We start from the raw sequence: 57,671 nt of genomic DNA, 5'->3' as shown, positions 1-57,671 counted from the left end.
GCGTACCTCCAGGCCTCCGGTTCTTCCGCTGTAGGCGTCGACCGCCTGCGTCCTGCGCTGCGGAGGCAGACTTTGCAGGTAACGGCGGTTCGGATCAGTGCGCCTCACCTGGGCGATGCGCCGCAGCACGTCGCTGCCGTACCCATGCCGCTGCGCCCAGGCCACGTCGTCCACCACGTAGGGGAACGACCTGTCCTCGGGCACCGGATTCTCGGGTACCTTCCACACTTGGAACCCCTTGCGGGCCATGCAGCTCTGCACCATGGCCTGTTCGGCGTCGTACAGCAGCGACTTCTCCCGCGCCGTCAACGGCCGTGCCGTTCCCGCGGGCTTCATCCCAGCGGGCTCTTCTGCCCGCGCCTGCGGAGCCTTCCCGTTCGAGCCGCAGGCGGCCACAGCAAGGATCATGAGTCCCGAGACGGCGGCCGATAACAGGCGTCCAAACGCGGTGTCCCCCGTGTTGCCCATGGAGTCGTCCCACTCTTCTTAGTTCTCGGTCCCAGTGCGCCGTCGGGTGCGGAGCAAAGAGCCGTCCAGCGGCACTCCATCCCGCCACCCTTCGGGTGATCTTCCTCAGCGCGCGCCAGACGCGGGGCGTGGGTAGCCAGCAGACCGATGACTCGCCCCCCCCAGAGGTGACGGGGCGCGATGTACGCGTTCTCGCTGGCTTAGGCCCACCACCGTCACGGTCGTCGCCTGTGGCTCTTGGTCATGTTCTACGGCCGACTCAGGCGTCGTCCCAGCAGTAACCGTTCTCGACGGACAGTCCGGCGTACTTGTCACCCTTCAGGTAGACGGCGCTCACCCAGTACGAGTAGCGGCTGCCCTTCTTGCCAGTGGCCACCCAGACGTCGTTCGAGTAGCCGTTGTCCGTGATGGTCTCGCCCCACTTCCAGCACAGTCCGTAGACGGTGTAGTTGGCCGGGTACACGTCCTCCCGGGCGCTCTTCGAGGTCGGGTAGTCCCGTACGTTCACCCGCTCGTACGTGGTGATCATTGCGCCTTGAGCTGCTGATGCCGGGCTGGTAGCGATTGCGGAGCAGCCGGCGACCAACGCAGCGACCAGGGCCGCCTTGACGGCATGCCTCATACGTTCCCCCTGTTCGTCCAACGGTCACAGCGACATTGGCACCCACCCGCCGGGGGCGCCATGTTTTCGATCCCCTTCGAAACGTCTGTCTTCACCTTCGAACTGGCAGGTCACCACCGAGGCTCCGCGCCTTGTGTGCCCCGGACAGCAGGTCGGCGGGTAGCTCCATCGGCGGGTAGCTCCAGGGGGATGCCGATCCGAAGCGTGGTCACGCTCTCCCCGGTGCGCGCGGTCATGACCGCGAGTGCCTGGTCGTAGCGGGCCAGCACGGCACGGCATTCACCGAGCAGCGTCGGGCCGGTGTCCCTGGCCTGCACGCCCGTGGAGGAGCGGATCACTAGCTGGTGATCGAATTCGCGTTCCAGGGCGCTCATGGTCTGGGACAAGGCGGGCTGGCTGATGCGCAGCCGCAGTGCTGCCGCAACAGGCCGCCCTTTCCACCAGGGTCACGAAGGAGCACATCGCTCGGATTCCCGCCCAAAGCTTGAGAGGTGCGGTGGCGAAGCCCCGCAGGCGCCATCGCACTTTTTGTGACTGTCTTTGGCAAGCCCCCGCCAGGCGCTGTGCATGCCGCTGAGGCAGGAGTTGAAAAGGGACACAGGACGGATCGACCGCCCGAGATCACTTCAGGAGCCGTCCGTGTGCCAGCAGAACCCTGCCTACTTCACCGCATTCAAGAACCTGGCGATGAGCCGTACGGATTCGGGTGTGCTCACGCTGCGCTTCCATACCGACGGCGGTCCGGCCACCTTCACCGGTGCGACCCACACCGACTTCACCGCGCCCTGTTCGAGATCGGGGAGGACCGCGGGAAACAAGTCTGGTGCTTGACTGGCACGGGCGACCGGTTCATGACCGACATCGACGGTGCCAGCCTGGGCGACATCACCAAGCCGGCCCATTGGGACCGCACCGTGATGGACGGCCGCGCGTGCTGCTGCGCCTGGTCGACCCGGAGATGCCCGTCATCGCCGCGGTCAGCGGCCCCGCCTCCGACCACAGCGAGTACGCCCTGCTCGCGGACATCGTCATCGCCGCCGACACCACCGTCTTCTCCGACTTCCCCACCTGCCCTTCGGCATCGTCCCCGGCGATGGCGGCCAGACCTGCTCCAGCGGGAGTACGTCGGCCACCGCGCCCCTGCGCTCGGGCAGCGCGGCCGTGAAGGAGCCCTGCGGCAGGGGCAAACAGCGTTGTTCGGTCTCAGCGCGCTGAGGCGCCGTGCCGCTGGCAGGGGCGGATGCTTTGTGGCATCGACGGACAGAAGGTCGTGGGGGGGGGGGGGGGGGGGGCCCCCCCCCCCCCCCCCCCGGCCCCCCCCCGGGGGCGCCCCCCCCCGAGGAGATATTTAAACCGCGGGGCGGGCGGGGGGGGGGGAGTGTGGTGAAGGGGGGGGGGGGGGGGGGGGGGGGTTGGGGTTGGGGGGGGGGGGGGGCCGTGGGGGGGGGGGGGGGGGGGGGGGGCCCCCCCCCCCCCCCCCCCCACGACCGGTCGGCCGCATCTGTCGCGACCCACCTGAGTGATAGGTATCTACGCCGTGGTCAGGGCGTGATGGCGATCTTGTCGAACTGGTTGATCGCTGACTGGCTCACGTCATGGGAGGTGGAAAAGATCCCGGCGTCCTGCTCGGCTGCGGCCGAAGGCAAGGATACGGGCTGGCCGATCGGCACGAAGTTGGCGCCGTCGTAGGAGTACGAGGCGCCGAACGACGTTCCGGAACGGGTGAGTTTCACCCAGACCGGGCGGAAGACGTCGACAGCGGCGCGGGCGTCGGCGTCCAGATACCCGTCACCGTCGGAGTCCCACTGGAACACCACGCCGTTGCGAGCAGTCACCGCGACGACGGCATACCCGGCGGACGCTCCCGCCTTGTTGATGTCGTTGCGGACCATGACACCGGACTTGGCCCACGGGTTGGCGTCGTTGACCGAGACCACTCGGGTGGAGACGCTGGAGCCGGACCCCAAGGCGCCGGCCCGGTAGACCGAACCGAACTGGTCGTCGCGCTGACCGCCCGCACCCCAGACGTCGGCACCGGCCGCCGCGATCCCGAATCCGTCCCCGCTCTGGCCGAAGTAGGAGCTGACGGCCGATCCACCGGCGGTGTCGAAGCCGCCCGCCACGGGTGCGTGGAACTCGCATCCGCTGAAGCCGAACTGGTTGGCGTTGAGCGATGTCCGGAACCGCGGCGCGACACCCGCCTGACAGATGACGTCGCGCGCGCCGGCGGGCCAGTTGCCCCCGGTGACCTTGACGTTGTTGATCAGCTTGTTGTTGTGCGCCTCGGCGTTCGGCGTCGAGGCTCCACCCGAGTTGTACCAGTTGTTCTGGATGACGTTGTCGCTGGTGTTGTTGCGGAGGCTGTATGCGTTGGTGAAGACGAAGGATCCGCCCTGGACCACGTTGTTCTCGTACGTCATCGAGCGCGAGCCCTCGTCGAGGTAGAGGCCGACTCCTGAGATGTTGAACAGGTAGTTCTTGGCGACCACGGTTCCGGGGCTGGCGGAGAGGTTGTACACCGATCCGCCGTCCGCGAAGCGGGCCTTGGTGTTGTGCACGAGGTTGCCCTCGATGCGGTTGTTCTTGAGCGTGGTCGGGGTCGTGTACAGCGGGTTCCACTTGTAGTAGCCGCGGTCGACGTAGTCGTTCGACCCTCCGGCGTCGTTGATGCCCCAGCCGTAGCCCGTGTCGATGCCGTCGTAGGGGACGTTGGAGACCTCGTTGTGCAGGATGCGGGCGTCCGTGACGTAGGTGCTGAGGATGCCGCTGTTGTCCTTGTAGTCCACTGCCACGCGGTTGATCGTGTTGTCGGCGATCAGGACGTCCCGGTTGGTCATCCTCGGGTCACTGGGGTGGTGCGCGTCGGGCAGTACGCCGCCGACCGCTATGCCGTGGCCGCTGTTCTCGGTGAACCGGTTGCCGACGACGTCGATGTCGCTGGCGCCCAGACCGATGCCGGTGCGCGTGGCGTTGGCGTCGTTTCCGATGCCCAGCGCGGACTGGCCGAGGTTGGTGAACGTGTTGCCGGTGAACGAGATGCGGCTGGCGGCGGAGACCTGCACGGCGGCGGGCTCCTGGTACCAGCTGGTGCGTGCTCGTTCGAACATCTCGCAGCCACGTGAGCAGCTCGTGAAGGCGTCGGCCGGACGGTACTTGTAGGCGCCCTTGATGAACAGGCCGTTCTGCTGGTCCGCGTACCCGTCGGTCGAGGGGCCGAGCCAGGAGGTCCCGGAGAACTGGATGCCGTCGAAGGCCAGACCGGTGACCGGCCTGTCGTACGTGCCGCCGATGCTGATCAGTGTCTCCAGGCGGGGCAGCTCGATGTCGAGCCGGTTGGGGTCGATCCCGTCCGCCGGCTTGTAGTAGAGCTTTCCGGCACCCGGATCCACGTACCACTGTCCGGCCTGGGTGAGGAACTTCAGCGAGTTGTCGAGGTACCAGCTCGGTCCGGCCAGGAAGGAGTTCTGGACGGTGTCCCAGCCCCACGTGTTGTTGTCCCACGCCGGCTGGGCCATCTTGATCTCGGTGCCACTGATGCTCTGCACCGGCGAGTAGCGGTTCGTGAAGTCGCCGAGGGACTCGAACTCGATGCGCCCTTGGTCGGGGAGGGTGGCGAGGTAGTTCAGCGCCGGGTTCTTGATGGTGAGTCCGGTGGCGGTGGGAGTGACGTCCGTGTTGGCGAGGCGGATGGCGGCGCGAGGTGCGATCACGCCGTTCACGTAGAGCTGGCGGGTGTCGAGGCCGCGGGGGGTGTCCGCCTCCCAGATGCCCGGGCCCGCCCCGGATCTGGACCAGCCGGTGACCTTCTTGGCGCCGGTGATGACGGGATGGGCGTCCGGGGCGGCGGTCCAGTGGATGGTGTGCTCGCCGCCGCCGTCGTCGGGTCCGAACCGGAGGGGCTCGGAGAGGCGATAGGTGCCGTCGGCGAGCTGAACGCTCACCTCACCGCGCTTGGCCGCGGGGCGGGCGACGTGCTGAGCCCGCTCGAGTGAGCACGGCTGCGAAGGGCTGCAGTGTCCGGAGTCCTTCCCGTCCGGCGCCGCGAAGTACACCGTCCGGGGCGCGGCTTGCGCCTGGAGGGGGATGAGCGCTGATGCGATGACGGCGCAGGTGCCGAGCGTGGCGAGGAGTCCCGCTCTGCGCCTCCATCGAGCGCTCACCGAGCGTGTCGAGTCTGACGTCGATGTCATGTTCGATCGCTTCCTGTGACTGGGGCCTTGAGGCCCGCCACAGGGTTAGCATACGTATGATGTTTGCGACAAGATACGTACGATGTTTGCTTGAGGCGCTGGAGTTCTAGCTCGTGCGAGCGGGGTCCGGAACCAGTCCCGTGACGTGCAGCTCCTCCCACAACGCCTCCGGAATCACCGCCCGATACCGCGCGACGTTGCCGCGCACGTGCTCAGCGGTGCGCACGCCCGCCACCACCGAGGTGACCGCCGGATGGCGCAACGGGTAGTGGATGGCGGCGGGGAGCTCGACGCCGTGCCGCTCGCAGACGGCTGCGATGGGGGCGGCACGTTCGATGAGGGACCGCGGCGCTGCCCCGTAGTCGTAGTACGCCGAGCCGTCGACGGCCGCAGGGCTCAACAGACCGGAGTTGTAGACCGCCACGACGACGCCGACGCCGCGCTCGCGGGCTGCGGGCAGCAGGCCGTCCAGGGCCGACTGGTCGAGGAGGGTGAACCGCCCGGCGACCATGACCACATCGACGTCGGTCAGCCTCACGAACTCGGTCAGCATGGCCGCCTGGTTCATGCCGGCGCCGATCGCACCGACGGCACCCTGGTCCGGAGCTCGGTCAGCGCTCTGATCCCGGTCGACGATGCCGGTCCCCAGTGGTCGTCCGGATCGTGCAGGTAGGCGATGTCGAGCCGGTCGGTCCCGAGCCGCGCAAGCGACTCCTCCACGGAACGGAGGATCCCGTCGCGGCTGAAGTCCCAGACCCGTTTCGTCGTCGCCAGCACGACGAACCCGTCGTCGTCGAGCCGGTCGGCCGTGTCCGGGCTGTCGACGAGCAGACGTCCGACCTTCGAGGAGATCACCACATCTTGTCGAGCGGTCGCACGCAGGGCGGCCCCCAAGCGCCGTTCGGACAGCCCGAGGCCGTAATGCGGCGCTGTGTCGAGGTAGCGGATCCCCTCCGCAATCGCGGCTTTGACCGCGCTCGTCGACTCGTCGTCGGTCGTCTGGTGAACAGATTGCCGAACCGGGCTGCACCCAGCCCCAGTTCAGTGAGCCGGTGCCCGGTGCGCAGGCTCCGGGCGGGCAGCGTCTTCTCCGTGGCGGCGTGGTCGCGCGGCGGTTGCTTGCTGGTCACGAGGTGAACTCCAGCCGACCGCGGCAGCGCACAGCAAGACGTCCGACTCGTGACAAACATAATACGTATGCCCTACAGTCCTCGGCGCGGAGTCGTCAACGAAGTCGACAGGACAAGGGACATCTCATGGTCGGAATCCACACCGGGGCGCCTTCACGCCGCAGGGCGTCGGCCGTCGCCGTGACGGGCATAGCAACGGCCCTCCTCACGCTCGCTGGTTGCGGCAGCGGAGAAAGCGCGGCCAACGGGAAGTACGGCTTTCCCGAGGCCAGGCAGGAGGCGTCCTCGGCCATCACCGTCTGGGTGGACGCGGACCGACAGGCCGCCGCGAAGGCCTTCCAGGCGGCGAACCCTGACACGAAGATCAAGGTCGTCACCTATGACGGGTCGGCCAACGGCTCCAACTCCTTCCGGACGAAGATGCAGCTCTTCGACCGCGCGGGCAGTGGCTGGCCGGACGTCGTCTTCTCCAGCCAGAACAACGACGCGGCGTGGGCCAGCCAGAAGAGCGGCGGCAAGCAGGCGTTCGCGGCCGTGCTGGACAAGGGCTTGGTCCCGAAGGAGACGCTCGGCAATTTCACCAAGGGCTCCCTCGATCCCTGCACCGTGGACGGCCGCGTGTACTGCCTGCGCAACGACCTCGCCCAGACGGTGCTCTGGTACAACAAGCCTCTGCTGGAGAAGTTCGGCTACGCCCTGCCGACCACGTGGGAGGAGTACCAGGCGCTCGGGGAGAAGGTCGCCGAGGAGCACCCCGGTTACATCATCGGCACAGCCGGCGATGCCTGGACCCCCGAGGTCTACATGTGGGCGAGCAAGTGCCGGGCCAACGACGTGACCGGTCCCAAGTCCGTCACCGTGAACACCGGTTCGGCCGAGTGCAAGCGTGCGGCCTCGATGCTGGACACCCTCCGCGACAAGGGGACCGTCCCGGTGGTCAGCGTGTTCACCCCCGAGTTCTTGAAGAAGTACTCCGGCAAGGTGCTGATGACGCCGGGTCCGGCGTGGTACGCCGGTGCGATCTTCCACAACCCTGAATCGCTCGACGTTCCGGCCGGACAGCTCGGCGTTGCCGCGCCCTTGACGTGGAAGGGCGAGAGCGAGGCTGTGACGGGGAACGTGGGTGGCGGAACCTGGTTCGTCTCCAGCCATTCGAAGAACCTGGAGGCCGCCCGGAAGTTCGTGCAGTTCGTCACCACCGCCGACCAGTACCAGGTCGATGCCGCACCCGGTTACCCGGCCTACGCCCCTGCCGCCCAGAAGTGGATCGCCAAGCAGGAGGCGAGCAAGTACTACGCCACCTCGCTGCAGCCGGTGGTGACCGCTGCGTCACGGGTCTGGGCCGGTTGGGGCTATCCCACGTTCAGCCAGGAGGCGATCTGGGCGAAGACGATCACTCCTGGTATCACGGGCGGCAAGTCCATCGTGGACCTGCTCCCGACGTGGCAGACGGCGATCAAGAACCAGGCCGAGGTCAACGGATACGTGGTGAAGTGAGATGACCCTCGCTCCATCGAGTGGCCATGTGACCGCCGACGCCCCGGAGGGTCGGCGGTCACGCCGGAAGGGCGACAGGCCGGCGGGACGCGCCGTCACCCGCAGCCCGATCGGCTACGTCTTCGTCTCGCCCTACGCGTTGCTCACGATCGCCTTCGGCATCGTCCCCTCGCTGTACGCGGTGCTGCTGGCCTTCACCGACGCCGACGGCGGATTCGCGGGGTTCGACAACTTCACCAAGGTCATTGACGACTTCCGGTTCTGGCCGGCTGTGCTGCACGTGACCATCTATCTCGTCATCTGGCTCCTCGGGCTGGTCGTCTTCGTCGTCGGCCTGGCGTTGATGATCCATGCCATCGGCGTCCGGTGGGTGAGCACGACCCTCCGCTTCGTCTACTACCTCCCCGGCGCACTCGCCGGCGCCTCCAGCGTGCTGTTGTGGCTCTTCGTCCTCGATCCGACCGCGAGCCCGGTCAGCGGCCTGCTCAGCGCGATGGGCTTCGACAGCTTCGTGCAGGTGATCCAGCCGGGCCATCTGCCGGCCATCTTCGCCATCATCGCGTTCTGGACCGGGGCCGGCGGGTGGATCATCATCATGTACGGCGCCCTCAACAACATCAGCACCGAGGTGATCGAGGCCGCCCGTATCGACGGTGCCAACGCCGTCCAGATCGCCCTGCGCATCCAGCTTCCGATGCTGCGCAAGTGGGTCGCGTACATGGGCGTCATGTCGCTCGCGGCCGGCACCCAGCTCTTCGTCGAGCCACAGCTGCTCAGCCAGGCCAGCAACGCGGTGGTGCCCAACGACTACTCGCTCAACCAGCTCGCCTATCAGTACGCGTTCCAGCAGAACGACTTCAACGGCGCGGCCGCGATCTCGTTGATCCTGCTGGTCGTCGCGCTTCTGCTGTCCTGGGTGTTCGTGACCCGTGGCGGCCTGTTCGAGAAGGAATGACCATGGCAGCACTCTCCACCGAACGGCGTCGGTCGAGCCTGAGCGGCTGGAGCGGGCGCTCCATCATCGGCGTCCTGCTCGTCGTCTTCATCCTGTTCTTCGCCGTCCCGATCGTCTGGCTGCTCCTCGCCGTCACGAAGTCCTCGAAGGCGCTCGTCGTCGACCACCCGTTCTCCCCCGGGTCCTGGTCGGCCTTCACCGCGAACTGGCATCAGCTGTTCGACTTCCAGGACGGCGCGGTGACGACGTGGATCGGGAACTCCGCGGTGTACGCGATCGGCGCCCTGGTGATCACGCTGGTCGTCAGCATCCCCGCCGGCTACGCACTCGCCCTCACGGAGTTCAAGCTTCGGCAGGCGCTGCTCGTGCTGACACTCGTCGTCATGCTGATCCCCAGCACCGCCTTGGTGTTGCCCATCTTCCTCGAGCTGAACAGCGTCGGTCTCATCGGCAGTCCGCTGTCGGTGATCCTGCCCATGTCGTTCTTCCCGTTCGGCGTCTACCTCACCTACATCTACTTCTCGACGAGCATCCCCCGGGACATCCTCGCCGCCGCCCGTATCGACGGCTGCACAGGCTTCCAGGTCTTCACCCGCGTCGCGCTTCCGCTGGCCGCCCCGATCGTCGCGCTGGTGGCGTTCTTCAGCTTCGTGCAGAACTGGAACAACTTCTTCCTGCCGTTCGTGATGCTGCCCTCCAGCGACGGCTACCCGATCCAGGTGGGGCTCACCTCGCTCCTGGCCGCCACCCCGGCCTTCAACCCCAGCTCCGCGGGATCCGACTCCGTTCAGCTGCCCACCCTGGCACTGGGGACGATCGTGTCGATCCTGCCCGTCCTGATCGTCTTCCTGTTCTCCCAGCGATTCCTGGTCGCGGGCATGACAGCCGGAGGAACCAAGGAATGACCACCAGCGCATGCAAGGAGAACCACGTCCGATGAAGATCACTGGGTACCGCAGTCTGAGCACCGTCCATGACTGGGGCAGAGTCACCGGGGACGTCAACGGTGTCCAGTCCGGCCATGCGACGCCGGTCCCCGTCCTCATCATCGAGACCGACACCGGGATCGAGGGTGTCGGTCTCGGATCCCACGCTGACATCGCGCGGGTCTTCCCCGCGATCGAGGGCGATGACCCACGGTCGGTCGTGGCGCTGTACGACCGGATGCTCGCCTGGGTGTTCAAGGCCGGTCACTCGGGATCCACGTTCGGCACCATCGGGGCTGTCGACATGGCCCTCTGGGACATCAAGGCCAAGGCCGCCGACGAGCCACTGTGGCGCACCCTCGGGGGCCGCTCACGCTTCGTTCCCGGGTACGCCTCCGGCCTCGAATACGGCCTGACCGACGCCCAACTCGTCGAACTGTACGGCCAGTTCGCGGATCACGGTTTCAAGGCCGGCAAGCTCAAGGGCGGCCGCGACCTCGACCGCGATCTGCCCCGACTGGAGATCATGCGCGACGTTCTCAGCCGTAACGCGCGCCGACCGGCGCTCATGTTCGACGCCAACGAGTCGTGGAACCACGCCCAGGCCACCCGGTACGTCGCCGCCATCGAGGAACGCATGGACCTCACCTGGGTGGAGGAACCGCTACGCCGGTGGGACGCGGCCGGAATGGCCACGCTGCGCGGAAAGGTACGCGCGGCGATCGCGAGCGGCGAGAACCTGACCGGGCTGGAGCAGTACCGCCCCCTGCTGGACGCCAACGCGGTGGACATCGTCCAGATCGGCAACGTCTGGGGCATCACCCACTTCCTCCGAGTCGCGACACTCGCCCACGCGCACGACCTGCCGGTGAGCCCCGTCGCGTACAACGCCAACCCGGTGGCGCACGCGGCTGCCGCCGTGCCGAACCTCCTGACCTGTGAAGTCCAGGATCTCCGTTTTCCGATCGGCCTTGACGTCGACCAGCAGTTCGAGGACGGAGGTATCGTCCTGGGCAACCGTTCAGGGATCGGGATCACGGTCGACGAGTCCCAGATGTCACCGGCCGGCTCCACCGCGCCCCAGCCCGCGGCAACCGGACCGCACATCCGGCCCGAACGGGCGGCTCTGCGGCTGGTGGCCGAGCCCGACCGAATGGACGACCCTTCGCACCCCGGGAGGCGCACATCATGACCCTTCTACCTGAGCGCAGGGCCCTGGTGGTGGGTGTGCGCCCCGAAAAACGCGAGGAGTACCTGGAGCTGCATCGCGCCGTGTGGCCGAGCGTCGAGCGCAAGCTCACCGAATGCAACGTCCGCAACTACAGCATCTTCATTTTCGGAGACATCCTCTTCGCCTATTACGAGTACGTGGGAGAGGACCACGAGGCGGACATGCGTCGGATCGCCGAGGACCCGGCCACACAGGAATGGTGGACGCACACCGACCCGTGCCAGGTGAGAATCGCCGAGGAGCGCGTCCCCCGGGCGCTGTGGCAGCCCATCGACGAAGTCTGGCATCTGGCGTGAGTGCCGGTGTCGACGCCCACGTACACCGGCGGTCGTGCAGTCGAGCAACAGCCTCGGGGAGCACCAGTGGGTGAGCGTCACGGCTGCGGAAATCGCATGGCGACCGAACGTTGGTGACCGCAGCCGTGTAATCCTTCGACCCCAAGCGCCTTCTGTACGGCTCCAACTAGCCGTGGGCCAAGCCCGGCCGGGGCGCCGTGCCCTGGAAGTCCGCTGTGAAGACGCTGCTCGACGGGCTTTCCGTGGCGGAACGGGCGCGGGTGTCCGGCGGCAACGGCGCGGGCGTCTACTCGCGTTCCTGACCGCGCGCCCGGCCACGCGTGCGCGGCGCGTGGTCGGGCAGCCGGCGGCGCTCCCACGAGATGTGGATGTGATCATGCATCGCCTTCTGGGCGGCGGCGACGTCCTGCCGAGAGATGGCATCGACGATCGCGGCGTGTTCCTTCAGCGTCAGCTCGAACGCGTCGGGAGGATCGATCCCCTGGTAACGGCTGGACTCCGTAGCGCGCTTGTACAGCTGCTTGGCGATGTTCTCCGCCAGCCGGTTGCCGGAGATCTCCATGAGCGCGTAATGGAACACCACATCCGCTTGCCGGAAGGAGTCCGTCTCGGACGCGCTCTCACGCATCGTGGTCAGCGCGTTCTCCAGCCGCCTCAGCCCGTCTGCGCTGCGAGATCCGGCGACGGCGCCCGCCATCGCCGACTCGAGGCTCGCGCGCACGACGGTCAGTTCGTCGAGGACGCCGAGCGTCTCGTCGTTGTCGATCAACGCGGACAGCACCACCGGATCGAGCATGTTCCAGTAGCCGGGCGCCCGCACCTGAGTCCCGCGCCCCTGAGAAACGATCACCAGCCCCTTCTCCTCCAGGCGCTTCACCGATTCACGCAGAACCGTGCGGCTCACGCCGAAGTGCTCGCTCAGCGGACCCTCGGGGGGCAGCAACTCGCCTTCCTGCAACTGGCCCGTCACGATGAGGTCGACGAGCTCGGAAACGACGGCGACACCCAGGCGGTTGACGGGCAGCCGTCGCGGGAACAGGCGGGTTGAGGGCTGCGGCTCGGTTGGCATACGTATGACCTTACCGCTCGATCGAGCAGCGATGGAGACATCTGCCTGTCTCGAGACCGCAGCGCGCCAGTCCGGCACGGTGGCATGGTCCGGGCCCTCGCAACGCGGTTTCCGTCGCGATGCCGGACCCGGCTGCCCCTCGCCGTACGGCGTCCTCAGCGACCGGCGGCCCCAGTGTGCAGTGAGGTCGGCCCGTCCCTCAGGGCCGGTCGGCAGCTGGGAGGCATCCACGCCGGACTGTTCACACATTGCAGCTGCGTGGCTGGTCGAAGTCGGTTTGGACCTCGACGTGTTCGGCCGCATCGCGTGGCGAACTGCACCCCGTAGCCCGTACATAGGGAAAACCCTGGAAAGGCCGGCGTGCTCTTGTCGCTGCCGCCTTCCGGGCGCTTCACTTGCGCTGCTGCACCCCCCACAGGAGAACACCCGTCCCGTCAGTAGAAGGGTTTCTCTTGACCGTCCTACGCGCCTCCGCCGTCACCGCCGCGGCCTGTGCCGCCGTGCTAGCCACCGCGCTGCCGTCCTCGGCCATCAACTCGTACAACGCGACACCCGCACCCGAGCGCACCGAGGTCGGCGCGCTCGTCGCGACCTGGGACAACGACGGCGATCCCACGACACCCGACCGGGTCGACTGGGTCTGCTCCGGCACCATGATCGACGCGGACACGTTCCTGACCGCCGCGCACTGCACCACCGACTGGCCCGACAACGTGAAGTTCTACGTGTCCCTGGACCAGGACGTGCAGGCCGGCCTCGACGCCGCCGCGAAGAAGTACCCCGGCGATCCGGCCGCGCAGGCAGGCGCCGTCGCTGTCGAGGGCACCGCGCACAGCCATCCCGACTACCCCGGGCCCGCGTCCGACGCGCACGACATCTCGGTGATCGAGCTGCCCGCGGCCAAGGTCAAGGCCCGCTGGTCCTTCACCCCGGCCACACTGCCCACCGCCAACCAACTCGGCGCGCTCGGCCCGCAGTCGCTGAACTCCACCGACTGGTTCGTCGCCGGATACGGCACCCAGGAGGCCCAGCGCGGCCCCGGCGGCCAGACCCACCCCGGCGGCGGTGTCCGGATGAAGGCGCCCGTCACCTTCGACGCCCTCAACAACGCGTGGGTCCGCCTGGCCATGACCGAACCCCAGGGCAACGGCGGCGCCTGCTACGGCGACTCCGGCGGCCCCAACTTCGCCGTGATCGGCGGCCGCAACGTGCTCGCGGCCACCACGATCACCGGCGACGGCCCGTGCTACGCGACGAACGTCTCGTACCGCCTGGACACCCCGGGTGCCCGCGCCTTCCTGGCGCCGTTCGTGAAGCTGCCGTAGCCCCCACGGCCACGCAAAGAGCGCGGTCTCCTCAGCGCCTCACCGCGCTACTGCCCGCCGCCGACGGCTCGGACGAGCCGTCGGCGGCGGGCTGATCTCGAACGTTGACGGGGCCGGCGTCGCGTGAAGCCGGCTGACCTTGACGACTGATTCAGCGGCCGCGTCGATCCCCACGCGTGGCCGCCGCTCGTCAGGGCAGGCGGGCGTGCTCGGCCCGGCTGGCCGCGATCCGCTCACGCGCGAGCGTACGGGCCCGCTTGGTGTCGCCGCCGGTGAGGCGAGCGAGGATCGCCGCGAGAGGCCTGATCTGGCCCCAGCCGCCCCAGTGGCCTTCGGGGATCTCCGTGGGAAATACCCAGATCCGGCTGGCGTCCCGAGGCCAGGCGCCGTTCTCCGCGTCGAGGATTGCCTCGGTGACCTCGGCGATGACGCTCGCACGCTTCTGCTCGTCGAGCTGCCCCTCGGGGACGGAAGGGACGACCTTATAGCGAGGTGCGTCCGCGGGTTCCCCGCCGACATAGACGCCGGCCGGTCGGTGCAGCCAGAGCCAGGAGACGGAACGGCTCACCGGGTCGGCGGGGTCGAATCCCTCGTTGCGGACGAGGATCTCGGTGATGCGGTTCAGCAGCGCCGCCTCGGCGTCCGGCTGGAGCGCGCCGTCGGGGATGTACACGTCGAGCATGGGCATGGTGATCGATCTCCCCCGTGGGTTTAGTTTTTCAACTCAGGTGGAGCTTATGAGGGCTAAGTGCAAGTTGTAAACCCAGAGGGGTACGCTCGACCGATGGAAACTCGGCGAATCGACCCGGTCAACTGCTCGGTGGCGCGCGCCCTCTCGGTCGTCGGGGAGCGCTGGTCGCTGCTGATCGTGCGTGAAGCGCTGGACGGCGCGCGGCGGTTCGGCGAGTTCCACTCCCGCCTCGGGATCGCCAGAAATCTCCTCGCGACCCGGCTGGAGACCCTGGTGACCGCGGGGGTGATGTGCCGCGTGCCGTATCAGGAGCCTGGGGACCGGCAGCGTTTCGCCTACGAGCTCACCGAGCAGGGATGGGCGTTGCGGCCCACGCTCGTGGCGCTCCTGGAGTGGGGCGACACCTACCTCGCCGACCCTCAGGGCCCGTCGGTCATCGTCCGGCACCGGCCCGTCGACGATGCCGGCTCCTGCGACGAGCCGGTCAAGGTCGTCCTCGAGTGCGCCGCGGGGCACAGCCACCTCGCCCCGGAGGACGTCTGTCGCACGCCCGGACCGGGTGCGCGCTTCGTGGAAGGCCCCTGAGATCCCAGGAGCGTTCCGAGGACCGGCATCCGGCGCGGTGGCAGTGGACCCGTGACCGGTTGAGCGGCTCAGGCCCAGCTGCTGGGTCCGCGAAGCCCTGTACCGGCCGGGATGTCCGGCTGCGTGAGGAACAGCGGCCTCAGGGGCCCGACCGCACCGGTCGGGGCGCCTCGTGGCGGCAGCCGCTCTAGTCTGGAGGAGGGCCGCTGGAGACCAGCCCCGGCGGGCACCGCGACACAGTTGTCCGGACGGAGGTGTGCCGCGTGACGATCGCCGACGATCAGGACGCCCCGACCGCCGTCGTCGTGGTCGACCCGGACAACCGGGTCAGCGGCTGGAGCGAGGGAGGGTGTCAGCTGCTCGGCTGGACGGCGGAGGACACCGTCGGACGGCCGGTGGCCGACCTGCTGGCCGGGCCCGTGCCGCCCGGATTCCCCGGGGGTCACGACGCGGACGCCCTTTCCGGACCGATCGCCCTGCGTCACCGGGACGGCCACACCGTGGATTCCGTGATCACGGTACAGCCGTTGCGCGGCCCCCAGGGGGGCGTGCTGGGCCATGCGGTCACCGTCCAGCGGTGGGATCGCCGGCCGGTCATCGCGGACCGGGTCTTCGAACAGTGCCCTTTCGCGCTGGGTGCCTTCGACCCCGATCTGCGGTTCCTGTGGATCAACGCCTCCTCGGGGCGGGTGATCGCACACACCGAGGAGCAGGTGCTCGGCAAGCAGTACCGCGAGGTGCTGCCCGAGTTCGACCGCTCGCTGTTCCCCGAACGGGACGACAAGCCCTACACCGACAAGCTCGCCGAGGTGGCGAGGACGGGCGAACCCGCGCGCCTGATCACCGTCTTCCGCCCGCGCGGCAGCGACTACGCCAACGCCTGGGCCACCAGCATCTGGCCCGTCCGGGACGCCGAGGGCAACGTACGCGCGGTCGCCAACTGGGGATTCGACATGAGCGCCGAGTACTGGGCCCGGCAGCGCCTGCTCATCCTCAACGAGGCCACCACCGGCATCGGGCGCACCCTCGACGTCGTCGGCACCGCCCGGGAGCTGGCCACGACGTCCGTACCGGGGTTCACCGACCTGGTCACCGTGGATCTCTTCGACGAGGTGCTGCGCGGGGAGGAACCACCCTCCCCACCGGCGGCCGGCCACGCCGAACCCCTCACGCTCAGCCGTGCCGCCCGGCACGGTGCCGCGGAGGACTCCCATCGGTCGGCCGGGCCCGCGGTGCCGGTCACGCATGCGGTTCATTCGGTGGCCGCCACCTGCATGGCCACCGGAAGGTCCACCGTGGAACTGGCCACCGAACCCGGCGTCGGCGGTGAATGGGCCTTCGGTCCCGGGCTCGCAGCGGACCCCGCCCACTGGCCGCCCGGCAACCCCGTCATCGACAAGGGCATCGCGGCGGAGGGACTGACCGGCCGCATCACCGTGCCGCTCCGGGCCCGCGGCGCGCTGCTGGGCGTCGTCACCTTCTCCCGGCTCGACCGGCCCGAGGCCTTCACCGCCGACGACCTGATCCTCGCCGAGCAACTCACCGCCAAGGCGGCCGTCGCCATCGACAACGCCCGCCGGTACGTCCACCAGAGCACCACCGCGCTGACCCTGCAACGCAGTCTGCTCCCCCAGCGGTTGCCCAGCCAGGAAGCGGTCGAGGTGGCCTCGCGCTACCTGCCCGCGGGGACCGACGCGGAGGTGGGCGGCGACTGGTTCGACGTCATCCCCCTGTCCGGCGCACGGGTCGCGCTGATCATGGGCGATGTCGTCGGCCACGGCCTGCACGCCTCGGCCAGCATGGGCCGGCTGCGCACGGCGGTGCGCACGCTCGCCGACGTCGACCTGCCACCCGACGAACTGCTGACCCATCTCGACGACCTGGTCCTCCACTTCGCCAGCGACCTCCAGCCCACCAGTCACTTCCAGACGACCGCCGAAACCGGGGCGACCTGCCTGTACACCGTCTACGACCCGGTCTCCCGCCGTCTGACGCTGGCGAGTGCCGGTCACCCGCTCCCGCTGGTCATCGCGCCGGACGGCACCACGATCCCGGTGTCGGCGCAGCCGGGGCCACCGCTCGGGATCGGTGGCCTGCCGTTCGAGGCGACCGAGCTCGAACTGCCCGAGGGCAGCCTGCTGGCCCTCTACACGGACGGGCTGGTGGAGAACCGCGAGCGTGACGTCGACCAGGGGATCGCCGAACTGCTGGGCCTCCTGGACCACAGAGCTCCCTCACTGGACAACCTGTGCGACACGGTGATGGAGGCCATGCTGCCCGAACACCGCACGGACGACGCCGCGGTCCTGCTCGCGCGCACCTGTGCGCTGGATCCCCAGCACGTCGCCGACCGGCACGTCGAGCCGGACGTCACGGAGGTGTCGCGCGCCCGGCAGTTCGCCGTCGACCAGGTGGAGGCCTGGGGGCTGGAGGAGACGGGGTTCGTCACCGAACTGGTCGTCAGCGAACTCGTCACCAACGCCATCAGGTACGGCGAGCCCCCGATCAGGCTCCGGCTGATTCGCGACACCGCCCTGATCTGCGAGGTCTCGGACTCCAGCAACACCGCCCCGCACCTGCGCCGGGCGCGAGCGTTCGACGAGGGGGGCCGGGGACTGTTGCTGGTCGCCCAGCTCACCCAGGGGTGGGGCACCCGGCACACTCCTCACGGCAAGACCATCTGGTGCGCGCAGTCCCTCGCACACAGCTCCGGTGAGACACCGCTGCCCCCTCCGGGTGAGTGATGAGCGTGGTGGCCCGGACCGACCCGCAGGGCCACCTCGGCTGGTCGACCCGCGTGCCGCGGCCGACGAGATGACGGTCCCGGTCAACGCATCCGTGACCCGCCGTTGGTGGAGATGTCAGCGGTCGTCTGGACTCGCACGCAGCCTGCGAGGGCTTCGGCGGCGCGCTGTCGCCCGGCGCGGAAACGGCGCAGGTAGGACCGCGCCATGGGGCCCGGGGGTACGCCGCGGGCGAAGGCGCGCATGTTGCGTTCGCCCGCGTTGTACCCCAGCGCGAGGAGTTCGTCGCGGGTGTACCGGCGCACGTGGCGCGCCGGAAGCCGGCCGTCGAGGTCCTTCAGGTGCAGCGCCGCAGCGCGGATGGCGAAGGCGGGGTCGTCCCGCAGATCCTGCCAGCGCCCGGACAGACCGTGCGTCCGTCGTACCTGCTCGAAGGCCGCCCGGTGCATGTTGGCCACCCCGAAGGACGCCTCCGGCTTCCACCACTGCCACAGCCGCTCCAGCAGCGGATGGTGGGGCTTGTACGCCTCGTTGTAGAGGACGCCCATCACCAGTTGCGGAGAGACACCGGCCGCCTCGGCACTGCGCACCACCGTGTCGGCGTAGTCGTCGGGATCGTAGCCACCGGGTCGCAGCGGCGGCATCCGGACGCTGTCACTGTCCATGCACCTGCACGTGCCCTCAAGATCCCGCCGCAATCCCGCCCGGCGGCGATCCGCCGGCCGGGACGAGCGGGCCCGTCCCGGGCGACGTAGCGCACGGCCGAGGAGGTGGTCCGGCACCCGCCGCCGCGTCGACGGACTGGACGCCCCGCTCAAACACCGCACCCTCTACCGACTCGGGAACCGACAAGCAGCCTGACCAAGCCCGCGGACCTGACCGAACCGAGGGAAGCCCCCGCTCAGGCCGGCTCCTCGACCGCGTGGGAGTCGGTCAGGGTGAGTGCGCCGCCCGCCGCGATCAGACCGACGACCACCGCGAGTACGCCGTAGATGATCCGCTCGCCGTGGAAGAAGGACCGCACGAGGTCGCTGTTCCAGACGCCGGCGGGCAGCCGGGTGGTGACCAGTGCCGCGATCAGGGTTCCGGTGACGGCGGTGCCGACGCTCGTGCCGACCTCCTGGGCGGTGTCGTTGAGCGCCGTGCCGATCGAGGTGCGGTTCTCCGGCATCGCCTCGACCAGGGCGATCGCGCAGATCGTCATGACGGTACGCAGACCGATGGTCATCACCACCATGGAGGCGGCGATGGCGGCGTACCCGTGGTCGACGCCCCAGGCGAGCCCGGCGAGCGCGACGGACAGGCAGGCCGCGCCGACCAGACAGGCCACGCGGTGGCCGAACTTCTTGGCGAGCCCTTCCGACAGGGGGGTCGCGACGATCATCGTCACGATGAGCGGCAGGTTCGCCAGGCCGGCCCGCACCGGGCTCCATCCGTAGGCGTACTGGAAGTGGAGGATGAGCCCGAACATCACGCCGGCCATCGCGATGGCCGTCCCGATCTGGGCGATGACCGCGCCACGGACGGTCCCGCCGGAGAAGATGGCGAGGTCCAGCATGGGTGATGCGCTGCGGCGCTCGTGGCGCACGAACCCGATACCGGCGGCCACGGCTCCGGCCATCGAGGCGAGCGTGACGGTGGAGAGCCAGCCGTGCTCGACGCCGCTGGTCAGCGCGTAACAGGCGAGGCCGATGGCGAGGACGCTGAGGACGGCACCCGGCAGGTCGAGCCTGTCGTCCGTCAGGTCCTGAGGACGGTCTGCGGCGACCCCGAGCCGCACCCCGATGCCGGCGATCAGCGCGATGGGCGCGTTGATCAGCAGCAGCCACTGCCAGCTCACATGGGCCAGCGCGGTACCGCCCAGCAGCGGGCCGAGCACGAACCCGGACATGCCGACGACGATCATCAGGGTCATCGCGCGCATCCGCAGTGCCTGCTCGTCGAACAGTCTGAAGACGAGCGAGTTCGTGATGGGTGCCATGGCCGCAGCGGCCACACCGAGCCCCGCGCGCAGCGTTATGAGCTGCCCGGCGGAGTCGACGGCGATGACGCACAGGCTCAGCAGGCCGAACACGGCGAGGCCGATCAGCAGCACGCGTCGCCGTCCGAGGCGGTCGGCCAGGGATCCCGCCGTTAGCAGGAGGCCGCCGAAGGTGAGCGAGTAGGCACCGGTGACCCACTGCAGGGCGGTGGTGCCGCCGCCGAGGTCGCGGCCGATGGTCGGCAACGCGATCGACAGCAGGGTGTTGTCCACCATCTCGACGAAGAAGGCCAGGCAGAGTGCGGTCAGCGGGATCCAGGCCGCACGCAGGGACGAGTAGGTACCGGTTGCAGCGGGCTCGGCTGTGGTGGTCGCGGTCATGGCCGGCCTCCTCTCTGGGCGTCGCCGGTCGTCGCAGGACGCACGCGGCGCTAGAACGGGATTCGATAAAGGAACGGCGTTCCATGGTGGAACGGTGTTCGATCGTAGAACACCGTTCGATGACAGGGCAAGTCTGTGATTGGATGGCTGCATGCCACGCCCGCGACCACGCACCTCCACCGAGGCCTCCCCCCGAGGCCGCCAACGTGCCTCGCACTCCATGGAGGCGGTCCTCAGCGCGGCCGTGGCCCTGCTCGACGAGGCGGGCCAGTCGGCCCTGACCTTCCGCGCCCTGGCCGCCCGGCTCGGCACGGGCGTCGGGACCATCTACTGGTACGTCGACAGCAAGGACGAACTGTTCGACCGCGCCACCGACCACGTCGTCGGCGGCATCCTGACCGCCGTCGAGGAACAGCCGCAGAGCGACGACCCGATCGCGGACCTGCGGGAGATGGCGATCACCCTCTTCGACGCCATGATCGACCGGCCGTGGCTGGCGGCCTTCTTCATGCGCAACACCGACGTCCAGGGCCACTCACTGCGGCTGTACGAGAAACTCGGCCAACAGACCCTGCGCCTCGACCTCACACCGCGGCAGCGGTTCCACGCCGTGTCGGCGATCCTCGGCGTCGTGGTCGGCACGGCCGCCGACCTGGGCGCGCAACCCCCGCAGGAAGTGCTGGACGGCACAGTGACCCGCGTGGAGTTCCTCAGCCGCTACGCCGATTCCTGGCGAAGGCTCGACGCCGCGCAGTTCCCGTTCATGCACGAGATCGTCGACGAGTTCGCCGAGCACGAGGACAGGGACCAGTTCCTCGCCGCACTGGAACTGACCCTGGCGGGCCTGCGCCTCCAGGCAGGAACCTCTTGAGTGGAGGTCGCGGGTGGGAGCGGGGTGCGGATCCGGCACGTCTGAGGGACGTGGGGCAGCGAGACGGTTGCACCGGCTGTCCGCCCCTCGCGCAGGCATCCGGCCTGGCCGGCGCGGCCGCCCGGACACGTGACGCCTGACGATCCGCACCCGTCCCCGGACGGCGAGGTGGACGCGATCCTGATGCTTCCGGCCGACCGACAGCGGTGCCGCGAGGACCGCGCGCCTGCCGACCCGGGGCACCTGCGGACCTGGCTCAAGGCGGTGGCCGTCGGCCTGCCGACCTCCGGGGCGTTCAGCTCGCCAGGCCGTGCCGGAACGCGTAGACGACCGCCTGGACGCGGTCGCGCAGGCTCAACTTGGTGAGGATGCGGGAGACGAACGTCTTCACCGTCTCCTGGCTGATGACCAGCGCGGCGGCGATCTCGCTGTTGGAGAGGCCGTCCGCGATCAGCCGCAGCACCTCCAACTCGCGGGGCGTGAGCGGGATGTCCGCCCGGGCGCCGTCGGCGGGGCGGATGCGGGCCGCGTACCGGCCGACCAGCTGGCGGGTGACGTCGGGGTCCAGCAGCGCCGCCCCCATGGCCACCGTGCGGATGCCGTGCAGCAGGCGGTCGGGCGGGGCGTCCTTGAGCAGGAAGCCGCTCGCTCCGGCGCGCAGCGCCTCGTAGACGTACTCGTCCAGGTTGAACGTGGTGATCACGAGGACCTTGACGGGGTGGGCGACCCCGGCCCCCGCCAGCAGGCGGGTGGCTTCGAGGCCGTCGAGGACCGGCATCCGGATGTCCATGACGACGACGTCCGGCGTGAGCTTGCGCGCGAGTTCGACGCCGGTCTGCCCGTCACCGCACTCGCCCACCACCTCCATGTCGGGCTGCGCGTCGATGATGGTGACCAGGCCCGTGCGGATGAGCGCCTGGTCGTCGCAGACGAGAACCCGGGTCGGTACGGCCCCGGACGACGACGATGTGCTCACGAGCGGCTCCCGGCCGGAATCCGCGCCCGGACAACGAAGCCGCCGCCCGCACCGGCGCCCGCGCTGAAGTCGCCGCCGAGGACGTCGACCCGCTCGCGCAGACCGGCCAGACCCCGCCCGCTGCCACCGACGGCGGCGGCCCGTGAGCCGGTGCCGTCCGTGCTGACCTCCACGGTGATCTCCCTCTCGCCGTGCCGAACGGTGACCGAAGTCCGGCTGCCGTGAGCGTACTTGAGGGCGTTGGTCAGTGCTTCCTGCACCACCCGGTAGGCCACGAGGTCGGCGCTGCCGGTGGACACCGGCGGGGTGCCCTCCTCGGTGAACGCCACCGGCTGGCCCGCCCGGCGGGTCTGCTCCACGAGGGTCAGGAGGCGGCCCACGGCCGGTGACCTCCGCTCCCCCGGGTCGTCGCCGCTGCCGGTGCCGTGGTCGGGGTTGAGCAGGTCCAGGAGGTGCCGCAGATCGGTGATCGCTCGCCGCCCGGTGTCGGAGACGGCGCTCAAGGACTGCTCCAGCCGCTCCGGCGCGGCGGTCAGATAGCGGGCGGCCTCCGCCTGCACCACCATCGCCGTCACGTGATGGGTCACCACGTCGTGCAACTCCCGTGCGATGCGCGTGCGTTCGGCCGTGCGCGTCTCCACCGCGATCCGCCGGCGGCGCTCCGCCTCCGCCCGCCGGGTGGTGCGCAGCCAGCCCCCGGCGCCCCACGCCAGACCCATCGCCAGGTAGAAAGTCACAAATCCCGTCACGTCCTCGCCGGACCCGGCCCGCGAGAGGGCCACGGCCAAGGCCACGTACGCCGCGCTCAGGCCGAACACGCAGATCCGGCGGTGCCGTTCCAGGTGCGAGCCGGTGCTCAGCAGCACGACGGGCATCGCGGTGGCCGCGAAGGTGTGGTACCCGCGGAGCTGGTCGACGGCGAACCCGCAGAACACCAGAGCCAGGGAGAGGGCCGGCAACCGCCGCCGCACCGCGAGCGGCAGGGACTCGAGCAGGATCACCACGACGGTCAGCGCGTCGTGCGGGCGGTCGGTAACGCCCCCGAGAACCGTTCCGTTGTCGCGCAGCGCCGGGACGAACGAACCGGTCAGCAGGAGCAGCCCGAACGGAAGATCCCGCACGACGACGTCCAGCCGGTACCAGGCGTCCCTCAGTCTCTTGTGCACTGCGCCCAGCCGGCGCCGGACCCCGCCCAGTCGGCGGCGGACTGCCGCTTGCCCTCCCGTGCGCGGGAACAGCCGGAGCCGGGCACCGGCCGACGGGTGCCCGGCTCCGCCCTCGCGGTGCTCGCTCCCGTACGTCCGGTGCTCCGGCGTCCCGGAGGATCGCTGCTCCGTCATCACCGGGCGAGGGCGGCGAGGGTGTTCGCGCGCTCGGCGCGGCGCCGGGGGACGATGTTGCCGCGGCGGTGGGCCACGATCAGGAAGCAGACCGTCAGCAGCGTGCCGAAGAGCACCGCGTACACGCTCGCCTCGGGGCCGAACTCCCCGCCCGTGACCAGCTTGCTGCCGGACAGACTCGCCTCCAGCAGACCGTGGTTCTCGCCGTTGCCCGAGACCTGGGTGCTGAAGATGCCGGCCTCCATGTAGTTCCAGGCGAAGTGCACGCCCATCGGCAGCCACAGGTTGCGGGTGGCGGCGTACCCGGCGGCGAGCATGGCACCGGCCTCGACGGAGATGGCAAGGGCACCGGCGAGGGTGGCGTCGTCATTGAGGAGATGCATGCCGCCGAACACGAGCCCGGACAGTACCAGCGCGATGTAGGTGCCCGCGCCCCGTTCCACGAGCCGGAACAGCAGACCGCGGAAGACGATCTCCTCGGTCGCTGCGGCGCCGGCCATGAAACCGATCAGACCGATGGCCCCGCTCACCGAGTCGATGCCGTCAACCTTGTAGTCACCGAGGAAGTAGATGTTGCCGATGACGCAGAGGAACATCAGGGTGCCGAGGAGCAGGCCCCACAAGGCCGCGCGGCCCGCGCCCTTCCCCTGGAGCTCGGTGACCTCGCGGTTCTCGGTGCGTTTCACGACCCACCGGTAGACGAACACCATGGCGGCCACGGTGAGGACGCCGGCCGGCAGCGACAGCCACGGATTGTCCTTCACCCCGCTGATGACGCCGCCGCTGATCGCGTAGACCGCGAACACGACGACTATCTGCAAGATGATCTTCATGACCTTCACGACGTGAGCTCCCTCAGCCAGTCCCGTCCGGTTCCGTCCCCGGCCCGCGGTGCGACGCTCCGCGGTGAACTGAACGCTACGGAGCCGACGTTCGGGAATCGTCACCGTGCGGTGGACACTCCTGCGTAGCTCGCAAGGGGGACGACGAGGCGGGTGTGGCTCGCGAGAGCCCGACCGGGGGCTGAGACAGTGTCGGTGTGTCGCCCCGGCTCCTCAGGGCTCCACGTTGAGCCGTCCCGACCGGAAGGGCTCGACGTGCTGGGGCAGGTCGCCGTAGCCGGCGGCCGCAAGGGCCCGGGAGATCTCCGGGTGTGCCGCGACCCGGTCCACGAGCGGGGGGTCGATCTCCAGGCGGACGACGTCCCCGAGGTCGCGGACCCTGAGATCCGTCACGGTCAGTCCGGCGTCGGCGAGCAGGGCGCGCACGGCGGTCTCCGCACGGTCGACGCGGGCCAGGCGGTACGGGGTGACCTCGATGCCGTAGCGGATCCGGCTGGCCAGACAGGGAGTTGCCGGCTTGTCCCAGGTCGGCAGGGACCAGGCCCTGCTGAGACGGCGTACGGCCGCCTTGTCCAGGCCGATGTCGAGGAGCGGGGTGTGGATGCCGCGTTCCCGGCCTGCGCGGATGCCCGGGCGGTGCGGGTCGCGGGCGTCGTCGGCGTTGGTTCCGGTGGCGACCTGGTCGTATCCGTGCTCGCCGGCGAGGGCGGCGATGGTGTCCAGGACCTCCGACTTGCAGAAGTAGCAGCGGTCGCGTCCGTTGGCCCGGTAGCCGGGGCGCGTGAGTTCCTCCGTGCGCGGGGTCAGGTGGACCACTCCCACCTGTTCGGCCAGCCGGCGGGCGCGCGGGAGTTCCTCGGCGGCCAGGCTCTCCGAGACGGCGGTGACGGCCACGACCCGCTCCGCTCCCAGTGCCCGTACCGCGGCTGCGAGGACGAGAGCCGAGTCCGCGCCTCCCGAGTAGGCCACGGCGACCGGTCCGATGGCTGCCATACGGTCCAGCAGGCGCTGTTCCTGAGTCGCTTCAGTCATCGGTCCCGGCCTCCTGTGTCCGGTGGTCGCCGGCCTCGCCGCTCGGTCGGCGTCGCAGCGCACGGGCGGCCACCGCGCGCAGCGGCAGGCCCAGTTGAGTCGCGGCGGCCACGAGGTCCTCGTGTTCGGGTTTGGCCCGGTGGGGGCCGATCTTGATCCGCACCGGGTGTCCGTCGACGTCGACGGTCTGGAAGTGGCGCGGCAGCGTGGTGCGGGTGGCGGTGAGGCGGCGGACGCCCAGGGTGCCGGTCTCGGCCAGGACGAGGTCCCGCAACGGCCCCTCGTGCTGGGGGGTGGTGAGCACGTGCAGGACCTGGGCGGGCCGGCCCTTCTTCATCACGGCGGGGGTGGCCCAGGCGTCGAGCGCCCCGCACTCCATGGCGCGGGCGATGGTGTGGCCGAGGACCTCGCCGGTGACGTCGTCGAGGTTGGTCTCCAGCACGACGACGTCCTCCTGCCCGTTACGGGCCGGCTCCCCGAGGGTCACGACGCTCACGTTGGGCCGGTCGGGCAGCCTTCGGCTCCCGGCGCCGTATCCCGTGGGGCCGAGGGTCATGGGCGGGGGCGGGCCGTACCGGGCCCCGCAGGCGCGCAGCAGTGCGGCGCCGGTGGGGGTCACCGTCTCCCCCGGCAGATCGGTGCCGGTGACCTGCGCGCCGGTCAGCAGCGCGAGGGTCGCCGGGGCCGGGCAGGGCAACAGGCCGTGGGCCGCGTCGATGCGTCCCCTGCCGAGGGGCAGCGGCGAACTGACGACTTCGGTGACGCCGAGGACGTGCAGGGCGGCGGCGGTGCCGACGATGTCCACCAGGGTGTCGTGGCCGCCCAGTTCGTGCAGGTGGACGGCGGCCGGTTCGGCGTCGTGCAGCCTGCCCTCCACCTCCGCGACGGCAGTCACCGCGGCGACCGCGAGGGCCGCGACGGGCTCGGGAGTGGCGCGGGAGGCGAGATCGATGACCTCGGCCGCGTGCCGCTGTGTGTGGGGGTCCGTGACGTGCACGTGGACGCGGGTGGCGGACAGGCCGTGGTCGGTGACGCGTTCGGCGGTGAGTTCCCAGCCGGTGAGGCCGGTGGCGGCGATCGAGGACCGGATACGGTCGAGAGGTGCTCCGGCGTCGATGAGCGCGGCCAGCAGCATGTCGCCGGCCAGGCCGGTGAAGGGGTTGATCCAGCAGATCACCGGGTGCCTCCGTGGTCCTGGGCCTGGCTCCCGCCGTGGTCCTGGATCCCCCGGTGATCCTGGGCGGTGCGATGCCCCTGGGCGATGCGATGGACCGCCATCGCCGCCGAGAAGCCGGAGTCGATGTTGACCACGCTCACCCCGGCGGCGCAGGACGCGTGCATGGCGAGCAGCGCGGTGACACCCTCCAGGGAGGCGCCGTAACCGGTGGAGACGGGGACGGCGACGACCGGTGCGCGCACCAGGCCGCCGACGACACTGGCGAGGGCGCCTTCCATGCCGGCCACCACGATCACCGCGTCCGCGGCCCGCAGCCGGTCCCGGACCTGCAGGACGCGGTCGAGCCCCGCCACGCCGACGTCGTGGACGGCGCTGGCGTCCAGGCCGACGGCCGTGGCCACGGCGACGGCCTCGGCGGCCACCGGCCGGTCGGACGTACCGGCCGCGGCGACGAGGACGGAGAACTTCCCGGTGGCGGCGGGGCGCCACAGCAGCAGCCGGGCCTCGGCGTCGTACGTCCCGCCGCCCACGGACGCCCGGACGGCGTCGGCGGTCTCCGGGTCGACGCGTGTGACGAGCACCGGGCCGGTGTTGTGCGCCAGGAGGCCGTTGACGATGCCGGTGATCTGCTCGGGGGTCTTGCCGGGCCCGTACACGACCTCGGGCAGTCCCTGGCGGGCCTCGCGGTCCAGGTCGACGCGGGCGAAGCCCAGGTTCAGCACCTCGCTCACGACAGGCCCCCGTCGACGTACGGGATGGTCTGCGGGCCTTCGGGCAGAACGCACACGCGAGCTCCGGGGCCTGCTGCGGCGAGGGCTTCGGCGACGGTGGCCGAGATGTCCCGCGTCTGCTCCAGATGAGCGGTGGCCAGTTCGGCGTCGCTGAGGAAGCCGGTGTGCATGACGACCCGGCTCCCGGACTGGATGCGTGCCTGGATCTGCACCTGCCACTGGTCGGGCACGGTCTCGGTGCGGGCGCCGATGTCGTCGAGGAGCGCCCGAGGCGAGGCGGCGGAGGCCAGGACCTCGCGGTACGAGCCGTGATCGGGAAAGCCGTCACGGCACTCGGCGGCGCAGACGATCGTCCCGCCGGGGCGGACCACCTGGTAGGCGGCGGACATGCCCTTGACGGCCTGGTAGAGGTTCTGGTCCAGCGGGAAACCGGAGTTGGTGGTGACGACGACGTCGAACGGCGCCGGAACGGGCCGCATCGCCATGCTCTTGGCCGTGGCGGTGGCGGCCGCGTGCATCGCCGGCAGATCACCGCCGAAGGCGGCCACGATGTCCTTGTCCCGGTTGAGCACCACGTCCAGCGCGAAGGTCACACCGGTGGCCTCGGCGATGGCGCGTACGTCGTCGTGGACCGGGTTGCCGTGGATGACGCCCCAGGTGGCGCGCGGGTCGCCGATCCGGGCCGCGTCGTGCAGCACGAGCACGGTCTCCAGCGCGGCGAGGCCCGGGGCGACGAGTTTGGGGCCGCCCGAGAAGCCGGCGAAGAAGTGGGGCTCGACGAAACCGGTGGTGATGCGGACGTCGGCCTCCACCCACTCGCGGTTCAGCCACACCGGGACGCCCTTGCCGTGGGTGCCCAGCCACGTCAGCTGCGCGGTGTCCCGGGCGTCGTGGTTGACGATCCGCACGGTGTCCACGACCTCGTCGCCGAACATCGCGCGCAGCTCGGCCTCGCTGTTGCCCCGGTGGGTGCCGGTGGCGACGAGGACGACGACGTCCTCCAGGCGGACGATGCCGTCGAGTTCGTCGAGGACGGCCGGGATCATCAGGTGGCGCGGCTGGGGGCGGGTGCCGTCACAGGCCGAGATCGCCACCGTCTGTCCCGGCCGGACCCGGTCCCGCAGCGGCGGTCCGGCGACCGGTGCGCGCAGGGCCGTACGAAGGACCGCACTCTGGTCCGCGGCGGCCTCGTGGTGGACGGGTTCGACGACGGTCGTCGCCTTGGGGGCCACGTCGATGTCGAGCCCCGACTGCCCGTAGGCCAGACGTACTTTCACGGGGTTTCCTCACGCAGTCTTTCCGTCGGGATCCGGTAGGCGCGGGCCGCCGTGCCGCCGAAGACCTCGGCGCGTTCGGTGGCGGTGAGCGAGGACGTCAGTTCCTCGGTGGTGCGGACGACTTGCCGGTAGGAGGCGGCCAGCAGGCACACCGGCCAGTCGGAGCCGAACATGACCCGGGACGGGCCGAAGGCGTCGAGCACGACATCGGCGTAGGGGCGCAGGTCGTCCGGGGTCCAGGTGTGCCGGTCGGCCTCGGTGACGAGCCCGGACAGCTTGCAGAAGACGTTGGGCTCGGCGGCCAGTTCCCGGATCCGTGCCGCCCAGGGCTGCTGTTGCCCCGAGGCGATGGGCGGTTTGGAGCCGTGGTCCAGGACGAAGGTCAGCTGGGGCAGCGCCCGCACGGTGGCGAGGGCCGCGGGCAGCTGGTGGGGCACGGTGAGCAGGTCGTAGACCAGGTGCGCGTCCGCCACCGCCGTGAGGCCCCGCTGGACGTCCGGTCGGTTCAGCCAGGCGGGGTCGGGTTCGGCCTGCACCAGATGCCGTACGCCGACGAGGAGTTCGCCGCCGGGGCCCGCCCGCAGGGCGGCCAACGCCCCGGCCACGTCCCCAGCGGTGAGGTCCGCCCAGCCGACGACGCCCGCGACCAGGTCGGACGACGCGGCCAGGGACAGGAAGTCGGCGCTCTCCTCCGCGTCGGGCAGTACCTGGACCAGAATCGTGCGGTCGATGCCGGCGTCCGCCGTCTCGGCCGCGAGGTCGGTGAGGGTGAAGTCGCGGCGTACGGACTCCATGCCGGGGGTGTCGAGCCAGTCGTGCGTGCGCCGGCGTGGGCCCGGTGTCTCCCCGGGCGAGTCCTTCAGGCGCCAGAGGTGGTGGTGGGCGTCGATCCTCGTCATGCCTCATCCGTTCCGAGGGCGTCCAGCTCGTCCCACAGCTCCGGCGGGACCTCCCTGGTCGCGTGGTCCACGTTCTCGGCGATCTCCCGCGGGCTGCGTGCGCCGACCACCACCGAGGTGACGGCGGGGTGGCGGTACGGGAACTGGAGCGCGGCCGCGGCCAGCGGTACCCCGTGCGCTGCGCAGCGCTCCGCGAGGGCCTGGGCTCGTCGCAGCACGGGCTCGGGGGCCGGGGCGTAGTCGTAGGTGGCGCCCGGGGCGGGGTCGGCCAGGACGCCGCTGTTGAAGACGCCGCCCACGAGGACGCCGACCTGCCGCTCGGCGCACAGCGGCAGCAGTTCGTCGGCCGCGGTCCGGTCCAGCAGGGAGTAGCGGCCCGCGACGAGCACGCAGTCGAGGTCGGTCTCGCGGACGAAGCGGGTGAGCATCGCCGTCTGGTTCATCCCGGCGCCGATCGCCCGTACGGCGCCTTCGGACCGCAGCCGGGCGAGCGCGGGGTAGGCCCCGCGGACCGCTTCCTCCCAGTGATCGTCGGGGTCGTGGATGAGGACGGTGTCGAAGGCGTCCAGTCCGGTGCGCTCCAGGCTCTCGGCCAGTGAACGGTAGACACCGGCGGAGCTGTAGTCGCGGACCCGCACGAGCCCTTCGTCGACTTGGAAGGCCTCGTCTCCCGGGGCAGCGTCGCCCGCCACGAGCAGGCGGCCGACCTTGGTGGAGACGGTGTACTCCGTGCGCGGGTGTCCGGGGCCGGTGAGGAAGGCGCCCAGTCGCCGCTCCGCGAGTCCGGCGCCGTAGTGCGGGGCGGTGTCGAAGTACCGGATTCCGGCGGACCAGGCCGCGTCGAGCGTGGCGGCGGCCTGGTCGGCGCCGACCGCGGAGAACAGGCCGGCCAGCGGGGCGGTGCCCAGCCCGAGGCGGCCGACGGTGACACCGGAGCGGCCGAGCGGGACTTGTTCGAGGTACCGGGGCAGGTCCGCCCGGTTGCTGCGGTACGGGGTGGCGGAGTTCATCAGGCCTGTCCGAGGACGTGGCGCTGACGGCCGAGCCGGTCGATCTCCACCTCGACGACATCGCCTTCCCGCAGATAGGGGAAGTCGTTGGCGCCGAAGGCGACGCCCGCGGGGGTGCCCGTGTTGATGACGTCACCGGGCTCCAGCACCATGAACTGGCTCAGGTAGCGGACGATGTGCCGCACCCCGAAGATCATGTTCTTGGTGTGGCCGTCCTGGCGCTGCTCGCCGTTGACCCACAGCCGCATCGCGAGGCCCTGCGGGTCTCCCACCTCGTCGGGGGTGACCAGCCAGGGGCCGAGCGGGTTGAACGTCTCGCAGGACTTGCCCTTGTCCCACTGTCCGCCCCGCTCGTGCTGGAAGGCGCGCTCGCTGACGTCGTCGGCGATGGTGTAACCGGCGATGACCTCGTCCGCCTGGTCCTCGGAGTCCAGGTAGCGTGCGGTGCGGCCGATGACGATCGCGAGTTCGATCTCGTAGTCCGTCTTGACGCTGGTGCGCGGTATCAGCACGGTGTCGTCGGGGCCGACCACCGTGTCGGCCGCCTTCATGAAGATGACCGGTTCGGCCGGCGGCGGGGTGTCGGTCTCGGCGGCGTGGTCGACGTAGTTGAGGCCGACGCACACGACCTTGCCGGGACGGGCCACGGGTGCGCCGATCCGCTGCCCGGCGATCTCGATCGGAGGCAGGAGCCCCTCGGCGAGGGCGGCCCGGACCCGGTCGATTCCGCCGTCCGCGAGGAAGGCGCCGTCGATGTCGTCGGTGAGCGGGGTCAGGTCGTGGGCGCCGTCGGCGTCCAGCACGGCGGGGCGCTCCAGGCCGGGCGGGCCAACACGCAGCAGTCTCATCGGGTTCTCCAGGAGGTGAGCTGTCGATCGGTAGGCGGGAAGGGGCGGGCTGCCGCATACCGGTGCGGTGTGAGGTCAGGCGCCGGTGCGGGGTGAGGGTGTCGACTCGAGAGTCGGGTCGGGGGGCGGCGTCAGGGGCGTGGGGATCGGCGGGGTACCCCGGGCGGCGACCGGTCGGGGGCGCGGGGAGCAGGGTGCGTGCCGGGCAGGCATGTTCGGCGGGCGTTCCGACGTCAGCACTGGAAGCACCGTTCACGGCGGGCCTCGGACACCCGCATCCTGGCCGCACGTCCACGGCGAGCGCGGACAGTCCAGTACAGGACCTGACGCACCCTCCCATCAGGCTGCACAACTCAGCCGGAGGGCGGCCGTCTACGGCGGTGTCCCGGCGTCCCCCGCCGAGAGGTCGAGCGGTCCACTGCCGTCCTCCCGTTCCCAGTGCTCGCGCAGCCAACGCTCCGTCGTGGTGACGTGCATGAGCGCGGCGGCCTGTGCGAGGGCCGCGTCCCGGTCGGTCAGTGCCTGGTAGATGGCCTCGTGCTCGGCGACGGTGCGTGCGGCGGCGTTGTCGTCGACCAGGCCGCGCCAGATCCGCGCGCGCACGGTCCGGCTGGAGATGCCTTCCAGCAGCGCGGAGAGCGTGGCGTTCCCGGTGGCGGCGATCACCGTCCGGTGGAAGGCGGCGTCATGCTCGTTGAGTCGTTCCACGTCCTCGCGGGCGGCGCGCATGGCGTCGAGGTGGCGCTCCACCTCGGCGAGTTCGGCGTCCGAGATGCGGGTCGCGGCCAGCGCGGTGGCGACCGGTTCGAACAGCCGGCGCACCTCGGTGAGCTCCAGCAGTGTGTCGCCGCGCAGCAGCTCCACGGCGGAGCCGACCCCGCTGAGCAGCAGCTCCGGCTCCAGGCTGGTCACATAGGTGCCGTCACCACGCCGGATCTCCAGCACCCGGGAGACGACCAGGGCCTTCACCGCCTCCCGCGTCAGGTTGCGCGAGAGCCCTAGCTCCGCGGCGAGCTGCGGCTCGGGCAACAGCTTGGCGCCCGGGGCCAGCTCACCGGACTGGATGAGCTCCCTGATGCGGTCGATGGCCTTGTCGGTCAGTGACATGTGCGGCCGTCCCCTCTTCCTGCGTGCGCAAGCGGCACCGTAGCAATACATCCCACGGCTGCGGAAGAGATGGGATGACCGATCCCCCGCTCCCAGCACGCAGAGAACGACGTATGCGCAGGTGAATCGATGATCGGGGAAATTGTTTCGCCTCAGGTATGGACACTGGGACGGGACGAGCTCTTAAATCCATCCCATGTCTAGGACCTGTTGTTGCGCAGGAGACATGTCATCGACACATGACGACAGGTGGTTTGCCATGACCTCGAACAGACACCGCGGTCCCCGGGCCGGAACGGCCGGTCAGCATGACTGAACTCATCAGCGCCGTCGAAGCGGTGGACGTCAGGTTCCCTACCTCGCTCCACCTCGACGGCTCCGACGCCATGAACCCCGAACCCGACTACTCGGCCGCCTATGTGACGGTCCGTACGAGCGGAGGTGACGAGGGGCACGGGCTCGCCTTCACCGTGGGCCGCGGCAACGACGTCGAGGTCGCCGCCGTACGCGCGCTGGCCCCGCTGGTGGTCGGCCTGCCGGTGGAGGAGGTCCTGGGCGACCTCGGGGCCTTCTCCCGCAGGCTGACCGGCGACAGTCAGCTGCGCTGGCTGGGGCCGGAGAAGGGGGCCGTCCACATGGCGGCAGCGGCGATCGTCAACGCCGTGTGGGACCTGTACGGCCGCCGCACCGGGAAGCCGGTCTGGCGTCTGCTGTCCGAGCTGTCCCCCGAACAGCTCGTCGACCTGGTCGACTTCCGCTACCTGGAGGACGCGCTGACCCGTGAGGAGGCGGTGGACATCCTGCGCCGCGCCGAGCCGGGACGCGCCGAACGCACCGCCCACCTGCTGGCGTCCGGCTACCCGGCCTACACCACGACGCCCGGCTGGCTCGGCTACGACGACGAGAAGCTCGTGCGGCTGTCCAAGGAAGCTGTCGCCGACGGCTTCTCCCAGATCAAGCTGAAGGTCGGCGCCGACCGCGAGACCGACGTCCGCCGGATGCGGCTGGCCCGCGAGGCGGTCGGCCCGGACATCCGGATCGCCGTCGACGCCAACCAGGCCTGGGGAGTCCGGCAGGCCGTCGACTGGATGCGCGCCCTCGTCCCCTACGACCCGTACTGGATCGAGGAACCCACCTCCCCCGACGACATCCTCGGCCACGCCGCCGTCCGCAGGGAGCTGGCACCCGTCAAGGTGGCCACCGGCGAACACACCCACAACCAGGTGATGTTCAAACAGTTCCTGCAGGCCGAGGCGCTCGACATCCTCCAGATGGACGCCAGCCGCACCGCCGGAGTCACCGAGAACGTCGCCATCCTGCTGCTGGCCGCCAAGTTCGGCGTCCCGGTCTGCCCGCACGCCGGCGGAGTCGGCCTGTGCGAGATGGTGCAGCACCTGGCGATGTTCGACTACGTGGCCGTGAGCGGCACCACCGAGGACCGCGTGATCGAGTACGTCGACCATCTGCACGAGCACTTCACCGACCCGGTCCGCATCCGCGACGGCCGCTATCTGGCCCCGACCGCGCCCGGCATCAGCGCCGAGATACACCCCGATTCCGTCGCCGCCCACCGTTACCCGGACGGGCCAGTCTGGCAGGAGGTGACCGCCTCATGAGCGGATCCGAACTCACGGGCCTGGCGGCCGTCGTCACCGGCGGCGCCTCCGGCATCGGCCTGGCCACCGCCCGGCTGCTCGCCGACCGGGGAGCCAAGGTCGCCTGCCTCGACCTCAAGCCGGACGTACCCGAACCGCTCATCGGCATCCGGGCCGACGTGACCGACGACAGCGAGGTGCGCTCGGCCGTCGACGAGGCCGCGAGGCTGCTCGGCGGCCTCGACATCCTGGTCAACAACGCCGGGATCGGCGCCCAGGGCACCATCGAGGACAACTCCGACGACGAGTGGCACCGTGTGCTCGACGTCAACGTTCTCGGCATCGTCCGTGTGACCCGGGCCGCACTCCCCCACCTGCGCCGCTCCAGCCGTGCCGCGATCGTCAACACCTGCTCCGTCGCGGCGACCGCGGGCCTGCCCCAGCGGGCGCTGTACTCCGCCACCAAGGGTGCCGTCCTCGCCCTCACCCGGGCGAGCGCCGCCGACCTCGTGCGCGAGGGCATCCGCGTCAACTGCGTCAACCCGGGCACCGTCGACACCCCGTGGGTCGGCCGGCTCCTGGAGCGCGCCGCCGACGCGGAGGCCGAACGCACCGCCCTCGAAGCCCGCCAGCCCATGGGCCGTCTGGTCACCGCCGAGGAAGTGGCCGCGGCCATCGCCCACCTCGCGAGCCCGCTCTGCGCCTCCACCACCGGCACCGATCTCGCCGTCGACGGCGGCATGCAAGGACTGCGGCTCCGCCCCCGGGCCTGACCACACCCCTCCCCGAGACCTTCCCCCTCGGCACCCCCATCCGCTTCCCGGCCTTCCCGCACCAAGGAGATGAGCAATGACGCTCAGACACACCCGGTACGCCTGTTTCGGTGCACTCGCCGTCCTCACGGTCTCCGCCCTCACCGCCTGCCAGAGCTCCGGCACGGCCGACGGTTCGAGCGGCGGCAAGCCGGTGGTGGGCGTCGACTACCCGCGCTCCGACACCGACTTCTGGAACTCGTACATCAAGTACACGCCCCAGTACGCCAAGGAGCTGGGCCTCGACCTGAAGACCACCAACTCCCAGAACGACGTCGCCAAGCTGACCGCGAACGCCCAGACGTTCATCAGCCAGGGCGTCAAGGGAGTGGCCATGGCCCCCCAGGACACCGCGGCCGTCGCGCCCACGCTGGCGCAGATGGAGGCGAAGAAGATCCCCGTCGTCACCGTGGACACCCGCCCCGACACCGGCAAGGTCTACATGGTGGTGCGGGCCGACAACCGGGCGTACGGCGAGAAGGCCTGTCAGTTCCTCGGCACCAAGCTGCACGGCAAGGGCAAGGTCGTCATGCTCCAGGGCGACCTCTCCTCCATCAACGGCCGTGACCGCACCGAGGCGTTCAACGACTGCATGAAGAAGAACTACCCCGGCATCAGGGTCTTCGGCGAGGCCACCAACTGGGACGGGGCCGTCGCCGCGCAGAAGCTCCAGACCGACCTGACGGCCCACCCGGACATCAAGGGCGTCTACATGCAGTCCAGCTTCGCGCTCTCGGGCACGCTCCAAGTGCTCAAGCAGAAGGGCCTGCTGGTCGGCCCGGCCGACAAGAAGCACGTCTTCGTCGTGTCCAACGACGGCATCCCCGAGGAGCTCAAGGACATCGGCGGCGGCCAGATCGACGCCACGGTCTCCCAGCCGGCCGACCTCTACGCCAAGTACGCCCTCTACTACCTGAAGGCGGCGATCGACGGCAAGACCTTCAAGCCCGGCAAGACCGACCATGACAGCACCATCATCCAGGTCCGCGACGGAGTGCTCGAGGACCAGCTGTCGGCCCCGCTCGTCACCGCCGACGGCGGCACCTACGGCGGTGTCAGCAGCCTCAAGAGCGACGACAAGTCCCTCTGGGGCAACAACCTCGGCTGACCGGAAGGCGACACGCAGACATGCTCACGGCTCCGCCCGTCGCCGAGGCGGCGGGGATCACGAAGCGGTACGGATCCACGGTCGCGCTCAGCGACGCACGGATCACGATCGCCCCCGGGCAGACACACGCGCTGGTGGGACGCAACGGCGCCGGCAAGTCGACCCTCGTGTCGATCCTCACCGGCCTCCAGGCACCCGACACGGGCACGGTGACCTTCGGCGGCGAACCGGCCCCCCGCCTCGCCGACCGGGACGCGTGGCGGCAACGGGTGGCCTGCGTCTACCAGAAGTCGACGATCATCCCCGAACTGACGGTGGCGGAGAACCTCTTCCTGAACCGTCACGACCGCGGTCCGGGCGGCCTGATCAGCTGGCGCACGCTTCGCCGCAAGGCCGAGGAGCTGCTGCGGACCTGGTCGGTCGACGTGGACGTGCGCACCGCGGCCGGTGAACTCGACGTCGAGCAGCGGCAGTTCGTGGAGATCGCCAGGGCGCTCTCCTTCGGCGCCCGCTTCATCGTCCTCGACGAGCCCACCGCGCAGCTGGACGCGGCGGCCATCGACCGCCTCTTCGGCCGCATCAGGGACCTCCAGGAACAGGGCGTCACCTTCCTGTTCATCAGTCACCACCTTCAGGAGATCTACGAGATCTGCGACACGGTGACGGTGTTCCGCGACGCCCGGCACATCCTCACCGCCTCCGTCACCGACCTGCCCCGCTCCGAGCTGGTCGCCGCCATGACGGGCGACGCCGCGGTGGAGAGCACGGGCAGGCGCCGCGGCCCGGTCGCCTCCGCGGTTCCCGAGGTCCTCACGGTCGGCGGTGCCTCCCTCGACGGTGCCTACGACGACGTGTCGTTCGGGGTCCGGGGCGGCGAAATCGTGGGTCTGGCCGGCGCGGCGAGCAGTGGCCGCACCGAACTGGCCGAGACCGTGGTGGGTCTGCGCGCCGCCGACACCGGCACGGTGGAGATCGCGGGAGCCAGGCCCCGGCCGGGCAGCGTCCCCGCGGCCCTGCGGGCCGGTGTCGGATTCGTCCCGCAGGACCGTCATCACCAGGGCTACGTACCCGCGATGTCCATCGCGGACAACGCGACCCTGACCATCCCGGAACGGCTCGGCCCGCCCGGGTTCATCGACCGCCGCCGCCGCGACGAACTCGCCAAGGACATGATCGACAATCTGGCGATCAAGACACCGGGTCCCGACCTGGAGGTGTCCGGGCTCTCCGGAGGCAACCAGCAGAAGGTCGTCATGGCCCGCGCCCTGGCCAACGACCCCAAGGTGCTGGTGCTCATCAACCCGACCGCCGGCGTCGACGTGCGGTCCAAGGAGTTCCTCCTCGGCAAGGTCGAGGAGACCGCCGAGTCCGGCACCGGCGTGCTCATCGCCTCCGACGAACTCGACGACCTGCGCATGTGCGACCGGGTCCTGGTGATGTTCCAGGGCCGCGTGGTCGCCGAGAAGCTCAGCGGCTGGCACGACCACGAGCTGGTGGCCGCGATGGAAGGAGTGGACCTCGATGTCTGAGACAGCGGCCGCGACCACCGCGAAGACCCCGCCGGACGAACAACCGGCCGGCCCCAGGGCGGGAGGGCGCAGGATCGCCTTCGCCCGGCTGCGCGACCTCGCCCTCATTCCCGCGATCATCGTCATCGCGATCGTCGGCCAGATCGTCAACCCGGTGTTCCTCCAGGCCGACAACCTCATCAACGTGCTCCAGACCATGTCCGAGATCGCGGTCCTGGTCCTGGCGCAGACACTGGTGCTGATCGTCAAGAAGATGGACCTCTCCCTGGAGTCCACGGTCGGCCTCGCCCCCGGCGTCGCCGCCTGGCTCACGGTCCCGGCGGGCGCCACACACGGCCTCGGGCTGCTCCCGGGCGCCTGGTCGGTACCGGTCACCCTCGCCGTCGGCCTGCTGGTCGGCGCGGTCAACGCCCTGTTCATCATCCGGTTCGGCCTCAACGGCTTCATCGTGACCCTGGGCATGCTGATCGTGCTGCGCGGCATCCTCACCGGCATCTCGGGCGGTCAGACGTTCTTCCAGCTGCCGCAGTCGATGCTGTACATCGGCACGGCCGAGTGGCTGGGCATGCCCGCCTCGGTGTGGGTCTGCCTCATCCTGTTCGCCGTCGGGATCGTGGTGCTCGGCTTCACCAGTTTCGGCCGCTCCCTCTACGCGATCGGCGGCAACGTCGACGCGGCGAAGGCGGCCGGCATCCGCACCGACCGGGTGCTGTGGATCGTCATCGTCACCGCGAGCCTGCTGGCGGCGCTCAGCGGTCTGATGCTCTCGGGGCGTCTCGCCTCGGTGGCGTCCGCGCAGGGCAACGGCTACATCTTCACGGTGTTCGCCGCGGCCGTCATCGGCGGCATCAGTCTCAACGGCGGCAAGGGCACGATGTTCGGTGCTTTCACCGGCATCCTGCTGCTCTTCCTGATCCAGAACGTCCTCACCCTCGGCGGGGTCCCCGCACAGTGGATCGGCGCACTCAACGGCGCCATCATCCTGATCGCCCTGGCACTCTCCCGGGTCACCGGGGGCAAGGTCCAGGATTAGCCGGTGGAGGCGACCACCTCCCCGGGTCGCCTCCGCCCTCTGTCTCCACCCTGTTCTCCCGAAGGATCCTGCGTGACGAACCACCCCTTGGACGGCTCCTCGAACGGCTCCGTGGACCCGATCGGCTCCACGGACCCGACCACCGCCGGGGCCGCCGCTCCCCCACAGGTCACGCTCCCCGACCGGGGCATCCACGACACCTCCCCCGCCGTCTCCTGGACCGACGGCTTCCTCACCGGCAACGGCGAGCACGGCGCCGTACTGCACGGTGCGGCAACGCTGGAGAAGGTGGTGCTCAACCACCACCGGCTGGTGCTGCCGAACGGCACCCGCACACTCGAGCCCCCCGTGCTCTCCGGGCGCCTCGACGGCGTGCGGGACAAGGCCCTGGCCGGCGACTACGCCGGCGCGAACAGGGACTTCGCCTCCGGATGGTCACTGCGCTGGACGCAGACCTACCATCCGGCCTACGAACTCCTCATCAGCACGCCGGGCATGACCACGGTCAACGACTACACCCGGACCACCGACTACCGCACCGGGGAGGTCAGCTCCAGCTGGACCGACCCGTACGGCACCTGGACGCGCCGGGCGTTCGTCTCCCGGGCCGACAACGTGATCGTCCACGAGCTGATCGCCGCCCCGGGCCGCACGGTCGACACCACGCTGAGCGTCAACACCGCGCTCGACGGTGTCCCCGGCACCGTCGGTTTCACCACCCGCGCCACGGTGAAGGACGGCGACGGCTATCTGAACCTGCGCGGTACCTATCCCGCGGGGCAGGGCGCCTTCGGCTACGAGGGCGTCACGCGTGTCACGGCGACGGGGGCGAACTCCTCGGTGACCGTCAGCGGCTCCACGATCGTCGTGGCCGGGGCCGCCGGTGTGCTCCTGCTGACCAAGCTGGACCGCTACGAGTCCTCCACCGCATGGGACTCCGAGCCGCTGCACGCCCAACTGGCCGCGACCGGCACCGACTACGCCGCCCTGCGTTCGGCGCACACCGCGCTCCACACCGAGTTGTACGACCGCTCCCGCCTCGACCTCGACGTCCCCGACGCCGACCGCAGGCTCTCCGTCAGCGAACTCATCGCCCGCCAGAACGCGGACCGTGACGTCATCGACCTCGCGCTGCTCGAGCGGCTGTACGACTCGGGCCGCTACCTCTTCCTCAGCTCCAGCGGAGTCCTGCCGCCCCGCCTCACCGGCATCTGGACGGGCTCCTGGAACGGCGCCTGGGCCGACGACTTCACGACCGACGCCAACATCAACCTCCAGGTCGCGGGCGCCAACATCCTCGACACCACCGAGGTCATGCAGGGCTACTTCGACCTGGTCCTCGGCCAGCTCGCCGACTGGCGCACCAACGCCGCCCACCTCTACGGCGCTCGCGGCTTCCTCGCCCCCTCCCGCACCGACGGCGAGTACGGCCACATGCTCCACTTCGACAACGACGAGTTCCCGGGCCACTGCTGGACCGGCGGCGCCGACTGGTTGCTGTACCCGATGCTGGAGTACTACGAGGTCACCGGCGACAGCGAGTTCCACCGCACCAGGCTGGCGCCGGCCTTGATGGAACTGGCCCTGTTCTACGAGGACTTCCTGTCCCGGACCGACGCGAACGGCAAGGCCGTCTTCGTGCCGTCCTTCTCCATGGAGAACGCGCCCGGCAACACCGGCGTGTGCCTGTCGGTCAACGCCACCGGCGACATCATGGCCGGCCGGCACGCCCTCCAGGCCGCCGTCGACGCGGCCAATGCGCTGGGCGTGGAGCAGGGCAGCGGACAGGGCGTGTCCCGCTGGACGGCGCTGCTGGCCAAGCTGCCCGACTACCGCGTCAACAGCGACGGCGCGCTCGCCGAATGGTCCTGGCCCACCCTGACCGACCACTACGACCACCGCCATGTCCAGCACCTGTACGGCGCATGGCCGTTGCACGAGATCAACCCCGAGGAGCAGCCCGCACTCGTCGGTCCGGCGCTCAGGGCCCTGGAGAAGCGCGGTGATCAGAACGTCTCCGCCCACGGCAGTCTCCACCGTGCGCTGGCCGCCGCTCGTCTGAAGGACGGTGGCAAGGTCTACGACAACCTGAGGAAGATCATCGGCAACAACATGCTCTTCAGGTCGCTGATGACCTCGCACAATCCCGACCTGGACATCTACAACGCGGACGCCGCGAACGCCCTGCCGGGTGTGCTCGCGGAGGCCCTGATCTACTCCCGGCCCGGAGTGCTGGAGGTCCTGCCGGCCCTGCCCGACCAACTCGCCCGGGGCACCATCACCGGCGTACGCACGCGTGGTCGGATCCGCGTCCACACCTTCAGCTGGGACCTGCCCGCCCGCGCCGCCACGCTCTCCGTCACCTCGGAGGTCGACCAGACCGTCACCCTCGTCAGCCGTCGCGGCATGACCTCGATGACCACCTCGGCGACCGTGGCCGCTTCACCCCTCGGCTCCTACGCCCGCGAGGTGTCCCTGGTCGCCGGGCGACGCACCGACATCACCGTCTCCCTGCCCACCGGCTAGGGCCGGACGGTGGAAGGGCGCAGCAACGAGGCGCCGGCGGTCGCGGCGGGGACACCGCCGCTCCTTCCCTTCCAGCGCGCCCGCCCAGCAGCAACAGGCCCTTCCGCCGCCCGCACGGGAGGCCTCCCCTGCTCGGCTCGGCGGCGTACGAGCAACCCGCAGGGCGGTGCGCCGGTCAGGACCGGACGGCCGGCTTCAGGACGTTCTGACACCACCGGCGGAAGTCGGTGGTGCGGGCCGGGCCGTGGGGTTCGGCGTCGTAGATGCCGTTGTTCTGCGCGTTGACCATGTCGGCCATGTCCCGGGCCAGCGCGGGGCTCATGCCGTGCCGCACCATGCGGACCTGGAAGTCGGCGAGCGGCACCTGTTCGTAGCGCACCGGGCGGCCCAGGGTTTCGGAGATGATCTCGGCCATGCCGTCAGGGGTCAGGTGGTCGGGGCCGACCAGGGGTATGCGGGCCTGACCGGTCCAGGTGCCGTCCAGCAGAAGGGCTGCCGCCGCGGTGGCCACGTCCTGCGTGGCGACGGTCGGCAAAGGCCGGTCCGCGGTGTTCGCCATGGAGAACACGCCGTGGTGTGTGATCGACTCGGCCTGGCGGAGGACGTTCTCCATGAAGAACGGCAGCGCCAGTGCCCGGTACTGCACACCGGTGCTCTCGATCAGCTCGTCCATGCCGAGCGCGGCCGACAGCAGTCCCGCCTCACCTTTGTATCCGTGTCCCAGGGAGGTGACGTGCACCATCCGCACTCCCCGGTCGGCGGCTTCCCGGGCTGCCGCCCGGGTGAAGTCCAGGTAGTGGCTTCGGGCGGGACCCGCGTCCCGGAAGCCGGCCGGGGGGACGAGCCAGAACAGCCGGTCGGCGTCCTCCAGTGCCCTCGCGATCGTGTCCGCGTCGGCGTGCGAGCCCTGCACCACCTCCGCCCGCGCGTGCACGTGGTCCGGGAGGCGGGAGGAGTCGCGGGCGATCACGCGGACGGGCTCACCGCTGTCCAGGACGCGGTCCAGGATTTGCCGGCCGATGTCACCGGTCGGTGTGGTGATGACGATCATGAGTGTCTCCATGCAGGGCGGTCGAGGGCGCATCCCGAAGGGGCGTGCCGGACGGTCGCTCTCGAGTGAACCGGGCGCAACAGTGCAGGTGAAGGACCATCTCGATCGCTATTGATACCGTGGAGGCATGAATGATCTGGAGGTGCGGCAGCTCCGCTGCTTCGTCGCGGTGGCGGAGGAACTGCACTTCGGGCGGGCCGCCGACCGACTGAGCATGACGCAGCCCCCTCTCTCCCGGACGATCCGCAGCCTCGAACGACAGCTCGGCGTGACGCTGTTCGAACGGACCACCCGGCAGGTGGAACTCACCGGTGCCGGAGAGGTTCTGCTCCGTGACGCCAGAACCGCCCTGGAGGCGGTCACCGCCGCCGCCCACCGGGCGCGGCACGCCGGCAGCGCCTCGCCCAGGTTGCGCATCGCCCTCAAGGCCGACATCGACGGCGGTCTGCTGCCGCAGATCCTGGACGCCTACAGCACCGATCCCGCTGCCCTGCCCCCGGAACTGGTCCTCGGCGGGTTCGGCGCTCAGCCCCAGGCGCTGCGCGACGGTCTCGCCGACGTAGCACTCGTGCTCCGCCCCGTGGACGAACGCGGACTGGACAGCGAGCCGCTGCTGACCGAGCCGGTCCTGGTCGCCATGGCGGCCACCGACCCGCTGGCCGCCCGAACCCGGCTGTGCCTCGCGGACCTCGCCGGCCGCCGCCTCCTCGACGGCGCGCCTGCCGACGAGGGTCCCACCGCGCCGTCGCAGCCCGGTGGGACGGCACCGGCCTCCAACCTGTCGGAGATCTTCAGCCTCGTCGAGACGGGCAGCATCGTGTTCTTCGCGCCCGCCTCGGTCGCCCGCCGCAACCCGCGCCCCGGAGTCGCCTACCGGCCGGTCAGCGACCTGCCGAACTGCACGCTGGCCGTCGCGTGGCCCCAGGAGGCCCGCTCGACGGCCGTCGCCGCTTTCGTGCGCGCCGCTGTCGCGATCGCAGGCGCCCACCACGCACGAGCAGAGCCCCCCGTGCACAGTACGACCGCCTGAGCCCCGTGTCTGCTCTCGTGTTGGCTCTCGCCTCGTACGAGAGCAGCCGCTGCACCTCCCGTGAGGACAGAAAGTGATACGGGCAGGCATGAGCGGCGGATCCGCGGGAAGGCGGCCTTTCGTCAGCCTGTGTCTCCATCAGACAGGCGATCAGATGTCTCGGGAGGGAAGCACCGTGGTGGCAGTGAGCGCGGCAAGGACAGAGACTCACCTGAGGGAGCTGCCGGAACTCGCCGACCCCTCCAAGGTCGCCCCCAAGGACGCCCGTGCTCTCACCAAGCTGTTCTTCGACCAGCTCGCCGTACTGGAGGAGGGCACGCCCGAGTACCAGTACGCCAGGAACACGCTGATCGAGATGAACATGTCCCTGGTGCGTTTCGCCGCGGGGCGGTTCCGCAGCCGGGGTCCGGAGGAGATGGAGGACATCGTCCAGGTCGGCATGATCGGCCTGATCAAGGCGATCGACCGCTTCGAACTCACCCGTGAGGTGGAGTTCACCTCCTTCGCCATCCCCTACATCGTGGGTGAGATCAAGCGGTTCTTCCGCGACACCACCTGGGCCGTCCACGTGCCGCGCCGTCTGCAGGAGGCCCGGGTCCAGCTGGCCCGCGCCACCGAGGAACTCCGCAGCCGCCTGGGCCGGACCCCCACGGTCAAGGAACTGTCCGAGCTGATGTCCCTGCCCGAAGCCGAGGTCCTCGAGGCGCGGTTGGCCTCGAACGCCTACAACTCCACCTCCCTGGACGCCACCATCGACGGCACAGAGGACGGCGAAGGCTCGCTCGCGGACTTCATCGGCGCGGACGACGCGGCACTGGAGCTGGTGGAGGACTTCCACGCCCTGGCCCCCATGATCGCGGAACTCGACGAGCGGGACCGCCGGATCATCCACATGCGGTTCGTCGAGGAACTCACCCAGGCGCAGATCGGCGAGCGCCTCGGCGTCTCGCAGATGCATGTCTCCCGTCTGCTTTCCCGCACCCTCGCCCGACTGCGCGAGGGCATGCTCACCACTCAGTGACACCCGTGCCCGCCGGTGCCGAGAGCCGGCGCGGCGTACCCGACGGAACGAACGGCGCCGCCCGGATCCCCAGGGATCCGGGCGGCTGTGTGCTGTCGGGTCAGGGTGTCAGTTCCCATCGCGCGATGTACCCGACGTCGATCGACGCCCGGTCCTGCACGCGCAGTTTCCAGGTGCCGTTGAGCGGTTGGGCGGAGGCGTCGACCGTGAAGGTCTGGTCGACGTTGTCGGCGGAGCCGCCGCTGCGGTTGAGCAGGGAGTAGACGGTGCCGTTGGGGCCGACGAGGTCGACGGTCAGGTCACCGCGGTAGGTGTGGACGATGGAGACGTGGACGGTGGTGGTCGCGGAGGCGTTGCCGTCACGGCCGGTGATGGTCACCGGGGACTCCACCGCGGCACCGTTGTCGGGGATGTCGACGCGGGTGGCGTTTCCGTAGACGTAGGCGATCTGCCACCTGAAGGTGTCCGAGGCACTCGCCCCGGTGCTGTCGGTCACCGTCACGGTGACGTCGCCGGTCCCGAGGGTGGTGGGGGTGCCGCTGATCAGACCGCTGGGGCTGATGGCCAGGCCGTCGGGCAGGCCGGTGGCCTCGTAGGTCAGCGTGGCGTCCGTGTTGGTGGTGTAGGCGTCGACCTGGAAGGTGACCGCCTGGTCGACGCCGCTGATCTGGTCGGCGATCGGGGCGAGGTTGACGCCGAGGGCGATGCGGTTGCCGACGTTGATGCCTGCCCAGGCGTCGGAGACGGCCAGGTAGGTCGGGCTGTAGGCGCCGAACAGGTCGGCGGCGGCGGACAGGGTGGCGGTGCGGGCGCCGGCGTAGTCGGTCGTCGAGGTCATGTACGTCGTCAGCGCGCGGTACCAGATCGCGGCGGCGTTCTCGATGCCGATGCCGGTGACGGGACGGCCGTCGGAGGTGGGGCTGTCGTAGGAGACGCCGTTGACGGTCTTGGCGCCGCTGCCCTCGGAGAGCAGGTAGAAGAAGTGGTTCGCGGGGCCGGACGAGTAGTGGACGTCGATCCCGCCCAGGCTGGAGCTCCAACTGTCCCTGGAGTCACCGTCCCTGGAGGGCTTGTCCATGTAACGCAGCGGGGTGCCGTCGCCGTTGATGTCGATCTTCTCGCCGACGAGGTAGTCGCCGGGGTCGGCCGGGAGGTTCTCGTGGAACTCGACGGCGGCGGCGAAGATGTCGGACGTCGCCTCGTTCAGACCGCCGGACTCACCCGCGTAGACCAGTCCCGCGGTGGCAGCGGTGACGCCGTGGCTCATCTCGTGGGCGGCCACGTCGAGCGCTGTGAGCGGGTGGGTGTTGCCCGAGCCGTCGCCGTAGGTCATGCAGAAGCACGAGTCCTGCCAGAAGGCGTTGACGTAGTTGTTGCCGTAGTGGGCGCGGCTGTAGGCGGCGACGCCGTCGTTGCGGATGCCGTTGCGGCCGTAGGCCTCCTTGTAGAAGTCCCAGGTGGCCGCGGCTCCGAAGGCCACGTCGACGCCTGCGGTCTGGCGGTCGGACGGCAGGCCGGTGCCCCAGACATCGTTGTCGTCCGTGAAGAGGGTGCCGGTTCCCGAGGTGCCCTTGTTCAGGTCGTAGGTCTTGTGTCCGGCACGGTTGGGGTCGCTGAGCTGGTACGTCGAGCCGACCTGCGTGGTGCCGAGCGGGACCGTGCCGACGTACTGGCCGGTGCCCTCACCGGTGTGCACCTTCTGCGCGGTCAGGAGTTCCTTGCCGCTGACGGCGTCGGTGACGACCTGGAGTTCGCTGGGCGTGCCGTCCCTCTGGACGCCCTTGACGAGGGTCTCCCATGCCAGGACGGGCTTGCCGCTGCCGGCCCAGATCACCTTCCGGGAGGCGTTGTCCACCTCAGCGCCCTTGACGTGGTCCTTCCTGGACGCCGTGAGAGCCTCGCCGGCGGCGTCGGCAGCCGCGATCCGCGGGGTGAGGGTGGGTACCGACAGGCGGGCCGCGTTGGCCTTGGTGACGGTGGTACGGCCGCCGCGGTCGTGGACGACGAGGTCACCGCCCAGGACGGGCAGGCCCGAGAAGGTGCGCTCGTAGCGGGTGTGCGTGGTGCCGTCCGCGTCGGTGAGGACGTCCTTGACGACGAGCTTCTCCTTGGCGCCCAGCCCGATGCGCTGTGCCGTACCGGCCGCAGCGGACTGGGCCTTCTTCACCAGGGCGGTGCGGCGGGCGGGGGTGAGGGGTACCTGGGCCGCACCGGCCCTGGGGGTGGCCGTGATCTTCACGTGCGCCGTATCGGCCGGGGTCGCGCCGGCCGGCGAGGGGGCGGCGAGGGCGAGCAGGGAGCCGACGGCGGTGAGGACGAGGGCGGCTGCGCGTCTGCGCCGCCCGAGCGCGTGGTGATGCAGGGACAACGGGTTCTCCTTCGGTACGAGGCCGGCCCGTGGTGGGGACCGTGGACGAGACGGACCGGCGGGGTACGCCGGTCCGGAGCGCTGCACGGCATGCGGGTGGAAGGAGGTGGGGGGTGACGGGAACACGACTGGTCTCGCGCGCTGAACCTGTGAAGGAACTGTGATTTCCCGCAGAAGAGTGGCACCGCGTCCACTCTTTTGTCATGCAAGCATCAATACAACGGCTTGAATTGACCATGACCGTCGGGCAAATCACCCCACGCGGCGCCGGTTTTCGGCCGTCGAACGAGCAGCAGTCCCCCGCGCCCCGGCCGGGCTTCGGCGACGCGCCCCGACATCAGCGCCGCCATCCCTGTTGACAATGCGTTCCCTGGGAACCCGGGGGCCATGAGCAAGACCGCACTGATCGTCATCGACATGATCAACACGTACGACCACCCGGACGCGGAACAGCTGCTCTCCTCGGCCCGGAAGGTCGTTCCGGTCCTCGCCGACCTGCTGGAGACGGCACGGTCGAAGGACGTGACGGTGATCTACGTCAACGACAACTTCGGTGAGTGGCGCTCTCATCACGGTGAGCTGCTCCAGCAGGCACTCGCCGGACCGCACGCCGACCTGGTGGAACCGGTGAAACCGGACCGCTCCTCACTGTTCGTGGTCAAGGCTCGCCACTCGGTGTTCTTCGAGACCCCGCTGTCCTACCTGCTGCGCCAGCAGGGCATCGAGCGGCTGGTGCTGTGCGGCCAGGTGACGGAGCAGTGTGTGCTCTACTCCGCCCTCGACGCCCACATCCGCCACTTCGACGTCGTCGTCCCGCGCGACGCGGTCGCCCACATCCACTCCGATCTCGCGGACGCGGCACTGCGCATGATGGAGCGCAACATGGGCGCGCGGGTGTGCGACAGCAGTGAGCTGTGGGACTGAACAGCGTGCCGACGCCTGCGGGCGGACCGTCGGCCTGCCACGGGCTGCGTCCGCGTCGACCCGCCGGGCCTGGACGGCAGGTCCCCGGGGCCAGGCCCGCGCCGTTGCGGACCTGGCCCCGGTCCGTCAGTTCTGGAGGCGCCAGCGCTGGTTGGCGCCGCCCGAGCAACTCCACACCTGGATCTTCGTCCCGTTCGCGGTCGCCTGGCCGCTGGCGTCCAGGCAGAGCCCGGACTGCGCCGCTGTGATCGTGCCGTCGGCGTTGATGTTCCACTGCTGGTCCGGCTGCCCGGTGCAGTCCCAGATCGCCGCCGGGGTGCCGTTGCCCGCACCCTGGCCCACGCCCAGGCACTTGTTGCCGTAGACGACCAGCTGCTTCCCGGTGGTCGTGGTCCACCGCTGGTTGGAGCCGCCGTTGCAGTCCCACAGCTGTGCCTGTGTGCCGTTGGCGGTGGTCGAGTTGTTGATGTCGAGGCAGCGGCCCGACTGCTGGCCGACGATTGCCTGGTTGCCGGACTGCGGTGGCTGGTTCGAGCCGAACTGGGTGAAGAACTGCCACACCGCCGCCGACGTCCAGGTGCGCCAGCCGCTACCGGTGGAGCCGTCTATGGGACCGGGATCGTGACCGCCGTCGAACGCGGCCCAGACGACCGGGTATCCGGACCTGCATCCGGAGTAGGTGGTGATGATGTGCGTCAGGCTTCCGTTGGCAGGCTCGGGCGGGTTCTGCGGGGTGCAGCCGTTCGTCCGGACGAAGGTGTCGCGCAGCTGCCGTCCCGACGCGATGGGCAGCACGTTGTCCCTGAGGCCGTGCAACCCCATGTAGGCGATGGGCTGGGTGCCGCCGTTGCAGCCGCTGAGGTTCGCGCCGGAGTAGACCGCGACCGCACGGAAGACCGTCGCCCGGGAACAGGCGAGGGCGTACGACATCCCGCCGCCGTAGCTGAAGCCGCCGGCGAACAACTGGGTGGTGTCGACGCACAGGCCCGCTTCGATCTGGTTGACCATGGCGTCGACGAAGGCCAGGTCCTGGCCGCCGGGGTTGGCCCAGCCGTTGCCGTTGCCCTGGGGGGCCACGAAGATCGTGCCGTTGTTCGCGCTGTCCGCCAGGCGCCTGAGGCCGTAGTAGGACCAGTTGTACCCGTCCGTGCCGCCCGAGTCGACGTCGTTCGCCGTGCCGCCCCGCCAGTGGAAGCCGAAGATCAGCCGGTAGGGGTGGTTGCTGTCGTAGCCGGCCGGAACCCGCAGGATGTAGCTGCGGTTCTGGCCGCCGCTCTGAATCGTGTGGTTGCCGCTGGTCAGCGTCGGGGCCTTGCCGCAGCCGGCGCTCGCCGCGGCGGCGGACCTCGTGCTCGGCGCGGGTGCGCCGAGGGCGCTGCTGAACGAGGTGCCCGCGGTGGTCAGGATGAGGAGCAGTGCGGCCGCGAGGGCCATTAAGAGCGGTTTGCGTTCCATGCTCTCCTTCTTCCGTCGTGGAGTTCTTGCGTTCTGCGGGGAGCGCCGGTTCACACGGCAGTGATGGTCCACGCGTTGTTGGTGCTGGAGTTCGGCGTCCACAGCACCGTGCTGGAGCCGGCCGTGGTGCTGCCGCTGCCGTCGAGGGCGGTGCCGGTGCCCCGGTTGACGATCTGGTAGCGGTTGTCGCCGAGGCTGTTGAGCGACCACTGCTGGTTGTTGCCGCCGTTCCACGCCTGCTGACGGGCGGGAGCGCCGTTGGCGGAGTTGCCGAAACTGTCGGCGACCATGCCGTTGGTGCGGTTCACGATGCGGTGGTAGCCGTTGCCGAGGTCGATCATCTGCCACTGCAGATTGGTGCTGCCGTCGTAGTTCCACTGCTTGAGGTTGGAACCGGAGGCCACGTTGCCCCCGCTGTCGAGCACCAGTCCGCTGGTCACGTTGGCGATCCTGACCCAGGTCGTGGAGCCCCCCGGCGCGCCCAGGACGGGGATCTCACCGGAGAAGGTGAGCTTGACCGTGTACGCCAGGGCGCTGAAGGGCGGGTTGGACGAGGGCATGGTGAGGTGCAGGCCGGACGCGTCCTGGGTCGGTGCGGGCAGGTTGACGTAGGTGCCTGCGGTGTTGTCGAGCAGTTGGGCTCCGGTCAGGCTGCTGAGGTTGATCTGGTTGGAGTTCAGCGTCGTGATGGTCATGGTGCCGCCCTGCCAGCCCAGGGAGGTGGCGTAGAGGACCTTGTTGTCCCGGCTGCGCGTGAACCGGATGTCCTGCGGTTTGCCGGCCACCGGTCCGCTGAACGAGCCTCCGCCCATCTTGGTGGGGCCCTCGCCGTGACTGGCCCAGGAGCGGGTGGAGTAGACCGCCTCTCCGAAGCGGCCGAGCCAGTCGCCCATGGCGAGCAGGACGGACTGCTGCCCGGAGGGGATGGTGCCGTCGGCCATCGGGGCGATGTTGAGCAGCATGTTGCCGCCCTTGCTGACCCGGTCGATCAGCGAGTGGAGCATGGCCTGCGTGGAGTAGTAGCCGATGCCGACCGTGTAGCACCAGCTGGAGGAGGAGATGCTGTCGTCGGTCAGCCAGTAGGGGGTGAGCAGCCCGGCCGGGCCGCCGCGCTCGAAGTCGAAGACCTCACCCTTGTTGTTGAAGCCGTCCTTGTAGGTCGCGACCACGTCCTTGTTCCACGCGACGGCCTGGTTGTAGTAGTACGCGAGGAACTGGAGCCGGTAGGACTCCTGCACCTGGTTCAGGGCGAAGTCCTGCCAGATCAGGTCCGGTCGGTAGCCGTCGACGACCTCGGCCAGCTTGTCGTACCAGAGCTTGTTCTCCGCGGCGGAGCCCTGCTGGCCGTAGAGGATGCGCAGGTTCGGGTCCGACTGGTCGGGCACGTGGTCGTAGAACCCGTTGAAGTGGTAGGCGTGGTGCAGCGAGGCCATGAACTTCAGGCCCTGCCCGCGGATGGCCTGCGCGTGCAGCCCCACCATGTCGAGCTTGGGGCCGTGCTGGACGGAGTTCCACGGGTTGGAGCGGCTGTTCCACATGGAGAAGCCGTCGTGGTGCTCGGCGACCGGGCCGGCGAACCGGGCGCCCGCGGCCTTGAACAGCCGGGCCCAGGCATCCGGGTCCCACTTGCCGCCCTGGGAGACGAGCTTGGGGGCGAACTGAACGAAGTTGCCCGCCTTGTCACGGCCGCCGTCGATGAAGTTGCTGTACGGCCAGGCCGAGGGGTCGCCGTAGGTCGCCTTGTGGTGGTTGTTCTCGGCCGAGCCGCCGATGTACATGTTGCGCGGATACCACTCGTTGCCGAAGGCGGGAACGCTGAAGGCGCCCCAGTGGTAGTAGATGCCGAACTTGGCGTCCTGGAACCAGGCCGGGGCCGGGGGGTGCTGTTCCACGGAGGACCAGGCCGGGGTGTAGCTGCTGGGGCCGTCGGTCGCGGCGGCCTCGGGGGCGAACCGCATCATACCGGCGGCCGCCGACGCACCGGCCGCAGCCAGCAGTCGGCGCCGGCTGAGCGGCAGGGAGGAGGAAGTCATGCGGGGCCTTTCGGAGGGATCGGGGAGACTCGGGAAGTCCGCCCACCGGTCACGGGATCAGTCGCGCGTCCACTTCTGGTTGCTGCTGCCGTTGCAGGTCCACAGCTGAAGCAGGGTGCCGTTGGCCGTTCCGGCGCCCGTGGCGTCCAGGCACAGACCTGACTGATCGCCGGTGATCGTGCCGTCGGCGCGGATCGTCCACTTCTGGTTGCCGCCGCCGGTGCAGTCCCAGATGTCCACCTTGGTGCCGGGGCTCGTGCCCTGGCCCGCGGCGTCCAGGCAAGCGTCGCCGTAGACGCGCAGCTCACCCGCGGAGGTGTTCGTCCACTGCTGGTTGCTGCCGCCGTTGCAGTCCCACAGCGCCACCTGGGTGCCGGCCGTGTGCGACTGGTTCGGCACGTCCACGCACCGGCCGGAGCCGACCCCGACGATCGGGCCGGCCGTGCCGGTGTTCCCGTCGCTGCCGGGCGTGATGGACAGGTTGTCGAACTGCGCCGTCTCGCCCTGGCTGGTCCCGTAGCCGATCTGTCCGGCGGCCCAGGTGCCGTCCTTGACGGAACCGACGGTGGCGCCGTCGATGACGGCGGTGATCGTGGTGCCGGAGAAGGTGAGGGCCAGGGTGTGCCACCGGTTGGTGCCGAGCGCCGCGGTCGTGCCGCGGGCCAGGGTGGAGACCGTGCCGTTGGTGTTCGAGTTCAGGATCGACCAGGCCCCGGTGTCGCTCACCCGCAGACGGTAGGCGTTCTGTCCTCCGGTGCGGTCGTAGTCGTGGCTGCCCGCGCGGCCGATCAGTTCGATGTATCCGGACTGTTCGAGCAGCACGTCCGACGAGACCGTGTAGTCGCCCCAGCCCACGTCACCGAGCAGGGCGTGCGGATCGGTCAGCGTGTCCCAGGTGATCGGCTTCTGCGGGCTCATCTGGCGCACGCACTTTCCGCTGCGGCCACCGCCGCAGGCCACTGCCTCGAAGGCGCCCTGCCAGTCCATGAGGTACTTCGCCTCGGTGCCGGTGGCGTAGCCGTCGAAGGAGTCGCTGTAGGGCAGTTTCAGCGCACTCCGGGCGGGACCGGTGGCGGTGCCCTTGCCCTGTCCCGTCGTGGTGGTCAGGGTGTACAGGTGGCCGGGCTGGACGGTCAGGCTGAAGCCGCCACCGGACGGGGTGATGTCCGCGGCGTGCACGAAGTGCTGGGCCGGGTCGGCGGACCTGACGTCCGTGGACCAGACGCGGACGGTCCCGGTGGACAGCCCCCCGGTGACGTTGAAGTTCAGCGTCTGCGCGCCGGTGGCGTCCACGGTCTCGATGACCGTGGAGTAGTCGGAGTTGTTCGGGGACTTCAGCGAGACGTAGCTGCCGTTGGCGCGGTTGCCGCCGATGTAGCCGCTGGACGTGTCGAGGTAGCGCCATCCCGGGCTGGTGAACTGGCTGGTGTGCGCCATCACCCAGGTGTTCTTGCCGATCGAGTACGAGCCGGACCATGGCTGCGCGGCCAGGGCCATGCCCATGGTGGGGTACGGCAGGTTGGGGGTGAGCGCGGCGACCACGGGCCAGTTGAGGTACGCGGTCATGCGTCCGTCGATGTATCCGCGGTTGATGCCGCGGGCCAGGGCCTGCGCTCCCCCGTTGTAGTCGTCCGAGCCGTTCTCGCTGGCCCACAGCGGCTTGCCGGAGGACATGGCGGCCGCCGGCACCGAGCAGGTGGACTGGGAGGACCGGTAGCCGCAGGGATAGTGCGTGCCGATGGCGCTCACCGCGGAGGCGAACGCCGGGTTGGAGTTGACGTCGTCGGCCACGGACCAGTCCGAGTCGGCAGCGACGATCTTGACGCTGCCGTGGCCGTTGCTGTTGAGCGCGCTCCGCAGCTGCTGGTACCAGGAGACGTTGTAGCCCCGCTCGTTCCATCCGCCGAGGTAGTCGATGCTCAGCCCGTGCTGCTTGGCGCAGCCCAGCCAGGAGACCAGGTAGTCGACCATGTCGGTGGACCAGAAGTTGCCGTTGCCGATCCAGCCCGGGGCGCCCCAGGCGAGCCCGTACAGCTTGATGTTCGGGTTGCGGGCCTTGGCCTGCTCCATCAGCCACCATTCGTAGCCCCGGTCGCAGTTCAGGTCGGAGCGGGTGTGCATGTGGCTGGGCTCGGCTCCCGAGGTGGAGTTGGTGTCCCCGCCGATCTCGGCCTTGAGCATCTGCAGGGAGGCGCCGTAGCCGGGCCGGAACAGGTAGTCGAGGACCTGGCCGCGCTGGGGCTCGGGATAGTCGATCAGGAGTCTGCTGTTGCCCCCTCCCCCGCTGATCGCGCCGACCCCGTCGAAGGTCCGGCCGCCGGAGGTGCCGTTGAGGACGATGGAGGTGGCAGCCCGGGCCGGAGCGGCGGTCGTGCCCACGACGCCGCCGGCGGCCAGGACGAGGCCCGCGACCACGGCCGTCGGGACACGCAGGCGCCGTAACAGCCGTGCGATTGCTGACACGGTGGGTTCCTTTCGCAGGTGGGGGTGTCCACGCCGGTACGGTCGGCGGACGGTTCAGCGGGCGGAGAAGTCCCGGTCGGGTGCCGCTCACGGCGAACCGCGTGCCCAGAGCTCCGGCCAGAACGTGGCGGCCGTCGGGGCCGACAACTCGACCTGTGGCAGTGCGAGAACGCCCCCCGCTGCCCGGGTGACGCGCACGCTGCCGGCGTTGGCCGACCAGGGCACGGACGCCTTTATCATGTGCATGCCAATACCTCCTCGGTCTGGTTGCGGCAGAACACGCCGTAGGACAGAGGGATTCAGCGGTATCCGGCCGCGATGATGTTGGCCTGCACCGCGTTGTCGGTCGCGTCGGAGGGGTAGCCGGCCACGATGGCACCCTCGTAGAAGGTGCCGGCGCTCAGGTTGGCGCCGCCACCGGGCTTGCAGCAGTCGCCGCCGCTGCCGAGCACGATGGCGCCCTGCTTCTTCATCGGGCTGTATCCGGCGGGAAGCGCGCCGTCCCAGAGGGTGGTGAGACTGCCGGACTGGGCGTTGCCGCCCTTGAGGGCGAACCTCGACGTCCCGTTGTTCTTCAGCATCGCGGTGACGAACTTGACGGGGAACGCCCGCTGGTTGGGGTTCCAGGACTGGCTGCCCCCCGAGTACAGGCCCCACTCGAGGTCGGCCTGGACCCAGGGACCGCTGCCCGAACAGCCGCCGAACCAGCACTGGGTGCCGAAGTTGATCGCGTCCATCGCCCCGGCCGCGTCGGCCTTCCGGGTCGTCTCGCTGTTGCCGTAGTCGAAGCAGCAGCCGCTGTTGACGTGGGTGCCGCTGGTCACCATGTACGCCCCTTCGGGCGCGCTGCCGGTCGGAACACCCGTCAGATGACCGTCCCGCCAATAGCTGTTACCGGGATTGATGTACAGCGAGTACGCCTTGGTGCCCCCTGCGGTCAGCGACTCCGAGGTCGCCTTCGCGGGACTGCTCTGGCTCGATCCCGGGACCTGGGCCGACCCCTGGTACCACAGGTCGTTGCCGCGTCCGGACTGGTCGTAGACGACCGTGATCACACAGGAGGTGCCCCCGCAGAACGAGTCCTGCGCCGCCGCGTCGGCGAAGCCGCCGGCCACCCGAACGCCGATGTTCCTGGTCGCGTTGTCCGAGGCACGTCTGACCTGGTAGAGGCTACCGCCGTACGACCCGTGGAGCGCCCGCACCGTGCTGTGCGCGGCGACGCACGGCGTGCCGCCCGCGGAGTAGAGGTCGCACGGGCCCGACCCGCCGGGGGCGGGCGGAGGTGTCGACGTGGTCCACTTCTGGTTGCTCTGCCCGTTGCAGGTCCACAGGATGACCGCGGTGCCGTTGGCCGTGCCCGCCCCGCTGACGTCCAGGCACAGGCCGGACTGGACACCGGTGACGGACCCGTCGGCGTTCTGTCGCCACGCCTGGTTCGACTGACCGTTGCACGACCAGATGATCACCGGGGTTCCCGGTGCGGTCCGGTTGTCATAGGCGTCCACGCAGCGGGTGCCGCTCATCGTCCTCAGCTCGCCCGCCGAGGTGAACTCGAACGCCTGGTTCGGCTGGTTGTCGCAGTCCTGGATGTCCAGCGCCGTTCCCGGTGTGTCGACATTGCCCCTGACGTCCAGACACCGTCCCGAGGCCTGACTCACCAGGGGTGCCGGTGCCGACGCCGGGGCGGATGCCGGTGCCGACCACGTCTGCGCGGTTGCGGACAACATGGCCAGCAGTGCCATCACGATCACTACGGCGAACGCCGGTAAGCGCGGTGCGCGAGCCGCCGGGCTCCGACGGGGAGAGGGTGAAGGCCGCATTCTGTTCCTCGGGGCTGTGGGGGAAGGGGACAGAGATTGCTGTGCCTGGTCGAACGGGATGTTCGTCGGGGACCGCCGCGGCCACCGGCATGGGCGTTCAAGAACCCCACGGGAACCACTCAGACATCCCATGTCCTAGTGATTCCACAGTCCTCTCATCGAGTCAATACGCTCGTCATCCACAACCAGACTCCGATCCATCCCATGTATCGGGCCAGATGAGAAGCTTCCGAGGGCATGCCGAAGCCCGCGTCCGGCGACGGCCGCCATGTCGGACGCGGGTGTAGGTTCCGGTCACCCGTTAGCACTCCGGGGGCAGGAGCACGTGCAACTGCGCGCCCGGCTACACCTGCCCACCGAGAGAGCGGTCGCTGCGCTCGCTGTCCGCCGCGACTGCGGCCGCGGCCGGCGCGTGCCGGAAGCAGCGTGAGGGTTGGACACCGGCCACAGGAGGGTGCCTCGCTGAAGGGGCCACGTGCTCAGGAGACCGGCAGAGCGGTCCACTGCTGGTTAGGTCCGCCGTTGCAGTCCCACAGGACGAGTTGCGTGCCGTCGACGGTGGACGCGTTGGGGTCGTCGAGGCAGCGGCCGGAGGCCGGATTGCGATAGCCGCCGTTGTACGTCTGCCATTGTTGGTTGGTCCCGCCGTTGCAGTCCCAGATCACGATCTTGGTGCCGTTGGCGGTACCGCGGCCGGTCGCGTCGAGGCACTTCCCGAGCGCCCGCAGGGTGCCGTCGGAGCGCGCCGACCACGTCTGCGCGGCGGAGCCGTCGCAGGACCGGATCTCCGCGATGGTCCCGTTGGCGCTGTTGCCGCCGTTCACCCCCAGGCACTTCCCCGCGATCCCGGAGCGCACCTGCCCGCTCGCGGAATCCGGCGGCTTGATCCAGCCCGCCGCGTCCGCGGCCTGGATCCCCGCGTTGAAGGCGTCCGCCATCTTGCCGAAGCCGCTGTCGTTGGGGTGCAGGGCGTCGGACAGATCCGCGGCGGTCAGGGCGCTCATGTCGACCAGGCGTACGTGCTTGCCGGCGGCCTGTTCGGCCTGGACGATCCCGGGCAACTTGGCGTTGAAGGCGGGCCGGTTGGCCTCCTCGGTGCCGCTGGTGGAGACGATCACGGTGCCGACGAGGACGGTCGCGTCGGGTACGGCCCTGGTGATCTGGTCGATGAGTGCATGGAGGCGGTCGGCGGCAGTGGGGATCTGGTAGTTGCCGTTCAGGTCGTTGGTGCCGATCTCCAGGGTGACCACGTTCGGCCGGTATCGCGCCAGCACGGAGTCCGCGATGCCGGCGATCTGATCGATCCGCCAGCCGGAGTGACCTTCGTTGTCCGGGTCGGACATGGTGCCGTTGCGCCCCGAGCCGACGAAGTCCACGGTGTGTCCCTCGGCCGTCAGCTTGTTCCCGAGGAAGCTGCGGTAACTGTTCCCGGAGGGGCTGCCGACCCCCCAGGTGATCGAGTCACCTAACGGCATCACCCGCAGCGGCGTGGCCGCGGCCGCGGTGCGTGTGGCGGAGGGCGGCGCCTCGGCGGCGGTGGCCGCGCCGGGCCACGCGGCTCCCAAGCCGAGGGTGGCCGTCAGTGCCGCGGCCAAGGATGCCCAGTACTTCTTCATCAGCGTTCCTCACTGGGTGCGGGTCAGTGGGTGGGGGTGAACGGACCGCCGGTCCGTGTGGGCGTTCCGGAGGCGTGATCGGGTCAGGGGGTGAAGTCCTGGTTGGTGCCGGGTGCGTCCTTGCCGGGCCATTGGTCCCGTCACCAGGTCCAGTTGCCGGCCCGGTCGCTGTTGCCGCCGTGGACGTCCAGGCACAGTTGGCTGTTCTGGTTCTTGCAGGGATACGAGGCGTCGGACTGTTCACCGACAGTCACACGGCGCCGGCCGCTGCGCCCGCCGCCTGCCTGCACAGTGTTCGGCGGCTGGTGGCCGGTGGGCGGTGGTCGTGGAGGCGCCCGGCGTCGAGAACCGTCGCTGGTGGAAGCGGCCGTTGCAGGTCCACAGTTGGCACGGCCGAACACTTTCGGCTGAAAGCTGCGGGAGCGCTCCCATGATGGGACAGATATCTGGTCCGGCTCGTTTCCCGCCCTTCCATGGCGCCATAACGCATCGAGCAGTCGTCGGACGCCACCGCGCCCGACCAGCACGTGGCGTCTCGTACCGGTCGTTCCCATCCGATCTCCCTACCGTGTCGGCGGAATCCAGTCGGGTTCTGTGCTGATGGTGCTGACACGTGCCGTAGCGCTCGAAGGTGCCGTTCTTTCAACGGGATTGCAGAGAGGTTTCGGGGGGAGACGGTGCTCCCGATGTCGCGACCCTGTCAAGGGCCACGACCCCCTCGGTCCGGCTCCGGGGCCGAATCGGTTCGATCGCCAAGCCGCCGGATCGACGTCGGCCGGTTCGCTCAAGCGGACCCGGCGTGACGGCGGGCGGCCGGCGATGTGCCCTCACGCCGACGGGGCGCGTCGCGTGGCGGGGGTCGAGTCGACGGCCGGAGCGGGCGCGCTCGCGTACCTCCCGCAATGCCACTGAGCTGGGCATAGCCTCCGGACATCGGTTGACGAGAGGGCAGTGCGCACCGCACGGGCCGATGCGCGGTCCACGGCACGTCCTAGGTGTATTGGCCCGCAGCGTTGTTCACGCGGCTGATCGGTGGGTGGCCGCCGAGTGCGGTGTGGCAGCGGTGGTGGTTGTAGGTGTGTAGGA

At 69.9% G+C, this 57,671-nt stretch carries 47 protein-coding genes and 1 pseudogene (1 of these 48 running past the window's edge); 20 read left to right on the top strand and 28 right to left on the bottom strand.

What is annotated here, in order from left to right:
* The 3 genes from ACIQJT_RS37715 to ACIQJT_RS37705 all read right to left on the bottom strand — a co-directional run.
* Positions 1–468: the 5' portion of a hypothetical protein gene (locus tag ACIQJT_RS37715; protein WP_402650128.1), read on the bottom strand. It extends 459 nt beyond the left edge of the window; the window shows 468 of its 927 coding nt (coding positions 1–468); the start codon lies at positions 466–468; the stop codon falls past the left edge of the window.
* A 259-nt stretch (positions 469–727) separates the two neighbouring features.
* On the bottom strand, positions 728–997 hold the full coding sequence (locus ACIQJT_RS37710) for a hypothetical protein (RefSeq protein WP_365464111.1): 270 nt from the start codon (positions 995–997) through the stop codon (positions 728–730).
* Between the two features lie 203 nt (positions 998–1,200).
* Positions 1,201–1,464 carry a hypothetical protein gene (locus tag ACIQJT_RS37705; RefSeq protein ID WP_402650127.1) on the bottom strand — a complete coding sequence of 88 codons (264 nt, stop codon included), beginning with the start codon at positions 1,462–1,464 and terminating at the stop codon, positions 1,201–1,203.
* Between the two features lie 265 nt (positions 1,465–1,729).
* Here ACIQJT_RS37705 and ACIQJT_RS37700 point away from each other — a divergent pair, with 265 nt between their 5' ends.
* Together ACIQJT_RS37700 and ACIQJT_RS37695 are read left to right on the top strand one after the other, a co-directional pair.
* A complete protein-coding gene (locus tag ACIQJT_RS37700; protein ID WP_402650126.1) occupies positions 1,730–1,921 on the top strand; it encodes a hypothetical protein in 192 nt (63 codons plus the stop codon).
* Between the two features lie 100 nt (positions 1,922–2,021).
* Positions 2,022–2,255 carry a hypothetical protein gene (locus ACIQJT_RS37695; protein WP_402650125.1) on the top strand — a complete coding sequence of 78 codons (234 nt, stop codon included), beginning with the start codon at positions 2,022–2,024 and terminating at the stop codon, positions 2,253–2,255.
* Between the two features lie 376 nt (positions 2,256–2,631).
* On the opposite strand, the gene ACIQJT_RS37690 is transcribed toward ACIQJT_RS37695, so the two are convergent.
* Entirely contained in the window at positions 2,632–5,280 is a 2,649-nt protein-coding gene (locus ACIQJT_RS37690) for a right-handed parallel beta-helix repeat-containing protein (RefSeq protein WP_402650124.1), read from the bottom strand.
* 106 nt (positions 5,281–5,386) lie between these two features.
* A pseudogene (locus tag ACIQJT_RS37685) lies at positions 5,387–6,362 on the bottom strand (aldo/keto reductase).
* 174 nt (positions 6,363–6,536) lie between these two features.
* Here ACIQJT_RS37685 and ACIQJT_RS37680 point away from each other — a divergent pair.
* From ACIQJT_RS37680 to ACIQJT_RS37660, 5 genes are read left to right on the top strand one after another with little or no spacing between them, the layout of a single operon-like run.
* Positions 6,537–7,907: an extracellular solute-binding protein gene (locus ACIQJT_RS37680; protein ID WP_365465650.1), complete on the top strand. Its 1,371-nt coding sequence runs from the start codon at positions 6,537–6,539 to the stop codon at positions 7,905–7,907.
* Position 7,908: 1 nt separating this feature from the next.
* Positions 7,909–8,862 carry a sugar ABC transporter permease gene (locus ACIQJT_RS37675; protein WP_365465653.1) on the top strand — a complete coding sequence of 318 codons (954 nt, stop codon included), beginning with the start codon at positions 7,909–7,911 and terminating at the stop codon, positions 8,860–8,862.
* 2 nt (positions 8,863–8,864) lie between these two features.
* Entirely contained in the window at positions 8,865–9,767 is a 903-nt protein-coding gene (locus ACIQJT_RS37670; RefSeq protein WP_365465656.1) for a carbohydrate ABC transporter permease, read from the top strand.
* Positions 9,768–9,798: 31 nt separating this feature from the next.
* Positions 9,799–10,980, top strand: coding sequence for a mandelate racemase/muconate lactonizing enzyme family protein (locus tag ACIQJT_RS37665; RefSeq protein WP_402650123.1), 1,182 nt, complete (start codon positions 9,799–9,801; stop codon positions 10,978–10,980).
* Positions 10,977–11,315 carry an L-rhamnose mutarotase gene (locus tag ACIQJT_RS37660; RefSeq protein ID WP_365465662.1) on the top strand — a complete coding sequence of 113 codons (339 nt, stop codon included), beginning with the start codon at positions 10,977–10,979 and terminating at the stop codon, positions 11,313–11,315. Before ACIQJT_RS37665 ends, ACIQJT_RS37660 begins: the two co-directional genes overlap by 4 nt.
* Before the next feature lie 286 nt (positions 11,316–11,601).
* Here ACIQJT_RS37660 and ACIQJT_RS37655 read toward each other — a convergent pair whose 3' ends face one another.
* Positions 11,602–12,384, bottom strand: coding sequence for a FadR/GntR family transcriptional regulator (locus ACIQJT_RS37655; RefSeq protein ID WP_402650122.1), 783 nt, complete (start codon positions 12,382–12,384; stop codon positions 11,602–11,604).
* 452 nt (positions 12,385–12,836) lie between these two features.
* On the opposite strand from ACIQJT_RS37655, the gene ACIQJT_RS37650 reads away from it, so the two are divergent.
* Positions 12,837–13,709: a trypsin-like serine protease gene (locus ACIQJT_RS37650; protein WP_402650121.1), complete on the top strand. Its 873-nt coding sequence runs from the start codon at positions 12,837–12,839 to the stop codon at positions 13,707–13,709.
* A 190-nt stretch (positions 13,710–13,899) separates the two neighbouring features.
* Here ACIQJT_RS37650 and ACIQJT_RS37645 read toward each other — a convergent pair whose 3' ends face one another.
* A complete protein-coding gene (locus ACIQJT_RS37645; RefSeq protein WP_402650120.1) occupies positions 13,900–14,397 on the bottom strand; it encodes a hypothetical protein in 498 nt (165 codons plus the stop codon).
* A 96-nt stretch (positions 14,398–14,493) separates the two neighbouring features.
* On the opposite strand from ACIQJT_RS37645, the gene ACIQJT_RS37640 reads away from it, so the two are divergent.
* Together ACIQJT_RS37640 and ACIQJT_RS37635 are read left to right on the top strand one after the other, a co-directional pair.
* Positions 14,494–14,985 (top strand): winged helix-turn-helix transcriptional regulator, encoded by a 492-nt coding sequence (locus tag ACIQJT_RS37640; RefSeq protein WP_402650119.1) that lies wholly within the window; start codon positions 14,494–14,496, stop codon positions 14,983–14,985.
* A 263-nt stretch (positions 14,986–15,248) separates the two neighbouring features.
* Complete coding sequence (locus ACIQJT_RS37635) at positions 15,249–17,729, top strand: SpoIIE family protein phosphatase (RefSeq protein ID WP_402650118.1); 2,481 nt, start codon at positions 15,249–15,251, stop codon at positions 17,727–17,729.
* An 83-nt stretch (positions 17,730–17,812) separates the two neighbouring features.
* Here the strand turns inward: ACIQJT_RS37635 and ACIQJT_RS37630 are convergent, their stop codons facing one another.
* Together ACIQJT_RS37630 and ACIQJT_RS37625 are read right to left on the bottom strand one after the other, a co-directional pair.
* Positions 17,813–18,394, bottom strand: coding sequence for a lytic transglycosylase domain-containing protein (locus tag ACIQJT_RS37630; RefSeq protein WP_402650117.1), 582 nt, complete (start codon positions 18,392–18,394; stop codon positions 17,813–17,815).
* Positions 18,395–18,630: 236 nt separating this feature from the next.
* A complete protein-coding gene (locus tag ACIQJT_RS37625) occupies positions 18,631–20,091 on the bottom strand; it encodes an MFS transporter (protein ID WP_365463831.1) in 1,461 nt (486 codons plus the stop codon).
* Between the two features lie 220 nt (positions 20,092–20,311).
* Between ACIQJT_RS37625 and ACIQJT_RS37620 the strand changes: the two genes are divergently transcribed.
* The gene (locus tag ACIQJT_RS37620; protein WP_365463828.1) at positions 20,312–20,962 is read left to right on the top strand and encodes a helix-turn-helix domain-containing protein; all 651 of its coding nucleotides are present in this window, start codon (positions 20,312–20,314) and stop codon (positions 20,960–20,962) included.
* A gap of 295 nt (positions 20,963–21,257) precedes the next feature.
* Here ACIQJT_RS37620 and ACIQJT_RS37615 read toward each other — a convergent pair whose 3' ends face one another.
* The 11 genes from ACIQJT_RS37615 to ACIQJT_RS37565 form a co-directional block, all read right to left on the bottom strand.
* A complete protein-coding gene (locus ACIQJT_RS37615) occupies positions 21,258–21,938 on the bottom strand; it encodes a response regulator transcription factor (RefSeq protein ID WP_365463825.1) in 681 nt (226 codons plus the stop codon).
* Positions 21,935–23,104: a sensor histidine kinase gene (locus ACIQJT_RS37610; RefSeq protein ID WP_402650116.1), complete on the bottom strand. Its 1,170-nt coding sequence runs from the start codon at positions 23,102–23,104 to the stop codon at positions 21,935–21,937. Before ACIQJT_RS37610 ends, ACIQJT_RS37615 begins: the two co-directional genes overlap by 4 nt.
* A gap of 173 nt (positions 23,105–23,277) precedes the next feature.
* Positions 23,278–24,111 carry a lysostaphin resistance A-like protein gene (locus ACIQJT_RS37605; RefSeq protein ID WP_402650207.1) on the bottom strand — a complete coding sequence of 278 codons (834 nt, stop codon included), beginning with the start codon at positions 24,109–24,111 and terminating at the stop codon, positions 23,278–23,280.
* Between the two features lie 222 nt (positions 24,112–24,333).
* Entirely contained in the window at positions 24,334–25,152 is an 819-nt protein-coding gene (gene larE / locus ACIQJT_RS37600; RefSeq protein ID WP_402650115.1) for an ATP-dependent sacrificial sulfur transferase LarE, read from the bottom strand.
* Complete coding sequence (larC, locus tag ACIQJT_RS37595) at positions 25,145–26,329, bottom strand: nickel pincer cofactor biosynthesis protein LarC (protein WP_402650114.1); 1,185 nt, start codon at positions 26,327–26,329, stop codon at positions 25,145–25,147. Before larC ends, larE begins: the two co-directional genes overlap by 8 nt.
* Positions 26,326–27,060: a nickel pincer cofactor biosynthesis protein LarB gene (larB, locus tag ACIQJT_RS37590; RefSeq protein ID WP_402650113.1), complete on the bottom strand. Its 735-nt coding sequence runs from the start codon at positions 27,058–27,060 to the stop codon at positions 26,326–26,328. The genes larC and larB overlap by 4 nt, the downstream gene beginning before the upstream one ends.
* The gene (larA, locus tag ACIQJT_RS37585) at positions 27,057–28,337 is read right to left on the bottom strand and encodes a nickel-dependent lactate racemase (protein WP_402650112.1); all 1,281 of its coding nucleotides are present in this window, start codon (positions 28,335–28,337) and stop codon (positions 27,057–27,059) included. The genes larB and larA overlap by 4 nt, the downstream gene beginning before the upstream one ends.
* Positions 28,334–29,236 carry an amidohydrolase family protein gene (locus ACIQJT_RS37580; RefSeq protein WP_402650111.1) on the bottom strand — a complete coding sequence of 301 codons (903 nt, stop codon included), beginning with the start codon at positions 29,234–29,236 and terminating at the stop codon, positions 28,334–28,336. Before ACIQJT_RS37580 ends, larA begins: the two co-directional genes overlap by 4 nt.
* Positions 29,233–30,246: an aldo/keto reductase gene (locus ACIQJT_RS37575; protein WP_402650110.1), complete on the bottom strand. Its 1,014-nt coding sequence runs from the start codon at positions 30,244–30,246 to the stop codon at positions 29,233–29,235. Before ACIQJT_RS37575 ends, ACIQJT_RS37580 begins: the two co-directional genes overlap by 4 nt.
* Positions 30,246–31,094, bottom strand: a complete 849-nt coding sequence (locus tag ACIQJT_RS37570) for a fumarylacetoacetate hydrolase family protein (protein WP_402650109.1) — start codon at positions 31,092–31,094, stop codon at positions 30,246–30,248. Before ACIQJT_RS37570 ends, ACIQJT_RS37575 begins: the two co-directional genes overlap by 1 nt.
* Before the next feature lie 372 nt (positions 31,095–31,466).
* On the bottom strand, positions 31,467–32,201 hold the full coding sequence (locus ACIQJT_RS37565; RefSeq protein ID WP_365463798.1) for a FadR/GntR family transcriptional regulator: 735 nt from the start codon (positions 32,199–32,201) through the stop codon (positions 31,467–31,469).
* 308 nt (positions 32,202–32,509) lie between these two features.
* Here ACIQJT_RS37565 and ACIQJT_RS37560 point away from each other — a divergent pair, with 308 nt between their 5' ends.
* The 6 genes from ACIQJT_RS37560 to ACIQJT_RS37535 all read left to right on the top strand — a co-directional run bounded on the left by ACIQJT_RS37560 (position 32,510) and on the right by ACIQJT_RS37535 (position 40,804).
* The gene (locus ACIQJT_RS37560) at positions 32,510–33,817 is read left to right on the top strand and encodes an enolase C-terminal domain-like protein (protein WP_402650108.1); all 1,308 of its coding nucleotides are present in this window, start codon (positions 32,510–32,512) and stop codon (positions 33,815–33,817) included.
* Positions 33,814–34,569, top strand: a complete 756-nt coding sequence (locus ACIQJT_RS37555; protein ID WP_402650107.1) for an SDR family NAD(P)-dependent oxidoreductase — start codon at positions 33,814–33,816, stop codon at positions 34,567–34,569. The genes ACIQJT_RS37560 and ACIQJT_RS37555 overlap by 4 nt, the downstream gene beginning before the upstream one ends.
* A gap of 76 nt (positions 34,570–34,645) precedes the next feature.
* Positions 34,646–35,716 carry a sugar ABC transporter substrate-binding protein gene (locus tag ACIQJT_RS37550; protein WP_402650106.1) on the top strand — a complete coding sequence of 357 codons (1,071 nt, stop codon included), beginning with the start codon at positions 34,646–34,648 and terminating at the stop codon, positions 35,714–35,716.
* A gap of 20 nt (positions 35,717–35,736) precedes the next feature.
* Complete coding sequence (locus ACIQJT_RS37545) at positions 35,737–37,245, top strand: sugar ABC transporter ATP-binding protein (RefSeq protein ID WP_365463786.1); 1,509 nt, start codon at positions 35,737–35,739, stop codon at positions 37,243–37,245.
* Positions 37,238–38,278: an ABC transporter permease gene (locus ACIQJT_RS37540; protein ID WP_365463783.1), complete on the top strand. Its 1,041-nt coding sequence runs from the start codon at positions 37,238–37,240 to the stop codon at positions 38,276–38,278. Before ACIQJT_RS37545 ends, ACIQJT_RS37540 begins: the two co-directional genes overlap by 8 nt.
* Positions 38,279–38,350: 72 nt before the next feature.
* Positions 38,351–40,804 carry a glycosyl hydrolase family 95 catalytic domain-containing protein gene (locus ACIQJT_RS37535; protein ID WP_402650105.1) on the top strand — a complete coding sequence of 818 codons (2,454 nt, stop codon included), beginning with the start codon at positions 38,351–38,353 and terminating at the stop codon, positions 40,802–40,804.
* 175 nt (positions 40,805–40,979) lie between these two features.
* Here the strand turns inward: ACIQJT_RS37535 and ACIQJT_RS37530 are convergent, their stop codons facing one another.
* Complete coding sequence (locus ACIQJT_RS37530; RefSeq protein WP_365463777.1) at positions 40,980–41,855, bottom strand: NAD(P)H-binding protein; 876 nt, start codon at positions 41,853–41,855, stop codon at positions 40,980–40,982.
* 127 nt (positions 41,856–41,982) lie between these two features.
* On the opposite strand from ACIQJT_RS37530, the gene ACIQJT_RS37525 reads away from it, so the two are divergent.
* Together ACIQJT_RS37525 and ACIQJT_RS37520 are read left to right on the top strand one after the other, a co-directional pair.
* A complete protein-coding gene (locus tag ACIQJT_RS37525) occupies positions 41,983–42,885 on the top strand; it encodes a LysR family transcriptional regulator (protein WP_402650104.1) in 903 nt (300 codons plus the stop codon).
* Positions 42,886–43,060: 175 nt separating this feature from the next.
* Complete coding sequence (locus ACIQJT_RS37520) at positions 43,061–43,906, top strand: RNA polymerase sigma factor SigF (RefSeq protein WP_365463771.1); 846 nt, start codon at positions 43,061–43,063, stop codon at positions 43,904–43,906.
* Between the two features lie 100 nt (positions 43,907–44,006).
* Here the strand turns inward: ACIQJT_RS37520 and ACIQJT_RS37515 are convergent, their stop codons facing one another.
* Entirely contained in the window at positions 44,007–46,274 is a 2,268-nt protein-coding gene (locus ACIQJT_RS37515) for a M4 family metallopeptidase (RefSeq protein WP_402650103.1), read from the bottom strand.
* A 387-nt stretch (positions 46,275–46,661) separates the two neighbouring features.
* On the opposite strand from ACIQJT_RS37515, the gene ACIQJT_RS37510 reads away from it, so the two are divergent.
* On the top strand, positions 46,662–47,198 hold the full coding sequence (locus tag ACIQJT_RS37510) for an isochorismatase family cysteine hydrolase (RefSeq protein ID WP_365463765.1): 537 nt from the start codon (positions 46,662–46,664) through the stop codon (positions 47,196–47,198).
* Between the two features lie 126 nt (positions 47,199–47,324).
* Here the strand turns inward: ACIQJT_RS37510 and ACIQJT_RS37505 are convergent, their stop codons facing one another.
* The 6 genes from ACIQJT_RS37505 to ACIQJT_RS37480 all read right to left on the bottom strand — a co-directional run bounded on the left by ACIQJT_RS37505 (position 47,325) and on the right by ACIQJT_RS37480 (position 56,585).
* On the bottom strand, positions 47,325–48,632 hold the full coding sequence (locus tag ACIQJT_RS37505; protein WP_402650206.1) for a ricin-type beta-trefoil lectin domain protein: 1,308 nt from the start codon (positions 48,630–48,632) through the stop codon (positions 47,325–47,327).
* 71 nt (positions 48,633–48,703) lie between these two features.
* A complete protein-coding gene (locus ACIQJT_RS37500) occupies positions 48,704–50,686 on the bottom strand; it encodes an alpha-L-fucosidase (protein WP_402650102.1) in 1,983 nt (660 codons plus the stop codon).
* 57 nt (positions 50,687–50,743) lie between these two features.
* The gene (locus tag ACIQJT_RS37495; RefSeq protein WP_402650101.1) at positions 50,744–53,149 is read right to left on the bottom strand and encodes a ricin-type beta-trefoil lectin domain protein; all 2,406 of its coding nucleotides are present in this window, start codon (positions 53,147–53,149) and stop codon (positions 50,744–50,746) included.
* Positions 53,150–53,236: 87 nt separating this feature from the next.
* Positions 53,237–53,395 carry a hypothetical protein gene (locus ACIQJT_RS37490; RefSeq protein ID WP_402650100.1) on the bottom strand — a complete coding sequence of 53 codons (159 nt, stop codon included), beginning with the start codon at positions 53,393–53,395 and terminating at the stop codon, positions 53,237–53,239.
* A gap of 53 nt (positions 53,396–53,448) precedes the next feature.
* Entirely contained in the window at positions 53,449–54,891 is a 1,443-nt protein-coding gene (locus tag ACIQJT_RS37485) for an arabinofuranosidase catalytic domain-containing protein (RefSeq protein ID WP_402650099.1), read from the bottom strand.
* Positions 54,892–55,448: 557 nt separating this feature from the next.
* Positions 55,449–56,585, bottom strand: coding sequence for a ricin-type beta-trefoil lectin domain protein (locus tag ACIQJT_RS37480; RefSeq protein WP_365463753.1), 1,137 nt, complete (start codon positions 56,583–56,585; stop codon positions 55,449–55,451).
* Positions 56,586–57,671: the final 1,086 nt, after the last annotated feature.

It is taken from the genome of Streptomyces sp. NPDC091972 (genome assembly GCF_044756385.1).
Classification (GTDB): Bacteria; Actinomycetota; Actinomycetes; order Streptomycetales; family Streptomycetaceae; genus Streptomyces.
The sequence above is the reverse complement of the archived record's forward strand: the minus strand, read 5'-3'. Positions and strand labels throughout refer to the sequence as shown.

Bases quoted from the DNA above. Each gene is read 5' to 3' on its own strand.
- ACIQJT_RS37710 (WP_365464111.1), bottom strand. From the start codon at position 997: ATGATCACCACGTACGAGCGGGTGAACGTACGGGACTACCCGACCTCG.
- ACIQJT_RS37705 (WP_402650127.1), bottom strand. From the start codon at position 1,464: ATGAGCGCCCTGGAACGCGAATTCGATCACCAGCTAGTGATCCGCTCC.
- ACIQJT_RS37690 (WP_402650124.1), bottom strand. From the start codon at position 5,280: ATGACATCGACGTCAGACTCGACACGCTCGGTGAGCGCTCGATGGAGG.
- ACIQJT_RS37680 (WP_365465650.1), top strand. From the start codon at position 6,537: ATGGTCGGAATCCACACCGGGGCGCCTTCACGCCGCAGGGCGTCGGCC.
- ACIQJT_RS37675 (WP_365465653.1), top strand. From the start codon at position 7,909: ATGACCCTCGCTCCATCGAGTGGCCATGTGACCGCCGACGCCCCGGAG.
- ACIQJT_RS37670 (WP_365465656.1), top strand. From the start codon at position 8,865: ATGGCAGCACTCTCCACCGAACGGCGTCGGTCGAGCCTGAGCGGCTGG.
- ACIQJT_RS37665 (WP_402650123.1), top strand. From the start codon at position 9,799: ATGAAGATCACTGGGTACCGCAGTCTGAGCACCGTCCATGACTGGGGC.
- ACIQJT_RS37660 (WP_365465662.1), top strand. From the start codon at position 10,977: ATGACCCTTCTACCTGAGCGCAGGGCCCTGGTGGTGGGTGTGCGCCCC.
- ACIQJT_RS37655 (WP_402650122.1), bottom strand. From the start codon at position 12,384: ATGCCAACCGAGCCGCAGCCCTCAACCCGCCTGTTCCCGCGACGGCTG.
- ACIQJT_RS37645 (WP_402650120.1), bottom strand. From the start codon at position 14,397: ATGCCCATGCTCGACGTGTACATCCCCGACGGCGCGCTCCAGCCGGAC.
- ACIQJT_RS37640 (WP_402650119.1), top strand. From the start codon at position 14,494: ATGGAAACTCGGCGAATCGACCCGGTCAACTGCTCGGTGGCGCGCGCC.
- ACIQJT_RS37630 (WP_402650117.1), bottom strand. From the start codon at position 18,394: ATGGACAGTGACAGCGTCCGGATGCCGCCGCTGCGACCCGGTGGCTAC.
- ACIQJT_RS37625 (WP_365463831.1), bottom strand. From the start codon at position 20,091: ATGACCGCGACCACCACAGCCGAGCCCGCTGCAACCGGTACCTACTCG.
- ACIQJT_RS37620 (WP_365463828.1), top strand. From the start codon at position 20,312: ATGGAGGCGGTCCTCAGCGCGGCCGTGGCCCTGCTCGACGAGGCGGGC.
- ACIQJT_RS37605 (WP_402650207.1), bottom strand. From the start codon at position 24,111: ATGAAGATCATCTTGCAGATAGTCGTCGTGTTCGCGGTCTACGCGATC.
- larE (WP_402650115.1), bottom strand. From the start codon at position 25,152: ATGACTGAAGCGACTCAGGAACAGCGCCTGCTGGACCGTATGGCAGCC.
- ACIQJT_RS37580 (WP_402650111.1), bottom strand. From the start codon at position 29,236: ATGACGAGGATCGACGCCCACCACCACCTCTGGCGCCTGAAGGACTCG.
- ACIQJT_RS37575 (WP_402650110.1), bottom strand. From the start codon at position 30,246: ATGAACTCCGCCACCCCGTACCGCAGCAACCGGGCGGACCTGCCCCGG.
- ACIQJT_RS37570 (WP_402650109.1), bottom strand. From the start codon at position 31,094: ATGAGACTGCTGCGTGTTGGCCCGCCCGGCCTGGAGCGCCCCGCCGTG.
- ACIQJT_RS37565 (WP_365463798.1), bottom strand. From the start codon at position 32,201: ATGTCACTGACCGACAAGGCCATCGACCGCATCAGGGAGCTCATCCAG.
- ACIQJT_RS37560 (WP_402650108.1), top strand. From the start codon at position 32,510: ATGACTGAACTCATCAGCGCCGTCGAAGCGGTGGACGTCAGGTTCCCT.
- ACIQJT_RS37555 (WP_402650107.1), top strand. From the start codon at position 33,814: ATGAGCGGATCCGAACTCACGGGCCTGGCGGCCGTCGTCACCGGCGGC.
- ACIQJT_RS37550 (WP_402650106.1), top strand. From the start codon at position 34,646: ATGACGCTCAGACACACCCGGTACGCCTGTTTCGGTGCACTCGCCGTC.
- ACIQJT_RS37545 (WP_365463786.1), top strand. From the start codon at position 35,737: ATGCTCACGGCTCCGCCCGTCGCCGAGGCGGCGGGGATCACGAAGCGG.
- ACIQJT_RS37540 (WP_365463783.1), top strand. From the start codon at position 37,238: ATGTCTGAGACAGCGGCCGCGACCACCGCGAAGACCCCGCCGGACGAA.
- ACIQJT_RS37530 (WP_365463777.1), bottom strand. From the start codon at position 41,855: ATGATCGTCATCACCACACCGACCGGTGACATCGGCCGGCAAATCCTG.
- ACIQJT_RS37525 (WP_402650104.1), top strand. From the start codon at position 41,983: ATGAATGATCTGGAGGTGCGGCAGCTCCGCTGCTTCGTCGCGGTGGCG.
- ACIQJT_RS37510 (WP_365463765.1), top strand. From the start codon at position 46,662: ATGAGCAAGACCGCACTGATCGTCATCGACATGATCAACACGTACGAC.
- ACIQJT_RS37505 (WP_402650206.1), bottom strand. From the start codon at position 48,632: ATGGCCCTCGCGGCCGCACTGCTCCTCATCCTGACCACCGCGGGCACC.
- ACIQJT_RS37500 (WP_402650102.1), bottom strand. From the start codon at position 50,686: ATGACTTCCTCCTCCCTGCCGCTCAGCCGGCGCCGACTGCTGGCTGCG.
- ACIQJT_RS37490 (WP_402650100.1), bottom strand. From the start codon at position 53,395: ATGCACATGATAAAGGCGTCCGTGCCCTGGTCGGCCAACGCCGGCAGC.
- ACIQJT_RS37485 (WP_402650099.1), bottom strand. From the start codon at position 54,891: ATGGCACTGCTGGCCATGTTGTCCGCAACCGCGCAGACGTGGTCGGCA.
- ACIQJT_RS37480 (WP_365463753.1), bottom strand. From the start codon at position 56,585: ATGAAGAAGTACTGGGCATCCTTGGCCGCGGCACTGACGGCCACCCTC.